A 40,514-nucleotide genomic window follows, 5' to 3' on the forward strand; every position below is an offset into this window, starting at 1 on the left:
TACAGTAAACACGGCTCGACATGGACTATTCCTTTAAAGTTAGAAAGCCAACATGCTAGCACAGCAAAACATACAAGGTTTTGAAATAAGGCGATAAGTTAAATGGATAAATTGAGTTGAATTGAAAGTTGGAAGGGATAGTTATTGTAAACATTGAACTACCAGGCATGGTAGAAGCACCAGGCCTGGTAGTTAAACCGTGATTACTTGTTTAGCTGATAAAGTTCAGAGACCTTGTTCCAGTTAACCACGTCCCACCATGCGTTGATGTAGTCAGGACGACGGTTCTGGTAACGCAAGTAATAGGCATGTTCCCAAACGTCTAAGCCCAAGATTGGCGTTCCTTTGACTTCAGCAATATCCATTAAAGGGTTGTCTTGGTTAGGAGTAGAAGTAATTTGCAATTTACCTTCACCATTAACAATCAACCATGCCCAGCCAGAGCCAAAACGAGTTAAACCGGCTTGGGTGAATTGGGTTTTGAAAGTATCAAAATCGCCAAAAGTTGATTTGATTTGATCTGAAAGCTCACCTTCGGGTGCGCCCATGCTATCAGGTGTCATTAGGTTCCAGAAAAAGCTATGGTTCCAGTGACCGCCACCGTTGTTACGAATCGCGGGTGAGATTGATCCAGCATTCTTAACCAAATCAATTAATTCTTTGCCTTCATTATCTGTGCCAGCAATCGCGTTGTTTAAGTTGGTGATGTAGGTTTGGTGATGTTTAGTGTGGTGAATTTCCATAGTCTGGGCATCCACGGCCACTTCTAATGCATTATAGTCATAACCAAGATCAGGTAGAGTAAAGCTCATAGGTTTCTCCCTATTATAAGGTGTAAAAAAACATTAATAATCAGGTTTATCTGGTTGAGATATTGTAACTTGGAAATGACCAGGATGAAAGGTTGAGTTAAACAGAAGGTTATTAAAGCGAAACTTTGAAAGTGCTTGTTTAATAAACAATATTTTGGTATTTTGGTCTGATCTTATTCAAACCATTACCCATAGATTAAATTTAATGGGATGTATCGATTATTCCAATTGGTCAGTATGGGTTGGTTTGGTTAATATATATAGTGAGTTCGTAACAACCTTTTAAATTAGAGGTAATTTAAGTATGGCAAATCAATCATTTAATGCTGGTGTACAGGATTATAAGCTGACCTATTGGACACCAGACTATACTCCGCTAGACACGGATCTATTGGCCTGTTTTAAGGTAATTCCACAGGCGGGTGTTCCTCGTGAAGAAGCGGCAGCAGCTGTTGCAGCAGAATCATCAACAGGTACCTGGACTACGGTTTGGACTGACCTTTTGACTGATATGGAGTTCTACAAGGGTCGTTGTTACAGAATCGAAGAAGTGCCTGGTAACAAAGATGCGTTCTATGCATTCATCGCTTACCCACTAGATCTTTTCGAAGAAGGTTCTGTTGTTAACGTATTGACTTCTTTGGTTGGTAACGTATTCGGCTTTAAAGCAGTACGTTCTTTACGTCTTGAAGATATCCGTTTCCCAGTTGCTTACATCAAAACTTGTGGTGGCCCACCCTCTGGTATCCAGGTTGAGCGTGACAAATTAAACAAATATGGTCGTCCTATGTTGGGTTGTACTATCAAGCCTAAGCTTGGTTTGTCAGCTAAAAACTACGGTCGTGCAGTTTATGAGTGTTTACGTGGTGGTTTGGATTTAACCAAAGATGACGAAAACATCAACTCGCAGCCTTTCCAGCGTTGGAGAGACCGTTTCTCATTTGTTGCTGATGCGATCAATAAAGCAGAAGCAGAAACAGGTGAAGTTAAAGGGCATTACCTAAACGTTACAGCGGCTACTTGTGAAGACATGATGGAGCGTGCTGAGTACGCGAAAGAGTTGGGCGTGCGTATCGTTATGCATGACTTCTTGACTGGTGGTTTCTCAGCTAACACGTCTTTGGCTAACTGGTGTCGTAAAAACGGTATGTTGTTACATATTCACCGTGCAATGCACGCTGTTATTGATCGTAACCCTAACCACGGTATCCATTTCCGCGTACTAGCTAAGTGCTTACGTTTGTCAGGTGGTGACCACTTGCATACTGGTACAGTTGTAGGTAAGTTGGAAGGTGATCGCGCTTCTACTTTAGGTTTCGTAGATCAATTGCGTGAAGCATTTGTTCCAGAAGATCGTTCACGCGGTATCTTCTTTGATCAGGATTGGGCTTCAATGCCTGGCGTATTCGCTGTTGCTTCTGGTGGTATTCACGTATGGCACATGCCAGCGTTGGTAAACATCTTTGGTGATGACTCTGTTCTTCAGTTTGGTGGTGGTACACAAGGTCACCCAGGTGGTAACGCAGCGGGTGCTGCAGCTAACCGTGTTGCCTTGGAAGCTTGTGTTAAAGCACGTAACGAAGGTCGTGAGCTTGAGCGTGAAGGTGGAGACATTCTTCGTGAAGCAGCTCGTCATAGCCCAGAGCTAGCGGTTGCACTAGAAACTTGGAAAGAAATTAAGTTCGAATTCGACACTGTCGATAAGCTTGATGCTTAATTTTGACCAATTAAATTAGATTAAGGAGAATTCTATGTCAGTAATGGCTTCAGGTGATTTCCGCACTTCGCGCACCTATGAAACTTTTTCGTTCTTGCCACCTTTAACTCAAGACGAAATTTACGATCAAATCGTTTATATCATTAACCAAGGCTGGACAGTTGGTCTAGAACATGACACACCTGAGAATGGTAGTCAAAACTATTGGGGTATGTGGAAGTTGCCTTTCTTCGGTATGCGCAACCCTGATCAAGTTCTAGCTGAGCTTGAAGAGTGTAAACGTGCTTATCCTGATCATTTGATCCGTATGGTTGGCTATGACAACTATGCTCAGTGCAAAGGTCACGAGTTTGTTGTTTACCGTCCACGTGGTCTGTAATTAGAAAGGCCAACTCTTAGGAGGCTATGCATGAGTGATAATACTCAAGCCTTGTCGGGTCGTGCGTTATCTCGTGCGAGACGACAAGCATTAACAAAGGGTAAGGGCGCGCAGATTGATTACGCTGCACTTGCTCAGAGTACCTCTGCACCTGTAAAGAGTTCGGCGCCTGAGCGGAGTGAGCCAGTGCCTACTCCGTCTAGTCGCACTAGATCAAGAGATATCGTTCCTCAGCAGCCAGTTTTGTCTGCTGGGAGAAAGGCATCGATTGAGCGTCGAAAGCAACAGGTTAAAGGTAATATTTCGCGTGGTGGTTCTCAGCCTACTAGACGTCCTAGAAAGTCTGTCGAAGCTGTGGTTGATACGTCACCCGTTGAAACTTCTTCTGCGTCTGAACGCAGTTATGTTGCCCCTGCAAATACTGGAAAAGGCCGTGCAAAAGTTAATGCTGTTAAGCCTAATGCTACTACTCAACCAAAAGGTCGTTTAGTTGCAAAAGCTTATAGAAAAGCAGCATGTGAAGGCAAGGCAAAATTGCAAGCCAAAATGAGCCAGAACAGTGCGTTAACATGCATTGGAGCTTCGGCTGATTCAGGTGCAAGTTGTCGTGAAATTGCACGTCAGGTTCGTGAACAACGTTCTGCCCATGGAAAGGTTAAGTCTACTTCTTCTGCGCGTCCATCAGGTCGTACGTCAAAAAAGTCTGACAGCAGCTCACCTAGTAAGGTAGGGCTTGCTATTACGTCTTATGACCAAGAAGTAAGTGGAACAGTTTTAGCAAATACACAAAAAATGACAGGCTCTGAAGCTGGCTCATGTCGTGTTATTTCTGGAACAGAATATACAGGTCCTGATGAGTATCAGGCTAAGTGTAGTTTTAAACCGGAACCGAATCCAAGAAAAGTGGCCATGACTAAAACGGCTTCAGGGCGTAGTGTCAGTGGTACTGAAGTTGGTATTTCAAAATCAGTAACTGGAACAGAGCCTGGGCAGTGTCGTAGCGTTACAGGTACCGAATATTTGCCTGCAGATCAAGGTGAAGTATTCTGTGGTACTAAGCCTGCAGCGGGACCTTCAAAGGTGAGTCAATCTAAGACTGTTAGAAACCAAGTTGTTTCTGGTCCTAGTTTGAATACTCGTCAAGATATGACAGGTTTAGAAGCTGGTTCACAGCGTGCTGTAACTGGTAGTCAGTATGTGTCAAGTTCCGCACCTATGGGTAAAGAGCCAACACGTCAAGCACGCGGTAGCATCATGTCGCAGTCTGATAAACATGAAGTTTCTCATACAGGTGGCGGCGCAGCGGTATCAGGTACAAACGTAAATTTTTATAAGCCTGTTACAGGCGATGAGTCTGGCTTTTGTAAGAATGTAACTGGTGGACAGTATCAATCACAAGAAGTTCGTAAAGAGCGTTGTGATGACGAGTTGCAACCAAGTCCTACAAAATCCATTCAATCACAGACCTTTGCAGGTCAGAAAATCACTGGAGATCGCGCTGGTTTAGGCGGAAAAATCACCGGTGCGGCTGCAGGTATGTGTAAAAGTGTAACAGGCTCCTCATATTTAAGTTTTGATGCTGTTGAGTCTTGTGGTGTTGAACCTTCGAGTCTGAAACCAGACGCGAATAAGTTTACACCCCGGTCTAAGCCTACAACGGGCGGTCAGCCAGGACCTTTAGGTCTAACTGGTGCTCAAAAAGGCGTTTGTAGCTCTGTGAGTGGCACTCCATATCAAGGTGTAGATCATACATCTGCTATGTGTCAGTCTAGTATGCCGTCTATGGCAGGTGAGTCAGATTATCCAACGATGATTATGGCTGCGCCTCAACCTATGATGGCTCAGGCACCAACTATGTTTAATGGTGTTAATGCTTACTCTGCGCCTATGGTTCAGCCGACACCAATTATGATTGGTTCAGAGCAACACAATGAAGCTGACAAAGCGGTTGCTTCAAGAATAACAGGTGATGGGGCCGATTCTGGTTTTTCAATTACCGGTGATTCTTGGCGTCGTGATGGTAAAGTTTCTGGAACGGAAGGTAAGTGGTCTCAATCTCGTAATGTCTCAATGCGTGGTGTGGAAACACGTCAATCAATGGGCGCACATGATTTTAGACCAGTGACTAATCCGCAGGTTGCTGATTTAAGCCCAATTACAGGTTCTTCTGGCAACACAACTAGTGGTGCGAGCATAACTGTATCGGGTGGAGCGCGCGCTTAAAGAAAATGAAAGTTTCTTTACCCTCGAAAAAGGTTATACGTGCTCCTTCTGGTAAGGTGATAACGAAAACCGATTTAGCCAATAAACTGGTTAAAAATTCAAGGTTAAAATCGCATGCTTTTATACCGGGTGGAAAGTTAGAAATAATTAACACCCGGTATATTAACCAATTCATTTCAGCGGGCTATTGGCTAAAAAAGGTCGCAAATAGAAATGAACTATATGTGATAAAAAGCGTTCTCAAGGATGTAGAAAAAGCAAAAAATAATGAATTTTTTACTGTAATTGCACAGCAAAATATTCGAGAAAAACTTGGGTTTTGTTTACCTTATCAAGTGTTTGATAAAGAAAAACTAAAGCGAAAGGATAAGTATCGGATTGGCAGGTTGGTTTTGACGCTATATTGGCTAGTGATTCCAATAAAAAGTTTATTACGTAATTTAAGATCAGAAAAATCATTGGATCATGTTGTAGGTTGGGAGTGGTTGAATGCTACTCATTCTGAACATGTTAATTCATTGATAAATGATTTTATGTTGCTGACACAGTCGCTGAGTATAAAGCCCAGGCTTGATCAGGCTGAAGATGGTGCACTATTGGCTCATGCAAATGGTGACCAGGTGATAATTACGTTAAGTGACTTAACAGAATATGAGTACAAACGTAGCCATGGCATTTCGGCACAAATGAAAGCTGAGTTAAATGAAGATTTAGCTGATGAACCTTTAAAAAAGGTTGTTGAATTAGTGTTGGGTTTGCGGAACAACAAGGTGGTGTGGTTAGGTATTACGGATGGCACGGCAAAGCACGTTATCGATTTGTCGAGTTTATATGCTTTAACTGATGGGCTGGCTCTTGATTTAGTTGCTTCGGCTCATCAGAAATATATTTTAGATGCGATGTATGTATTACCGTTTACACCTGTGGTTAATATTCAATTATTAATTGAGGTGTTAACGCTGCAGCTTGTTGCACAGGATTATGCAGTGCGCTTATTAAAATAATGCACATATTATGAAGTTGTAAATTAGGTTTTAACACACTATGAAGATTATGCTGGTTGATAAAGCGATTGTATCTACAAATCGTATTGCAACGATGGATCACAAGCCGCTATTGATCGTTAGAGATAAGCCGGAAGGCAGTCCTCAAGTCGCGGTTGATCCAGTTGGGTGCAAACCTGGTGACTGGGTGTTATGTGTTGGTAGTTCTGCTGCTCGTGATGCAACGGGTACAAAGGCCTACCCAAGTGATTTGACCATTGTCGGTATTATCGATAAATGGGAGTCTGACTAGTGGAGATACATCAGGTAACACATCGACTAATTTTGACGAGTCGATTAGATGGCATGGGTCATTTACCTGTAAAAGTTTTGTTGAGTGTTTCGGGCGGGGTTGCCGTTGCACTTGATCCTATCGGATGCAAGATTGGTGATTGGGTATTTACAATTGCTAACTCTGCGGCAAGAACCGCAGCTGGTGATGATCGTTATTTAACGGATCTTACAATCAGTGGCATTATTGACAACTGGGCAGAGCAAGAGTCTTGAGTTGTTTGTTTTCAAGATGAGGTATTCGTATCTCATTTAGAGTGTAAGGATTTAAATCGGCCATAGCCATGGAAGATTTAAAAGTATTTTTAACAGTTACGAACTCACTTTTTATGTAATTTGTTAAATTTAATTTTTTTATTAGGAGAATGATATGTCTACTGAATATGGTATCGCATTGGGTATGATCGAAACTCGTGGTTTAGTTCCAGCTATTGAAGCTGCGGATGCTATGACAAAAGCTGCTGAAGTTCGTTTGGTTTCTCGTGACTTTGTTGGTGGTGGTTACGTTACTGTTATGGTTCGTGGCGAAACTGGTGCGGTAAACGCTGCAGTTCGTGCTGGTGCGGACGCTTGTGAACGTGTTGGTGACGGTCTTGTTGCTGCTCACATCATTGCACGTCCTCACAAAGAAGTTGATCCAATTTTGAACGGTAACTTGATCCAAGGTTAACTTCAAAGAATCATCTGAACTTTAACTCTGTTACGAACTCACAACAGCGTTTAAATTCATTATGGAGATTTTAGAATGAGCAATGAATATGGTATTGCACTAGGTATGATCGAAACTCGTGGTTTAGTTCCAGCTATTGAAGCTGCGGATGCTATGACAAAAGCCGCTGAAGTTCGTTTGGTTTCTCGTGACTTCGTTGGTGGTGGTTACGTTACTGTTATGGTTCGTGGCGAAACTGGTGCGGTAAACGCTGCAGTTCGTGCTGGTGCGGATGCTTGTGAGCGTGTTGGTGATGGGCTTGTTGCGGCACACATCATTGCACGTCCACATAAAGAAGTTGAACCTGTTCTTGTGGCAGGTGTTAACCCAGCTTCTCGTCTGTAAATATTGCAGTAGGCATGAGAGTTATTAAACTTTCATGCTTAAGGAGTGGTTATGACTTATCAAAGAGCAACTAGAAATAGTGTTATGGCAGGTGTAGGTCAATATACTAGACGCGAACTTGCTGGTTCAGCTTCTATGAATCCTCAAGTACTGGGTTTTCTAGGTCGAGCCATGAGTCTAGAGTTTAGTGCTGCCCAACAATATTTGTCTCACGCTGCTTTATGCCAGAGTCGTATGGAAAATCAGTTTGCTGAAGAATTCGTGCAACTTGCAAATGAAGAATTTCGTCATGCATCAGAATTAACTGAACGCATGGTGGATCACGGCGCCTTACCTTCGGGTACTGTATTAACGCCGTCTAAGCCCTCTTTTAATATTATTGAGGCTTTATCAATTTGTGAATTAAATGAAATGCAGTTAATTAATTTGTACGAACAGGCTTATAAGTTAAGTTCAAATATTGGTTCAACTGGTGACGCTGAATTGTTCGGACGATTATATGAAGAAGAGGTGAGTCAACTCCACCGTATTCGTCAATGGTCAGCCGATTATATTGCTAAAGCTCATGCACCCCATCCCATGAAAGGAGGTTTTGCATGAGTCTAAACTGGAAGGAAAGTAAAAACGCCTCAAGTTTAGAAGCTAAGTTTGTTTTTGATGGTTATGAAACATTGCGTGACTTTTTAGATGAAGTTGCGCAGTTAACCGAAGATATGGGAGTTCATCCCAACATTAGCTTTGGTCGTGATTATGCAAGCTTAATTATTTATGCTCAACAAGACACACTGTCTGACAAAGAACGTGATGTTGCTGAAAAAATATTAAACTTAGCGCAATCTGATTAACCTTACTTGCTTAGAATTGCTGATAGATTTTGTCTATCAGCAACCTAATTCCAAAGGGCTGGTTATGACCAGCCCTTTTTTTTGAAGCGGCTTATTGTTTTGTCGCTCAAATAAACATACGAATGTATGTCAATTATCATTAAAAGTGACCGGACTGATTTGTAGAGGCACCAATCATCCCTTATCTCTACAAGCAGTTATTTGCAAACCTTTAGGGGTTATGCTTAAACCACAATCATAAACAGCCAAAAGCTTAAATGATCGAGCCTGGTAGCGACACTCCAACATCAGTTGTGAGTTATTACAGAATGAAAGTTTATGCATAAATGAAGTGGTATTGTTAACTATGACAACGAAAGAAACACAACAACACATCTCTGAACAAGATAAAGCATGTACGAATGATAGTTGTGCAGCATTTCAGAAACAGTATTTAGTACGTGATGTTCAGGCAGGCATTATTACTGCTGCAATGGCAATTCCATTGTCGATTGGCATTGCGCTTATGTCTAATTATCCAATTCAAGTTGGTTTAGCAACGGTTGCATTTGCTTCATTTATCGGCTGGATGTTTGCCTGGTTCAAGCCTGGTAATTTCATAGGTGCGCCCGGCATAGCCGCAGGACTGGCCCCGATCTTAGCAATGGGTGTAGCCACTTTTGGTATTCAAAATATGGCTTTTATCATATTTTTAACAGCAACTTTTCAAGCCATTATCTGGAAATACAATTGGCAGCGCTATATTTTAATGGCTGTGCCTACTTATTTAGTTGAAGGACTGCTAGCAGGCATAGGTTTGAAAATCGTACTTGCTTTTATCGTGTTTACTTATGAGTTACCCGTTACTGTTGATTCTGCCAGTGATTTTTTAACATCCGATCGTGTGACGGTTATTTTTCTATCAATCATTGGTGCCATGTTGTTTTTTGTGTTGTTTAGACACTACAAAGATACTAAGCCAGCTCTGCCCTACTTTGCCTTAATAATTTTTGGTATTTTAGCGTCGATGTTATTACCAGTTTCGATGCTTAAGGTCGAGGATGCAGAGCTGAGCTTGGCTCTGCCTATACCTGAATTTGATAATTGGTCGCTTTGGTTTTATGCCATAGGTTTTGCCGTCATGTTGTCTGTGATTGATGTCATAGAACAGGTCATGAGTAATGCCGCTATCGAGAAAATTGACCCCCTGAAACGCAAATGTAACAGCAATAATAGTTTGTTATCTATTTGGGTCTCAAATATGGGGTCGAGTTTTTTCGGTGGCATGACGAATCTTGATGGCCTTGCGAAAAGTTCAACGAACAAACTTGCTGGTGCATTCACCAAATTTTCTGTATTGATTATTGGCATATTGATTACTTTCTTTGTGATTAATATCGAATATCTTGAATATTTGCCTAAGTTTGCTCTGGGAATAATTATGGTATTTGTCGGCCTAAAAATGATTTTGGGGCTTTTGCATGTTGTCAAGCATGGTCCATATGCCTTATTACTGGCAACAGTGTGCGGTTTATTGGTTTATCAGGTAGGGATTTTTGAAGGATTGTTAATTGCTTTAGCCATTCATGCCGTCATAAGCTATGTGATTTTTACGAAAATTGAAAATATGTCTGCCAATACAATCGTAAGAACCTACTTCAACAAATTCAAAGAAGAAGATGGTTTGAATTAATGAAATAAAAACACAACCTATAGGCTTGAATCAATGGAACCTAGTTTCATTATCAATTATTCAATGAAAAAAAATTGCTTTAATATGAACTAAGTTTCGATAAGTATTATTTGATAGGAGTTTAAACATGGGTTTAGATGCCATTCTTATTCCAGCAATTTTGTTTTTTGCTTTGGGGGTGTTTGCAAAAGCCATTAAATCAGATTTAAAGTTCCCAGATGGGTTGTCAAAAGGGTTATCACTTTATTTATTGATTGCGATTGGGTTAAAAGGTGGTGCGGAGCTTGCAAATGCGGAGCTAGGTTTAGCTATAAAATCAATTTTCTGGGCTATCGTACTAGGTTTTTTGACGCCCATTATTGGTTACATGATATTGCGTTTTCGAGATCGAATCGATCGTATGAATGCTGCTGCCATTACGGCTCATTATGGTTCGGTTAGCGCCGGCACATTTCTAACCGCTGTTGCTTTTTTAGAAGCTTCGGGTATTTATCATGAGACCTACCCAATTATTATGATGGTGGTGATGGAAACCCCGGCTATTATCATTGGTTTATTGCTGGCTGCAATGGCGCGCCGTAAAATTCAACAAGTAGAAGATGGCGGACAAGGAAATGATGATGTGCCTTGGAAGTCTTTGTTGCATGAGGCTTTAACAAATGGCAGCGTAGTTTTATTGCTAGGGGCGATGGTGATTGGAGCCGTTGCAAGTCCTGAGGCTATGCAGAAGGTTTACCCATTCTCTCATGAGATTTTTATGGGAGTCTTGTGCTTGTTCTTGTTAGACCTAGGTATGGAAGCTGCACGCCGTATGAAGTCCTTTAAAAAAGTAGGTGTTACTTTAGTGGCTTTTGGTATCATAATGCCGGTTATTGGCGGCTTGATTGGTATATTTGTGGGCGCTACGTTGTTAGATTTTAGCGTCGGTGGTACGTTATTAGTTGCTATATTAGCCGCAAGTGCCTCCTATATTGCCGTGCCTCCTGCGATGAGAATGGGCGTGCCTGAGGCGAATCCATCATACTATTTAACACTGGCGCTTGGGGTGACCTTCCCATTTAACGTGTTAGTTGGTATTCCTTTGTTTTATTCCATTGCCAATTGGTATATTGGTTAGTTAAGGGAGCAGTCAATATGTCTTGTAGCCAAAAACTAATACAGATTATTACTTCAAATACACTAGAAGATAGAATCAAGAAAGTTTTTAAAAAAATTGGGATTACAGGCTTTACGTTCTTTAATGTTTCAGGTGAAGGTGACTCAGGTGTTCAGTCAGGCCACTTTGATGCAGATAGTAATGTTTTGTTTATGGTTATGGTTAGCGAAGAACAGTTTCAGCAGGTGAGTGAAGAGCTCATGAAGGAAATAAAAAAAGGCTATCATCACTTTATTTTCAGCTTAAATGCTGAAGTGATGACCCCGGGCAAATGCACATAACTTCTTAAGGTTGAAATTTGAGCAACAAAACACAAGAGTTTGGTGCGAGCCACCATCTAATACGATATCTGACTTTACGTCAGATACAGGTGTTTGAGGCGGTTGCACGCTACAGTAGTTTTACTAAAGCGGCTGAAGCATTGCATTTAACTCAGCCGACAGTATCTACACAGATAAAAAGCTTTCAAGAAAGTTTGGATGTACCTCTTTATGAGCAAATAGGTCGAAATATTTATCTAACGGATGTGGGCGAAGAGGTTGCATACTCATGCCGACAAGTAATAGATGTTCTGTCGAACCTAGAAATGAAGTTAAACGATTTCAAAGGAATGAGAAAAGGTAGGCTGAGGGTAGCAGTTGTCACCACAGCAAAATATTTTTTGCCTTTGGCATTAGGTGAATTTTCAAAAAACTATCCAGATATTGAACTTTCTTTTACCGTTTGTAATCGTGAAACGATTTTAAGCCGTATAGAAGAAAACTTGGATGACTTATATATTATGGGGCAAAAACCACCAAGTTCTCTTGATGCGGTGGTTATACCCTTCGCACCTAATCCACTAGTTTTTATTGCTCATCGAGATCATCCGCTAGTCGGACAAAAAAATATTTCGCTAAAACGTATAGCTGACGAGCCTGTTTTAATGCGTGAGGTTGGTTCTGGAATTCGCTCGGCTGTAGAAGAGAGGTTTCATGAGCAAGGGCTGGAAATTAACGAAAGATTAACATTGGAAGGCACTGAAACTATTAAGCACGCTGTATTTGGCGGATTAGGTATTTCCGTGGTACCCAAACATTCACTGTACCTAGAGGGTGTAGAGGGGCCACTGGCAATTCTGGATGTAGAAGGCTTTCCTTTGGCTAAAGAGCTTAATATTGTTTATCCAACCGGTAAATCTTTGTCAATTTTATCGACAGAGTTTTTAGAGTTTCTGCTTGAAAAGGGTGCTGAATATTTTCAGACGAATAATGGATAGTACCCATTTTTATAAAAGTATATTGATTAGTGGTAACAAGTCTTTTAAGACTTATTGAGGAATCTACAATGAAAAAAAACACGGTTTATATTACCGGAACCCTTGGTATTGAAAGTCAAAACAAGGCAAAAGTAAGTCTTAGTAACTCATTAAGAACGCCATCGCAAACGGTTACAGGGGTTTCAAAGCGCCCGATTGATACATTGACAGCGAATGAGAACAGTTTTTGTGCGCCAGTAGATGAAAAGCTAGCAGCAGACTTGTTTGACAAGTGGAATGCGGCATTAAAAACCCGTAATCCCAAGGCGGTAGCCGCACTTTATGCGGAAGATGCTGTGTTATTACCTACGGTTTCGAACCTAGCTAGAACTAACTTGGCCGAAATTGAAGATTATTTCGCACACTTTTTAGAGAAGAGTCCAGTTGGAACAATTGTTCAGCGTAATGTTAAAAAGGGCTGCAATAAAATAACTGATGCAGGTATCTATTCGTTTCGTTTAACGGATATGACTGGAACGAAAGAAGTCCCGGCGCGTTACACTTTTGTATACGAATTTAGAGATAATGGTTGGAAAATTGTTCACCATCATTCATCTGTGATGCCTGAGTAATTTGGGATTTGTGGCGATGTACTCACCTAGTAATCTACGTAATGGTTTGAAGAAAGGAAAGTCGGTTGTTTTAGCTTCCAATAACCGAGGTAAACTTGCAGAAATGCAAGAAATTATGAAGGGTTATCAGGTTTATTCGCAGTCCGAGTTTTTTTTAGATCAAGTGGAAGAAACGGGTCATAGCTGCATTGAAAACGCGATATTAAAAGCAAGGTATGCGGCAGAAAAAACCGGATTGCCAGCCATAGGCGATGATTCTGGATTATTTGTTGAAGCACTAAATGGTGCCCCAGGATTATTTTCGGCGAGATTTGCTGGCGATAATGCAAGTGATCAGGCCAATGTTCAAAAGCTTTTAAAGGTTATGCAAGATATTCCTGAAGGACATCGCCATGCTAAGTATGTTTGTACGATGGCGTATGTCAGGCATGCTTCTGATCCACTGCCTATTTGTGTGAGTGCAGATTGGGCGGGTTATATTCTTGCCGAACCTCGAGGTCAAGAAGGTTACGGTTATGATTCAGTTTTTTACCTTTTTCGTGAACGAGCGACTGTGGCTGAATTGTCACCCGTTTTAAAAATTAGACTAAGTAACCGCACTCAAGCTTTGCGTGAACTCTTGGCTCAAATAGATAAGTACTAAATTTTATGATTAAACTTAGAACCTATATAAATATAAATTCACTTCAGCCACAGATTGCCTCTTATATGGGAACAGCTTCGCAAGGTTTCTTGCCTGTTCCGGGAGACGCTTGTTTGTGGTTAGAGGTTGCGCCAGGCATGGCTGTTCACAGGTTGACTGATATTGCATTGAAGGCATCAAATGTTCATTTAGGCCAGCAATTAGTTGAGCGTGCTTATGGTTCGATGTTTATTCATCACCGTGACCAGTCAGACGTGTTGGAATCTGGTAGGACGATGTTAGATTTTCTCAAAACATCAGAAAATGAACGCCAGAAATGCCGAATCATGTGGAACGAAATTATTCGCTCCGTCATGCCTGACCATGCTGTATTAATAAACCGCGACAACCGTCGTGGATCTATGATGTTGCCTGGGCATAGTATGTATATTCTAGAAACTGAGCCAGCTGGTTATATTGTGTACGCTGCAAATGAAGCTGAAAAAGCGGCGAATATCACGTTAATTGAAGCCAGAGCCGTTGGTGCATATGGCCGCTTAATTTTGGCTGGAAATGAAGCAGATATCAATGTCGCAGCTGAGGCTGCGACTCGTGCCATTGAGCAGTTAACTGGTATTTAATGAGCAATATCATAATTAGTGAGTTACAATCTGGTTATTTAGAAAGTTTGATTAAGTAGGTATTATGATTATTCAAATTGGCAATATTAAAGGCGGCTGTGGTAAAAGTACTTTGACGGTAAACCTAGCTGCCTTGTTGGCATCAAATGGCAAAGATGTGATTATTGTTGATGCGGATCGCCAAGGTACTTCATCCAACTGGACGCTTGATCGGCAAGAGTTAGACTTACCGCGTGTACATCATGTACAGGCGTTTGATAATATTCGAGATACGATCTTGGATCTTGGAAAGCGTTATGAATATGTGCTTGTTGATGCTGGTGGACGAGACAGTCGCGAACTTCGCACTGGCTTAACCGCGGTTGATTTTTTATTGGTGCCTTTCAGACCTTCACAGCCAGATTTGGACGTTCTACCAAGTCTTCAAGAAATTATTACGTTATCTCGAGATTACAACCCTAATCTTAAAGTCAGAGCCGTTTTAACACTTGCCCCGACCAATCCATCGGTTAAGGAAGTTGAAGAAGCACAGGGTTATTTAGCTGATTATCATGAGCTACTTTTATTAAACAGCATTATTCGAGATAGAAAAGTTTATCGTGACTCTATGAGTATGGGACGCGGTGTGGTAGAAATGGATAATGAAAAAGCTAAACTTGAAATAAACCAATTATGGGAGGAATTACATGGTAACTAGACGTAAGCCAAAAACAACACAAAATAGTCCAGCGGTTAAAGATGAGGCTACGAAGCCTGAAAATGAAACGACTGTTAGCGAAAAACCATCTGCGCCAGCTACCGAGAAGAAACAGCCAGCAACTAAGAAAGAGCCAGAGCCTAAGATTCATATAGGTCGTCGTGTTTGGCCTGATTAAAGCTGTGATTTAAAACCGATAAGAATGTATTTTTATCGGTTTTTTGTTTTATGAGCTATTTTGTCGTTTATACCAGATTGTTGTCTCTAGAAGATATTGTCTAGATGTTCAGGTGGTGCGGGCATGTCGCTTATTTTTTCAACATTTTGGGGCGGCATTTGTATAAAGTAGCCTCTTGTTTTTAACCCACTAAGAACCTCTGTTGCATTCTCGCGCCCCATTTTTCGATCGGGGGTTAAATTAAAGTCAATGACATGTAGTGGCTTGCCAAACATGACCGTAAGTTCATCTGGTAATTTCTCCAGCCCATCTTCTTGTGGTACAAATAGATATAACTCATCTTTTTTGGCACTCTTATATGCAGAAACTAGCATGGCTTGCATAAATACTCCGAACATACTTATTTAATTCTTCATTTTATCACATACCATAAACCGCCCGCTATTTAGAACGATGGGTAGTTTAATTATAAAGATAGCTATTTAATCACCGCTTTAGTTATGTTTGACCCTTGCTGAACAAAAATCCTTTAATCTTTAATCAGGATTACTTTAGAATGACTTTATTATGCATTCGTTGCGCTAACCCGTGTAGGAGTCTTGTTGTGCAGATCAAAAAATGGCTGGGGTTGCCGATAGGCGTAAGTCTGAGTTATGCAATCTTGGCAGGTTTATGGATCGGATTGTCAGACTATATTTTAGCCTTTTTGGTTAAGTCACCAGATTTATTAGTGACTTTAAGTTTGGCGAAAGGGTTTGTGTTTGTCGCAATTACGGCACTGCTGCTTTATGTTCTGTTAACTAGTTGGCAAGGCTTAAATCGGTTGAACCGCATCGAAAAACCATTGATACGTTACAACAGATGGTTAATTGGTGGCTTTTTTTTAACAGCATTATTGGTACCTGTTATTTCTGGAGGGTTGATTTGGAAACAAACCCCTCAAGTCGAACGCGAAACCCAAGATCGTTTAATGGCATTTTCTCAGCTCCAAGCCGATCTAGTGAACAATTGGTTAGCCGAAAGACAGGGTGATGCAAAGAACTTGGCGAGTGATGTCTTCTTATCACAAGCTTTACAGCGCTGGCTGATAGTTGAAGAAGATTCAGGCTTAGAGGAAATTCTGGATCGGGTATTTACTAACCGGATTAAAGCTTATGGCTATGATGCGATTGAGGTCTATTCCGCGGATGAGTTAGTCAAGTTTTGGGGTACACCGACTCACGCAAATTCAAATATCATCAGCGAACTTATCGTAGCCTCCGGGCGCTCTCAAGAAGTCATGCAAAGCCATCTTTATAAAGATGAGCAAGGTATTTTGCATTTAGAGTGGCTGATTCCATTTCCGGCAGAAGATATGGAACGCAGTATTGTTTTAGTTTTGCATGCCTCTCCATCTGAGATTTTATTAAAAGCTTTGCAACACTGGCCTGCAGCCCCAGATGGGGCTATGTCCTATTTAGTTGTTCAGGAAAATAAGCTTCCACAATTCTTAGGTGTTAATGAAACTGGAACAGAAGTTGTCAACTTTGACTGCGTGAATTCAGCTTGGTTGTTACAAGTGCAAAATAGAACTAACCTGGACTCGGTCATAAAGACCTGTAACGATGAGCAAATGGTCTATGGCTTTACTGATATAAAAAATGCTGATTGGAGTGTCTATACTCAAATGACACGCGAGCAAGCGAGAGCGCCCTTGCGCGAATTAGTAAGTTGGGTATCGCTTATTTCAAGTTTAGCGATGGTCGCTTTACTGTTGATGTTGTGGCTAATTTGGCGTCGTGAATTGCTCGCGCATAAGTTTGAAATTGAGAGTCGTACAGCCGAAAAAGATGCATTGCTCGACTATGTTTCACATTACGATCATGTTACTGGTTTGCCAAATCGCGTTTTGTTTATGACTCGGTTAAGTCATCAAATAAAACAAGCTAAACGTGAGCATAAGAAAATGGCGCTCATCATGCTCGATTTAGATCGCTTTAAAGATGTTAATGATAGCTATGGTCATGCGGTCGGTGACGAATTGCTGGCCGCGTTGGCCTCTCGTTTATCTGATCAACTGGGCCAAATGGATACACTCGCTCGGATGGGAGGGGATGAATTCGCCGTACTGATTGAAGATTTGCCAAATACTAAGTCGGCAGAGGTGTTAGCAAATCGAATTGCGCAGAACATAAGCCAACCTCTTCAACTTACGCAGGGTGCGGAGGTCAGGGTAGGTGTGACAATGGGGATTAGTGTTTTTCCGGACCATGGCCAATCGGCGGATAGTTTGCTGCAAAATGCAGATGCCGCGTTATATCGGGCAAAAGCCGATGGAAAAGGTGGGTTTGCTTTTTATAATGATGAATTAACAGAGCTTGCACGCCAACGTGTTCGCCAAGAGCTACAGTTAAAACAAGCTATTTTTAAAAAACATTTAAAGCTTTATTATCAACCCCAGGTTGATTTAAAGACCAACCAAGTTGTAGGTGCAGAGGCTTTAATTCGTTGGCTTGATCCGGAAAAAGGCTTCATCTCGCCGTTGAATTTTATTCCGATGGCCGAGGAAACAGGATTAATACAAGAAGTCGGTGAGTGGGTGTTGCGTGAGGTCTGTACTCAAGGCCAGGCCTGGTTGTCACAAGGATACCCTCCGATTAGGCTAGCCGTAAATGTATCTGCCCAGCAATTGCGTCATGGTGGGGTAGATAAGTTAATCAAACGTATACTAGATGAAACAGGCTTCCCGGCGCGTTATTTAGAGTTGGAGTTAACTGAAAGTGCTCTTATGCAGGAGGTTTCTCACATTGATGAAACTTTGATGAAGCTTCGTCAGTTAGGCTTAACCTTGGCTTTGGATGATTTTGGTACGGGTTATTCTTCTTTATCCTATTTAAAACGTTTTGCATTAGATGTGATTAAAATTGATAAGAGCTTTGTCGCGGATTTAAGCCATGAAGAAAATGGTCAGCAAATTGTAAATGCAATTATTACGATGGGGCATGCGTTGGGTTTGTGTGTTCTAGCCGAAGGGGTTGAAAATACAGAGCAGTTAGCTTATCTATTAGAACATGACTGTGATTTATACCAAGGGTTTTTGGTTAGCCAAGCCATTCCAGCGGATGACTTTATTCAGTTGTATCAAAAAAGTTTAGCCAAGTGAATTCATAAGCTGGTGAGGCGCTTGCTTGACCCTTCTGAAACTTTTCCTTAATATTGCGTGCTTTTGAGTCCTATTAAATAGCGGGTTGATTTGGCCGAACAGAACATAAGAGAGAAATATCGAATGATGAAATTGGGAAAAAAGGTATGTGTGTTAGGTGGTGCTGGCTTTGTTGGGCGCGCTGCTGTGCCGGCTCTAACAGAAGCCGGTTATGAGGTGACTGTGGCGGTACGCCGTGTTGAGCGCTATCGTGAGTTAGCTTTAATTCCAGGCGTACGTTTAGTGGGGCTTAAAAATATCACATCTGATGCATTGGTGTCCTTGTTCAATAGCCATGATACGGTAATTAATTTGTATGCAGATCAAAGTAATCGTACCGAATGTGTTGAAGAAGAAAGTTTTGTCAGTGTGACTCAAACAATTAAGAAAGCCGCAGAGCAACTCGGTGTAGCGCGTTTAATTCAATTATCTCAAATTGGCGCGAATGCCTCCCAGGCTAAATCGAACTGGTTGCGGGTACTGGGAGAGGCCGATAGCATTATTCATAATATGGCATCCAGTAAAACCACGATTTTGCGTGCAGGACTGTTGATTGGTGAAGGTGACAATACCACGCGTCTATATAAAGCACAGTTAGCGCGTTTTCCAATCATGATGGTGGCGAATGCCGATAGACAAATTCAGCCGCTCTGGGTCAAAGATTTTGCGCGTGCATTGGTGGTTGCGATTAAATCACCGTCTTGTTTTAATGCGAAAGTTGAAGTCGCCGGTGAAGAGCGTATGTCCGTGATGGATTTAGCTGAGTGGGTGAGTGGTTTTATGGGGTTAGAGTCGGCTAAATTGATACCTATGTGCCAAGCGAATGCAAAGTTTATGCTTTGGTTGGGCTGGCTGGCGCCATTTAAAACGCTGGATGCCTATCAGCAAAAACAGTTGGCAGTAGACTTGACTAGCCAGCAGGACTTTTCGAGTCAGTTTGGCTTTGAGCCAACCAACATTGAAAGCATTCTGTCTAGCTACGTTGTACCGCACAAGATCCGACAGCGTTATGAGTTTTTTCGTGTCCATGCTGGGCGTAAATCCAGCGAGTTTAAATAGTCATGCAAGTTTACCTAGTTGGGGGAGCGGTTAGGGATGCGATGTTGCACATTCCTATTCAAGACCGTGACTGGGTTGTGGTGGGTGCCACGCCGGATGAAATGTTGTCATTAGGTTGTAAGCAGGTCGGTATAGATTTTCCTGTTTTTTTGCATCCTGAAACGCATGAAGAATATGCTTTAGCACGTACCGAGCGCAAATCAGGCCAAGGTTATCACGGTTTTGAAGTGAATGCGTCTCCCGACGTTACGCTCGAAGAAGACTTGATGCGCCGAGACCTCACTATTAATGCGATGGCCATGACACAATCAGGACGCCTGATTGACCCTTACGGTGGCGAGTCAGATCTAAAAGCACGCGTGTTACGCCACGTTTCGCCTGCTTTTTCCGAAGATCCGCTCAGAGTCTTGAGAGTGGCGCGTTTTCGTGCTCAATTATCTGACTTTGACTTTCATTTAGCGGATGAAACACGTTTATTGTTGTGTGAAATGTCATCGCAAGGTGAGCTTGATCACTTGGTTCCTGACCGTGTCTGGCAAGAAGTATCTAAAGCCTTATTAACGAAACGTCCGAGTTGGTTTTTCGAATGTTTACGTGAAGTGGGTGCTTTAGGTGTTTTATTTCCCGAGTTAGATAAATTGTTTGAGGTGCCTCAATCACCAGTGCATCATCCAGAAGGCGATGCTGGTAGGCATACTATGATGGTATTGGATGCAGCGACTAAATTATCCGACTCGTTAGATATTCGATTTGCCGCTTTAGTGCACGATTTGGGCAAGGCACTCACTCAACCTGATTTTTGGCCGAAACATCCAGGACACGAGCAAGCTGGCGTTGCTTTAATTACCCGTTGGGCAAAGGTGTACCCAGTGCCTAAGTCAACGCTTCAGTTGGCGTTGCGCGCAACTGAGTGGCATGGTTGGATACATCGTGGCGGCTTGGATATGGCGCCTAAAGATATGTTAAAAGTGATAAAGGGCTGCGACGCGATGCGTCAACCAGAACGCTTTGAACAGTTGTTAACGGTTTGTGAAGCTGATCATCATGGACGTCTAGGTTTTGAAGCTGAAGAGTATAAGCAAAAGGATTTTTGGCTTGGTGCACTGGAGGCCTGCCATCAAGTGGATGCAAAATCCTTAGCAGACAGTGGTTTAAGTGGCGAAAAAATCGGCTTAGCGATTGAGCAACAGCGCTTAGCAAGATTAGATAATTATAAAACGCGCTTAATCAGCGCTAAAAATGCAGACAACGTCCATGGATAGCGGTCGACTAACGCGTTTAGCGACTTATGCTTCGGTCAGTGTTGCCTTAATCCTTATCCTGGTTAAGTTGTTTGGCTGGTGGGTCACCGGTTCGGTGAGTATTCTGGCCTCCTTGCTGGATTCAACTTTGGATGTCGTAGCCTCGGTGATGATTTTATTTGCAGTACGCTTAGCGCAAGTTCCAGCCGATTCAGAACATCGTTTTGGTCATGGTAAGGCCGAGCCGCTAGCGGCGCTGGCGCAAAGTGTGTTTATTGCCGGCTCAGCCTTCTATCTACTGGTTTATGCGGTGGGTCGTTTGATTAATCCAGAAGCTATCCAACAAGTTCCGCTTGGTATTTGGATTATGGTCTTTTCTATGATTTTAACCAGTGGTTTGGTTTTGTTTCAGCGTTATGTTGTGCGCCAAACTCAATCTACCGCAATTAAGTCGGACTCTCTTCATTATATTACGGATATTGCCGCCAACGCTTTAGTCGCACTCGGTTTGATTGTTGCGTTATGGAGTTTTGAGTGGGTGGACGCATTGCTGGCCATCTTTATTGCCTTATTTATTGGTTGGAGTGCCTTAAAGTTGGCCAAAGAATCAGCCAACCAACTGTTAGATATTGAGCTACCCGGCGAGATGCGTGAGCAGATTCAACAGATTATTTTGTCACATCGTGGTGTCGAAGGTTTTAATGACTTGCGCACTTATCGTTCTGGTCCGAATATGTTTATCCAAGTCGATTTAGAATTGGATGATCGGATGCCGTTGGTGAAGGCGCACCGCATCGCGGAAGAAGTGACTGAGCGTATTCAAGAAGCCTTTCCGCAAGCGGATGTGTTGATTCATCAAGAGCCGGTGAGCTTGCGCTCAGATCCTGAACATCATCAATGGGGTGTGTCTTAACCACCAGGCCTGGTGGTTGAGCATTTATCTTCGGCTTTATATACAAAGGAGCCAAAATGACTGTCCTCTCTAAATTCAAAGTCTGGTTATGGCCCTTGTTAATTTTGTTATTGTCGATGGCTTTATTTCAGTACTTGAAAGCAACCAAACCGCAAGCCAATACAACTGAAATTACCGAGCGAGCTTGGGAAGTAGAGGTTATGACATTGCAGCAACATGATTGGAATACCCGTCATACGCTGTATGCGCAGGTGGAATCGAGTCAACGTGTTAAATTGGTTGCACCGCTTGCTGCCCAAGTAGCCCAACTGCCATTTAAAGAAGGGGCGTTTTTTAAACCTGGCGATACATTGTTACAACTAAATCCACAAGAAGTGCGTTTTGCCTTGCAAACAGCCCAGGCTGAATTTGATGAGGCCAAGGCTGCGCTCTTGGCCGAACAGCAAGCCCAAAAAACTGAACGTAAACGTTTAGAGCAAGAGCAAACACTTTATGAAATCAAACAATCTGATCTCGCTCGAAACCAACAGCTGAAAACGCGCAGTCTTGCATCGGAGTCGAGTGTTGATCTAGCGCGCGAAGCATTAGCTCGTCAGGAACTAGCGCTTATGAATGCGCGATTAATTGTAGATCAACAAGCGGTTAAATTAAAGCAACTCGAAGCTCGCCTAGAACGTGCAGAAACAAACCTTAACCGTACAAAACTCAATGTCGAACGCTCGGATGTTAAGGCTAATTTAACCGGGCGAGTGTTACAAGTTGCCGTCGCCGAAGGTGACATGTTAAATGCCAATGCGTTGGTGTTGGAGTACTATCCATTAGGCTCATTAGAGCTGCGTGCGAAATTGCCCGGCAAAACTCGTGCTGAAATTCAACAGGCATTAGATAAAAATCAATCAATCCAGGCCTGGTACCGAGAACAAGGCACACAAACGGCGTTGCCTTTGGTGCGTTTGGGCGCTGAAGCCAGCAGTTCAGGCTTGGACGGCTTTTTTAAGCTAACTTCTGATTTAAGTTATCTGCGCCCCGGTGATGTGCTGGAGATTGTGTTGGAAATGCCGATCACTCAATCGGGTTTTGCGGTTCCTTACAGCGCACTCTACAGCAGTAATCGGGTATATGTCGTGGAGCAAGATCGTTTGGTTGCACGCAAAGTATCCGTTGTAGGTGAGGTTGAGCTCGACAAGGTGCGCAGGGCTTTAATTGATGGCGAGCTTTCTGAAGGTGATCAAATCAGTGTAACCCATTTACCCAATGCCATTTCCGGTCTATTGGTGGTGCCGCAAGCGTTTAATGGTGAGCGAGCAACTCGATGAGTCAGCCTAATTCATACGGTTTGATTGGCGTATTTGTTCGCCATAAAGTTGCAGCTAATTTATTAATGATGCTGATGATTTTATTAGGCATTGTCGCCCTAATGAAATTAAACGTACAGTTCTTCCCAAACTTCAATCTGGACTATGCTCAGGTTCGCGTAGTGTGGCCGGGTGCGAATGCACAAGATGTCGAAAAAAGCATAACCGAACCGATTGAACGAGTCTTGCGCAATCTGGAAAATCTCGATGAAATGACCTCGACTTCATCTTTGGGTGCGTCCTTGGTGACCCTGAAGTACATAGAGGGCACTGACATGATCGAGGCGGTGGATCAAGTTCGCCAGCGCGTATCGGAGTTGCGAAATTTACCGCAAGATATTCAAACCCCAGTTGTTGAACGAATTATCCGTTATGAGCCCGTTGCCAAAATACTGGTAATGGGCCAGCCAGGCGAAGAAGATCGTTTGCGTTATTTGGTGCGTGATTACGAGCGTAGTTTATTGGATATGGGGATTGATAAAATCGAGTTTCGTGGCCGGCCATTAGAAGAAATGGCGATCGAAGTCGATATGGTTGCAATGGCAAAGTTCGATCTTAGTTTTGATCAGCTCGCGAGTCAAATTGATAGTTTGAGTCAAGATGTACCGGCTGGCCGCTTTGGTGATCAAGATGCGGCAAGAGACTTGCGTGCCATTGAGCAGCGCCGCAGCGAACAAGGGTTTCGAGATCTGCCATTGCGAGTGGGTGAAACAGAATACATAGAATTAGGTGATTTGGCCGAAGTTACGCTGAGACCGGTTCGAGATGCCAGTTATTTAGTGGTAGACGGTCGACCTGCCATTGAAATGGCGTTACAACGTGCCGAATCCGGTGATACGTTAGTTTCTTCACGCGTTATGCAGGACTGGTTGAGCCAGGTTGAACCGCGATTGCCGACTGGCGTAGAGCTACGGGTTTATGATGAAACCTGGTCTCTGGTTAAAGAGCGTATTATGTTGTTGGTTAATAATGGCGTAGGCGGTTTGATTCTGGTCTTGCTTATTTTGTATATCTTTTTAAATGGCCGTGTGGCTTTTTGGGTTGCGCTTGGAATTCCGGTGTCTTTTATGACCACCTTAATGGTGCTTTATTTGGCAGGTGGCAGCATCAATATGATGAGTTTATTTGCTTTGATTATGGCACTAGGGATTATTGTTGATGACGCCATTGTGGTGGGTGAGGACACGTTAACGCACTATGAGCAAGGTGAGCCTTCGGCTGAAGCGGCCGAGGGCGGCGCGCATAGAATGTTCACGCCAGTGATGGCGTCTTCCCTGACTACGATTGCGGCTTTTCTGCCTTTGATGATGATAGGCGCAGAAATTGGCGCCATTTTATTTGCGATTCCAATGGTCATCGTATCGGTTATTTTGGTGTCTTTAATCCAATGCTTTTTAGTTCTTCCAGGGCATTTACGTTTTGGTTTGAGGCATGGTAAACCGATCAAGCCTAACCGGCTACGTGCGCGTTGGGATCAGGTCTTTAATCATTTTAGACAAACACAATTTCGTCAAGTGATTCGGTGGGTGCTACAAAGTCGAGCTATGGTGTTGGCTCTAGCATTAGGGTTAATTGTGGTCACCATAGGACTGATCGCGGGTGGGCGGATGAGTTTTACCTTTTTCCCTTCGCCAGAAGCCGATAAAATCAATGCCTCAATCCAGTTTGTATCCGGCACGCCTGAAAGTGTCACCGCACAATTTGTTGATCGCGTTTATGACGCTCTGCGAGAAACCGAGCAAGAGCTCGAACCAGGGATTATTAATACGGCGGTTGTAGCCTACAATCAAGGATCAGGTTCTTCGGGTGCGGTGTACGGCGCAATTAATGTTGAACTATTAGATCCGGATCGCCGTCATACACGCAATGCAGAGTTTATTCGAAGCTGGACCTCTAAGGTTGAACCTATGCCCGGCTTAGAAAACTTTAACGTTGTTTCTCAAGTGGGTGGGCCACCTGGGCGAGATATTCAAATTCAATTTACCGGCGGAACGCCACAAAATCTTAAACAAGCCTCATTGGATTTACAGCAAGTCTTGGATGATATTGAAGGCGTGAGTGGTTTGTCGGATGACTTGCCATATGGTCGAGAGCAAATGGTGTTTAAGTTGACTCCAGTAGCGCAAGCGATGGGCTTTACTTATAAGTCAGTAGGGGCGCAACTAAGTGCGGCTTTTTCAGGTCAGCTTTCGCAGATTTATACGCTGGGGGAGGACGAAATTGAAGTTCGAGTTATGTTGCCACGGGATCAACAAGAGCAGCTTTCAGTGTTAAATGCGAAGCAATTAATTAGTCCATCTGGTACACGAGTGCCTTTAAGTAATGTTGTAACTTGGCAAACACGCCAAGGCTTTGATGTGATGCGCCACTATAATGGCAAACTTGCAGTCACGGTATTGGGCGACGTCGATTCTTCTCTAAACAGTGCGAATCAGATTTTGGCGGAATTGGAGCAAGATGTATTGCCACAAATAATGCAGAAATATGGTGTGCGCTACAGCTTGGAGGGTACCGCCAAAAACCAGCAAAAAACCTTTGGCGATATGATGCTGGGGTTGTTTATCGGGATGGCTTTAATTTATTTGGTTTTGGCTTGGGTATTTGAATCTTACGGATGGCCCCTGATTGTAATGATGGCGATCCCATTAGGTTTAATCGGGGCAATATTAGGTCACTATTTTATGGGAGTCAGTCTTACTATTTTGTCTATGTTTGGTTTTTTTGGGTTGGCTGGTATTGTAGTTAATAACTCAATTATTCTCGTTAGTTTTTATAAGCGTTTACGAGAAGAAGGGTTTGGTGTCAATGAAGCGCTTGAGGAGGCTTCAGTGCAAAGACTTCGCGCTGTACTGGTAACCTCCTTAACCACCATTGCAGGTTTAACACCTTTATTGTTTGAAACGTCATTGCAGGCCCAGTTTTTGATTCCAATGGCGATTTCAATTGCGTTCGGCTTAATGTTTGCCACGGTGCTTATTTTGTTGGTGATTCCAGCTTTGTTATCACTATATGAGAGTGCAAGCACAAAAATTTCTTATAAAATTCAATCGGTTCTGGCTGATTAGCAAGGCCTTCCCAGGCCTGTATTAATGGGCTTTTTGCGCGTTTTTTTAGTTAAAAAAGCGACGTACTATCTTTTTGCAAGATTCGCATTTTTCTTGAAGAAATTTTGTTTTTAAGCGAGAATAGCGGATTAAGTTTATTCTGGATAAGGCTGTATGCAACGCCGAAACTTCTAGAACCCCCGAATTTTTTCAAAATTGAGGAAGTTGATATGCCAACTCGTAGAGATTTAGCTAACGCGATTCGTGCGTTAAGTATGGATGCCGTACAAAAAGCCAAGTCAGGTCACCCAGGCGCGCCTATGGGCATGGCTGATATTGCCGAAGTACTGTGGAATGGTCACATGAAGTATAACCCAAAGAATTCAAAATGGGCCGATCGTGATCGTTTTGTCTTGTCGAATGGTCATGGCTCAATGCTGATCTATTCTCTACTGCACTTAACCGGTTTCGACTTGGGTATGGAAGATATTAAGCAGTTCCGTCAGTTACATTCCAAAACTGCGGGTCACCCAGAGTATGGTTATGCAGACGGTATTGAAACCACGACTGGCCCATTAGGCCAAGGTATTACCAATGCGGTGGGTATGGCAATTGCAGAACGTACTTTAGCGGCGCAATTTAACCGCCCGGGCCATGCCATCGTTAACCATCATACTTATGCGTTTATGGGCGACGGTTGTTTAATGGAAGGCCTATCGCATGAAGCTTGTGCCATGGCTGGTGCATTAGGTCTTGGTAAGTTGGTCGCTTTCTGGGATGACAACAACATCTCAATCGATGGTCATATCGACGAGTGGATGGAGCAGGATGTGGCGGGCCGTTTCGAATCTTATGGCTGGCACGTTATTCGTGGTGTAGATGGTCACAATGCCGATGCGATTGATGCGGCGATTCATGAAGCTAAGTCTATCCAAGACAAGCCAACTTTGATTTGTACTAAAACGACCATCGGTTTTGGTTCGCCAAACCTTTGCGGTACGCATGATTGTCACGGTGCGCCACTAGGTGATCAAGAAATCGCGTTAACACGTGAAAATTTAGGTTGGAAACACGAGCCATTTGTTATTCCACAAGAAATTTATGACGGCTGGGATCACACTAAAAAAGGCGCGGATGAAGAAGCCGAATGGAATGCATTGTTTGAAGACTATGCGAAAAACTATCCTGATTTAGCGAAAGAGTTCAAGCGTCGTATGGCGGGCGAATTGCCAGCGAATTTTGAAGTGGAAATGGATAAGTTTATTGCTAAAACACAAGCTGAGATGCCAAACATTGCGTCACGTAAAGCATCACAAAATGCGATTGAAGCGATGGGGCCATTGCTACCAGAAATGTTTGGTGGTTCAGCTGACTTAACCGGTTCTAACCTAACTAATTGGTCAGGTACGGTTAAAGTCAACAAAAACAACGCAAACGGTAACTACTTGTCATGGGGTGTGCGTGAATTTGGTATGGCACACATGATGAACGGTATGGTTCTGCATGGCGGCTTCAAAGTTTATGGCGCGACTTTCCTAATGTTTATGGAATTCATGCGTAATGCTTTACGTATGTCGGCCTTGATGAAAATCGGTACGATTTATGTTTATACCCATGACTCAATCGGTTTAGGTGAAGACGGCCCGACACACCAGCCTGTTGAGCAAATTGCGACTATGCGTATGATTCCTAACTTCCAAACCTGGCGTGGATGCGATGCCATCGAGTCTGCCGTGTCTTGGAAAGTAGCGATGATGCGTGGCAATGCACCAACAGCTTTGGTCTTCTCACGTCAAAACTTGGCACCAATGGAGCGTACGCCTGAGCAAGTTAAAATGATTGAGAAAGGCGGCTATGTTCTTAAAGATGCGGCTGGTGCAGAATTGATCATTATCGCAACAGGTTCTGAAGTTGAACTTGCGGTTAAGGCGGCTGACGCTATGACAGCGAAAGGCAAAAAAGTACGTGTTGTATCTATGCCTTGTCCAGATATGTTTGACACACAAGACAAAGCTTACAAAGACTCGGTCTTGATCCCAGGTGTACCACGCTTGGCCGTCGAAGCTGGCGTAACGGATTTCTGGCGTAAGTATGTCGGCCTAGAAGGTGATGTTGTTGGTATCGACACCTTCGGTGAGTCTGCGCCAGCCGGTGAGCTATTCAAAGAGTTTGGTTTCACTGTTGAAAATGTAGTGTCTAAAGCCGAAGCACTCATCGGTTAATAAAGTTTTATTTTTAAAGTTTAACTCGTCAGTTTTCTGGCGAGTTTGTTGTGTTTAAAGCCCCTGTTTTGAACACCTCATTAATTAGGAGAAAGCTATGTCAATTAAAGTTGGTATCAATGGTTTCGGCCGTATCGGTCGTATGGCATTCCGTGCCGCAGCTAAAGATTTCCCAGGTATCGAAATCGTAGCAATTAACGATTTGTTAGATCCAGAATATTTAGCCTACATGTTGAAGTACGACTCAGTACACGGCAACTTCGACGGTGAAGTTTCAGTTGAAGGTAACAACATGATTGTTAACGGTAAAAAAATCCGTCTAACAGCTGAGCGTGATCCGGCTAACTTGAAGTGGGATGAAGCAGGTGTTGATTTGGTTATCGAATGTACTGGTTTCTTCTTAACTGAAGAATCTTGCCAGGCACACATCCAAGCAGGTGCGAAGAAAGTTGTTCAATCTGCTCCTTCAAAAGATCACACACCAATGTTCGTTTATGGCGTTAACCACAACGAATATGCTGGACAAGCGATTGTTTCTGCGGCTTCTTGCACGACAAACGGTTTAGCGCCAGTTGCTAAAGTGTTAAATGACAACTTTGGCATTAAGCGTGGTTTGATGACAACTGTTCACGCAGCAACCGCTACTCAGAAAACCGTTGATGGTCCATCACAAAAAGATTGGCGTGGTGGCCGCGGTATTCTAGAAAATATCATCCCATCTTCAACCGGTGCAGCTAAAGCGGTAGGCAAAGTATTGCCAGCGCTAAACGGCAAATTGACTGGTATGGCTTTCCGTGTGCCAACGTCTGACGTATCAGTAGTTGACCTAACCGTTGAACTAAACAAAGATGCAACATACGAGCAAATTTGTTCAGCGATGAAAAAAGCTTCTGAAGGTGAAATGAAAGGCGTTTTAGGTTATACCGATGAGTCTGTTGTTTCTACCGATTTCCGTGGTAACAGCCACCCATCAATTTTTGATGCGGGTGCAGGTATTGCGCTAGACGGTACTTTCGTAAAAGTAGTGGCTTGGTACGATAACGAGTATGGCTATACTTGCAACATGATGCGTGTTGTTCAACACGTTGGTAAGTAAGGGGAAAGCTATGTCTTTTATTCGTATGGCCGATTTGGACCTTAAAGGCAAGCGCGTATTAATTCGTGCGGATCTTAACGTTCCAGTTAAAGGCGGTAAAGTAACCTCTGATGCACGTATTCGTGCATCAATGAAAACATTTGAAGCCGCTATGAAAGCCGGTGCTAAGGTGATGGTTATGTCACACCTTGGCCGCCCAGAAGAAGGTGTGTTTTCAGAAGAAAACTCTTTGGCTCCAGTTGCGGCCGATTTGTCAGCTAAGTTAGGCAAAGAAGTTCGCTTAATTAAAGACTACCTAGATGGTGGTTTTGATGTTGCTGACGGTGAATTGGTGCTTCTTGAAAACGTACGTTTTAACGTAGGCGAAAAGAAAAACACTGAAGAGTTATCTAAAAAATACGCGGCACTATGTGACGTGTATGTTATGGATGCTTTTGGTACCGCTCACCGTGCTCAAGGTTCGACCCATGGTGCGGGTGTGTATGCACCAGTAGCTTGTGCTGGCTTGTTACTAACTGAAGAACTAGATGCGTTAACAAAAGCACTAAAAGAGCCTGCGCGTCCTTTAGTAGCGATTGTTGGTGGTTCTAAAGTATCAACTAAGTTAACCGTACTAGAGTCTTTGTCTACGGTTGTAGATCAGCTAGTTGTGGGTGGTGGTATCGCTAATACCTTCATCAAAGCCGCTGGTCACAATGTGGGTAAATCACTTTGTGAAGACGATTTGGTTCCAACCGCTAACAAGTTGAACGACATTATGAATGGTCGTGGTGCTTCGATTCCTTTAGCGAAAGACGTAGTGACAGGTAAAGAGTTTTCTGAAACGGCCGTAGCTGAAACCAAAGATGTTTCAGAAGTGGCTGATGATGACATGATTTTTGACATTGGACCTAAGTCGGCTGAGGAGCTGGCTGAAATCATCAAAAACGCCGGCACGGTTGTATGGAACGGCCCGGTGGGTGTATTTGAGTTTGATCAATTTGGAGAAGGTACAAAAACCATTTCTAAAGCGATTGCAGAGTCAAAAGCTTTCTCAATTGCAGGCGGTGGTGACACCTTAGCGGCAATTGATAAGTATGGTATTGAAGACCAAGTATCTTATATTTCAACAGGCGGTGGTGCTTTCCTAGAGTTCTTGGAAGGCAAAAAACTGCCAGCAGTTGATATGTTGGAAAAACGCGCAGCTAAATAAGCGTGTTTAAAAGCACCAGGCCTGGTGATCCCAGGTTTGGTGTTTCATTTATATAGAATTGGCTTATGGAAGTAACAGGGTGTCTCGGGAAGTGAATTGCTGATTAGACCGGATGTGTCTATTCCCCGCTTAGGGGTAACAGTTTATTTTGCGAGCCATCTTACTGAGCATAAGCCCTTTAAGAAAGGAAAAAGCATTTCATGGTCACCTCAATGAGAAGAACAAAAATTGTCGCTACATTAGGTCCAGCAACGGATCGTCCGGGCGAAATCGAACGTATTATTAAAGCGGGTGTGGATGTGGTTCGCATCAACATGTCGCACGGTGCGGCGGAAGATCATATTGATCGCGCCAATTGGATTCGTGAAGCCGCCGCTAAACTAAATCGCGAAGTGGCGGTATTGGTCGATTTACAAGGGCCAAAAATCCGCATTGCTAAGTTCAAAAATGGCCCAATCGAATTAGAAGATGGTGCGCAGTTTGCATTGGACAATGCAGTCGGTACCGAAGACGGTAATCAACAAGAAGTTGGTTTAACCTATAAAAACCTACCTTATGACGTCAAAGCAGGCGACTTGCTGTTATTAGACGACGGTCGTGTAGTGATGCAGGTAAACCAGGTTGTTGGTGAGCGCGTAGAGTGTACCGTCACCGTGGGTGGAACCTTGTCTAACAATAAAGGCATTAACCTAATGGGCGGCGGCTTATCGGCGAGTGCTTTAACTGAAAAAGACAAAGAAGATATTTTAACGGCCGCTAAGATTGATGCGGACTATTTGGCCTTGTCTTTCCCACGTTCGGCTGAAGATGTTGAATATTGCCGTACCTTAGCCAGTCAAGCGGGTCTAAACTGTAGCATTGTTTCAAAAATCGAGCGTGCTGAAGCCGTGGCGGATGATGAAACCTTAGATGGGATTATCTTAGCCTCTGATGTAGTGATGATCGCACGTGGTGATTTGGGGGTGGAAGTCGGCGATGCGCAACTTCCAGCTTTGCAGAAAAAAATTATTAAACGTGCACGTCAGTTAAATCGAGTTACCATCACCGCCACTCAGATGATGGAAACGATGATTGAAAATGCAATCCCGACTCGCGCCGAAGTATTTGACGTTGCCAACGCGGTTATGGACGGTTCGGATGCCGTAATGTTATCAGGTGAAACCGCAACAGGTCGTTTCCCCGCTCAGGTTATTGAAACCATGGGACGTATTTGTCATGAGGCTGAGAAGTCGCGTACAACTCGTCATTCAACTCACCGTATTGAAGATTATTTCAGTGCAGTTGACGAAACCATTGCAATGGCAACCATGTATGCCGCTAACCACTTTAACGTTAAGTGCATCGCAGCTTTAACCGAGTCAGGCAATACCCCATTATTAATGTCTCGTATCAGTTCGGGTATTCCGATTTTTGCACTAACACCACATGTTAATACACGTCGTAAAGTGTGTATGTACCGAGGTGTGTATCCATCAATGGTGGACTACAGTGGTTTAAATGATGAAGAGATTCAGAAAAACGTACTGTCACAGCTTAAAACGTTCGGTATTGTGCAAGAAGGTGATTTAGTTATCTTGACTCGTGGCGAACAACGCGGCACTATGGGCGGAACTAATCGTTTAGAGATCGTAAAAGTCCCTTGAATCTTAAGGGAAAATAGCCGGCTAACCAATAGATGTTAGTCGGTTAATGAATAGAATACGCGCTTAAGGGCGCAAGAATTTTTTTGAAACCAATAAAGGAGTTTCGCAGATGGCGATGATTACACTTCGTGAATTAATGGACTACGCAGCAGAACACCAGTTCGGTATGCCAGCGTTTAACGTAAACAACATGGAACAGGTTCGTGCCATCATGCGCGCTGCGGCCGCGGTTGACTCACCGGTTATCCTACAAGGTTCAGCTGGTGCACGTAAGTATGCGGGTGAGCCTATGCTACGTCACCTAGTACAGGGTGCGGTAGAAATGTTCCCGAACGTTCCGGTTGTTATGCACCAGGATCACGGTTCAGACGTAGGTGTTTGTTTACGTGCAATTCAGTCTGGCTTTACTTCGGTCATGATGGACGGTTCTTTGATGTCTGACATGAAAACGCCTGCTTCTTATGAATACAATGCAGGCATCACAGCAGAAGTGGTTAAAATCGCTCACGCTGGTGGTGTTTCAGTTGAAGGTGAACTAGGTTGTTTAGGTTCACTAGAAACGGGTATGATGGGTGAAGAAGACGGTCACGGTTCTGATGAAAAACTAGATCACTCAGCTTTGTTGACAGATCCAGAAGAAGCGGCTCAGTTTGTAAAAGACACCAACGTTGACTGTTTAGCAGTAGCGGTTGGTACATCTCACGGTGCTTACAAGTTTACTTCTAAGCCATCTGACGACGTATTGAAAATCGACCAGATCAAAAAGATCCATGAGCGTATCCCAACCACTCACCTTGTAATGCACGGTTCATCTTCTGTTCCAGAAGAGTGGTTGACTATCATCAACAACTATGGTGGTGACATGGGTCAAACTTACGGTGTACCGGTTGAAGCCATTGTTGAAGGTATCAAGTACGGCGTTCGTAAAGTAAACATCGATACGGATTTACGTATGGCATCTACTGGTGCGATCCGTAAGCACTTAGCAGAAAATACTTCAAACTTCGATCCGCGTAAATTCTTCAAAGCGGCAGAAGACGCGATGATGGAAATCTGTAAAGCACGTTTCGAAGCATTTGGTTGTGCCGGTCACGGTTCTAAGATCAAGTCTCTTGGTCTAGAAGAAATGCAAGCACGTTATGCTTCTGGTTCATTGAACCAAATCGTAAAATAAGATTTAAGACCTAAATCTTAGCTATTGAAAACCCAGGCTTGTCCTGGGTTTTTTGTTTTAATAGACTCAATTTTAACAACCAGGTCTGGTGCTTAGCTTATGGCAGATAAACCTAATCAATTAATTCGACACGCGACCATACGTCAGCTTCAAGTGTTTGAAGCGATTGCTCGACATAAAAGTTTTACGCGAGCTGCAGAGGAATTACACCTAACACAACCTACGGTTTCAATGCAGGTTAAAAAACTCGCTGATGCACTTGAGGTTGACTTGTTTGAGCTTATTGGACGTAAAGTATTTTTGACTCAAGCGGGCGAAACACTCTATGACGCGGCAAAAGATATTCTAGAGAGACTCGAATCAGCCGAAGATCGGATAAAAAATCAAAAAGGCTTCTCGGGCGGCCGAGTCAAATTTTCGGTTGTATCATCGGCTCAGTATTTTGTGCCTAAAGTCATCTATGATTTTGTCGAGCGTTACCCAGAAGTAAAAGTAGCCATGAATTTAGGTAACAAGGAACAGTTACTTGAGCGTATCCAAAAAAATGAAGATGACTTCTATATTCTTGGTGAGCCTTCCGAAGCTTTAAATATCGAATCCTACCAACTCGCTCCCAATCCACTTGTTTTTATTGCCCACAAATCGCATCCATTAGCCAAAAAGTCGAAAATAAAACTGACTGAGTTAGTGGATGTTCCGTTTTTGATGAGGGAAAAAGGTTCAGGCAAACGCAAGCAGGTTGAAAAAGCATTCGAAAAACAAAACTTCAACCCAAATATCAAAATGATTTTAGGTGGCAATGAGTTGATACGTTTAGGGGTTTTGCAAAATTTGGGCGTCGCCGTTGCGTCATTAGCAACCGTGATAAATTACGTTGAACAAGGCGAACTGGTTATTTTGGATGTGGAGGGATTTCCCATTCACCGGCATTGGTATTTGGTGACGGCAAAAGGAAAAATGCTATCGGTTGCGGCCGAAAAATTGATTGAGTTGTTAAAAATTGAAATTCAAGCGCTTAATAAAAAGATAGCACAGCACTTGCCCTGATTATGCGATAGATCATTATCTATTATAATCATGTAATATATTGATTTGTATAAATCCAATATTTCTATACACTAGCCTTAATAATTTTGGGGTTATTGATTGTTATCGATAACAAAAGTCAAAGACGGATAACCGTCTATTATTAAGGTAAGTTAAATGGATCAGTCGAATCGTTATGCGGACTTGAGTTTAAAAGAAGAAGACTTAATTAAAGGTCAAAATCATATTTTGGTCGCTTATAACATGGAGCAAGTGGCCGGGTATGGTTACCTGGAAGTTGCCTCACACATTGCGGCCGAGTCATCAACCGGTACAAACGTAGAAGTCTGTACAACCGATGATTTCACCAAAGCATTAGACGCGTTGGTTTATGAAATTGATGAAGCCAATCAGGTCATTAAAATCGCTTACCCGTTTGATTTATTCGACCGTAACCTAAGCGATGGTAAAACCATGTTGGTGTCTTTCCTAACCTTGGCGATTGGTAACAACCAGGGTATGGGTGATGTTAAAAACCTGCAGATGGTTGACTTCTGGGTTCCAGAAACCAAGCTGCACTTGTTTGATGGTCCTGCAAAGGACATTTCTGACATGTGGCGTATTTTGGGTCGCGACTACAAAAACGGTGGTTATATCGCGGGTACCATCATCAAGCCTAAATTAGGCTTACGTCCTGAACCATTTGCGCAGGCAGCTTATCAGTTCTGGTTAGGCGGCGATTTCATCAAAAACGACGAACCACAAGGTAACCAAGTTTTTGCACCAATGAAAAAGGTTATGCCTTTAGTCGTTGACGCGATGAAGCGTGCTCAAGATGAAACGGGTCAAGCCAAATTGTTCTCGGCAAACATCACGGCAGATGACCACTATGAAATGTTATATCGTGCTGATTACATCTTAGAAGCGTTTGGTGAGTTTGCACCGCATGTGGCCTTCCTTGTAGACGGTTATGTGGGTGGTCCAGGCATGATCACAACCGCACGTCGTAATTATCCTTCACAGTATCTGCATTATCATCGTGCCGGTCATGGTGCGGTTACTTCACCTTCGGCTAAGCGCGGTTATACGGCATTTGTGTTGTCTAAAATCTCACGTTTACAAGGTGCATCAGGTATCCACGTGGGTACGATGGGCTTCGGTAAAATGGAAGGTGGTAACGAAGATAAAAATATCGCTTATATGATCGAACGTGATGAATGCCAAGGGCCATTCTTCTATCAAAAATGGAACGGCATGAAGCCAACCACGCCGATCATTTCTGGTGGAATGAATGCTTTACGTCTACCAGGGTTCTTCAAGAACCTAGGTCACGGCAATATCATCAACACCTCTGGTGGCGGTTCTTATGGTCATATCGACAGCCCTGCGGCCGGTGCGATTTCGCTGCGTCAATCCTATGAGTGCTGGAAAGCCGGTGCTGATCCAATCGAGTGGGCGAAGGAGCATAAAGAGTTTGCGCGTGCATTTGAATCCTTCCCAGCGGATGCGGATAAAATCTATCCAGGTTGGAGAGAAAAGTTAGGCGTTCATAAATAAGCCATGCTTGTTTAGCTGACAAAACCCCTGCCAACTTGCAGGGGTTTTTTTACCTTTCGATTAATCCACAGTTATTCATTATTAGGTTACTTTTGTTAACGACCAGGCCTGGTGATTAACAAAAGTAACTTCATCGTATTTTAAGAGGCCAGGACATGGATATTAGTCAATATAACATCGAAAAAGAACCGTTTTACCAAGCACAGAACAACGAGGTTTCGTTATATCAAGCCGCTTACAACGCACGCTTGCCGGTAATGGTTAAAGGCCCAACCGGTTGTGGTAAATCACGTTTTATTGAACACATGGCCTGGAAACTTGGCAAACCCTTAATCACTGTGTCCTGTAACGAAGACATTACGGCGTCAGATTTAGTCGGACGTTTTTTATTAGACGCGAGTGGTACCCGCTGGGTTGATGGGCCGTTAACTATGGCGGCTCGTCATGGTGCGATTTGTTATCTGGATGAAGTGGTCGAAGCACGTCAAGATACCATGGTGGTTATCCACGCCCTAACCGACCACCGTCGTGAATTGTCACTCGATAAAAAAGGCGAGTTAGTTAAAGCGCATCCAGATTTTCAGTTAGTTATTTCCTATAACCCGGGTTATCAAAGTTTGATGAAGGACTTAAAACAATCAACTAAACAGCGTTTCTGTGCGTTGGATTTTGATTATGCGCCCGCTTATGTTGAAGCTGAGATTTTGGTCAAAGAATCTGGCGTGGAGTTGGAAGTCGCGAAAAAATTGGTTCAAATTGGTGAAGCCGCCCGTAACCTTAAAGGTCATGGTTTGGATGAAGGTATTTCCACACGTTTGATGGTGTATGCGGCTACCTTGATTGCACAGGGTGTTGAAAAGCAAGATGCCTGTCGTATGGCGCTGGTTCGTCCGATTACCGATGATGCGGATATTCGGGAAACCTTGGATAACGCCATTAATATGGTTTTTGCTTAATCCCTTTTGAACCACAAACATACAAAGAGCGGAAGTCACGAACTTTAATCTTCGTATGTTTGTGCCTCTGTGGTGAAAAACATGACGCTAGAATTACTTGAAACCTACCGAAAGCAACTCAACTGTGGCTTTGAACAGGTTCAGCAACTTTTCCCCCAATGTGTGGCACAGGCTCGGGAATGTTTGTCGGAAGCCGGCTTAAACACCTATCTAGAAAAAGCCCAACTGCTTTGCAAAATGGGACGCGGTGCTGAACCATCCATTATTTATCTAGACGAAATGCCCAGCATTGCCAGTCACCTAGGTGAAGCTTCGCTCAGTGCGGTGGCAGACTATGCGTATAAACTGGCGCGTAGCCCAAACAGTAAAGCTATCGTGCCCTTTTTGCAGAGTCTCGCCTCGCTAAACCGTCGTATAGACCAAGTCGAACAGCTCAACGAATATCTGGCGATGCTGGATGATTTTATTGATCGCACTCAAACCGTGATTCATGGCCACCAGTCGATGTATGAAAGCAAAGGCCTGATCCCGATGTTGGACAAGGTTCCATTTTTAGTGGGCAAGCTTACCTTGGATGGATTAAGACGTTGGATGGATTATGGCATTCGCAACTATCAACATTTTCCAGACCAACAAGCTGAATATTTTGCGCTGCAATCCGCCGATTCTAAAAACATCATGCAACGCGAGCGTCATGGCGTGGTGTTTAAAGATGTCGAACGCCAGTTGGATATGTTGCAAAGTGCGTTATGGAATCAAGAACGCATGTTTGTGAGTTTTTCGACTGCCTTTGATCAAATCAAAAAACCGATTCCCTATATCGAAGAAGACGCCATGCGCGTACCGGATATGTACGATGACTTAAATGGCGTATCTGGCCTAGATCGTTATCGTGCCATGCTGATGCATATGATGGCGCATTACACCTGGTCAAAACCCACTATCGGTGACAACATGGCACCGCAAGTGCAGTTGTTTCTTGAGCTGTTTGAAGATTGTCGCGTTGATAGCTTAGCCGTTGCGCGTTTTCCAGGTTTAAGAAAGTTGTTTTTAGCTTTGCACCCGGTTCCGCTGGAAGGCAGTTGCGATGACAGCCAAGAGTCCTGCTTAAGATATCGTTCGACCCGATTATCACGCGCGCTTCTTGATCCAAACTTCAAACCTAATGATGCACTCATTGAAAACATGGTCGAGCAGTTTAATCAAGTTATGCAAAAAGGCGAAAATTCGAGCATAGAAGACCTGCGCGATCTAGCGACGCATTATTTTGTTAAAAGTCGTAAACAAACGGATAGCTTACCCAATCTGTATTTTACCGATACCGAAATTTCCTATCGTGACGATAACCGCTATTTATGGGTGTTCCATGAAGAAGGCGACGAAGCCGATGATACGGTTGAAAATGAATATCAGCCAGACGATCAAGACCGAGAAATTGATCAAGATGGTGGCTTGCCACCGCGTCATTACGACGAATGGGATTACATTAGTGAAACCTATCGGCCCGAGTGGACCACCGTTTACGAAAGATTGCATCCAGCTGGTGACGCAAACAAAATCGACAGCTTGCTGGCCAAACATGCAGGCCTGGTCAAACAGCTGAAACGTGTGATTGAAATGCTAAAACCACAAAATAAAGTGCGCGTGCGTTTTCAAGAAGAAGGCGACGAGCTGGACTTGGATGTCGCAATACGCTCACTCATCGACTACAAAAGTGGTTCGCAACCTGACCCACGCATTAACACCAGCCATACGCCAGCTGGTCGCTCCATTTCAGTTATGTTGTTGGTGGATATGTCAGAGTCTTTAAACCAACGGGTTGCTGGCACCGACCAAACGCTGCTCGAACTCAGTCAAGAAGCTTTAGCTTTATTAGCCTGGGCGGTTGAGCAATTGGGTGATCCGTTTGCGATTGCGGGCTTTAGTTCAGACACCCGTCACGAAGTGCGTTACCAGCACATCAAAGGCTATAGTGAACATTGGTCAGAACCGGTTAAATCGCGCATTGCCGCGATGGAAGCAGGTTATTCAACTAGAATGGGTGCGGCGATGCGGCATGCCGCGCATTATTTATCGGCACAACAAACCGATAAAAAACTCATGCTGATTCTGACCGACGGTGAACCCGCCGATATTGATGTGAAAGATCCGAAAATGTTAATTCAAGACACCAAACAAGCGGTCACCGAATTAGCGAATCAAGGCATCTACACCTACTGCATCAACATGGACCCCAAAGCCGACGAATACGTAGCTGACATTTTTGGCAACCACTATGCCATTATCGACAAGGTCGAACGCCTACCCGAACAGTTACCCAAATTGTTTATTAACTTAACGCAGTAATACTATAATCACCAGGCCTGGCACTAGTGTCCGGAATAATTTCTGATGCATCATAGCCAGGCCTCACAACAGCGACATCTGTAGTTTGTCATAGTGCTCTTTCTGTTGTTTTCGCCTGTAGTAGTCACTTACCTGGCTAGGACGCTCGAATAGGCTGTGGCTTAGCTTCCAGAGCATGATCCTTAAAGGCTCCGTTTGATTGTGTGCCATCTGCTCCATTTTCACTAACAGATAAACAATTAGCGCTGATAATACTTGGATTCTCACTGCATTGGGGTTCTGACCAATAAAGCGCTTGATCTTTAGATGCTGCTTAATCCACTTAAAGAACAATTCAATCTGCCAGCGTTGTTTATACAAGTGCGCAATCTCTTGCGCCGAGCGCGTAAAGTCGTTGGTCACCAGTTCTAATAGACCTTGGTTATCATCACGCTCGACTAAGATGCGGCGCATTTGCCATGAACCGAGTCGTTTTTTCTGATTGGCACCACTAAACTCAATGCACTGGTCTTCAAGAATGTGCGCGGTGTGTAGATCAAGGGAGTAAGTTTCAACGACCCGATAGGCCGCACGCTTTCTTAAACGACAGACAAGCTTGATCTTTTGCTCGCTCAGCTGTTTCCACCATAGGTAATCCACATAGCCTTTATCCATCACATAGGTTGAGCCCGGTTGCAACGCCCACTGACGCGCTTGATTAATGTCTTGTACATTCGCATCCGTTAATTCAAAGCACACTGGCAGTTGGTTGGATAACTCTAGCTGCATGTGCAACTTTAAACCTTTGATACGTGAGCCGCGTACCGCCCAATCATAACCTTGCCCAAGCAATTGAATCGGGCTCGAATCAATAAGGTAGGTGAACGTGTTGAGTTCTTTACGTAAGTGGCGATTGACTTGGCTCATCAGCTGTTGGCATAGCGCCATATAAACCTGTGCAGAACGCTTGGCATTGTGCTACGTTTAAGCTTATCAACACCCAGATGATAGTGATGGTGCGCTTGGGCGTTAAACCCTTCAACGAGTTGGCGCAAGGACGTGGCACCACTGAGCTGGGCGTACATCATCGCCACCAGTTGATTCCAAGTACTAAAGCCTTTGGCGTGTTTATCTGTTTGGTGTTGATCAACAAGCTTTTGAAAAGTTGAGCGAATGGGTTTTAAAAAGCGCGCGAATCGAGTAGAGTTAAACACAGCCGTCGTCTCCTTTTTGAAGTCTTTCTTTGGTCGGAAATCCTTCTATCCTAGGAACTACGGCTTTTTTGTCAACCCTTCTTTATTTTATTCCGGACACCAGTGCCAGGCCTGGTG

38 protein-coding genes are annotated in these 40,514 nt (G+C 43.4%); 34 read left to right on the forward strand and 4 right to left on the reverse strand.

Translation table 11 applies throughout. The features are described 5' to 3' along the window. Positions 1 to 203 precede the first annotated feature (203 nt). The gene (locus VIM91_RS05570; protein ID WP_331863827.1) at positions 204 to 812 is read right to left on the reverse strand and encodes a superoxide dismutase; all 609 of its coding nucleotides are present in this window, start codon (positions 810 to 812) and stop codon (positions 204 to 206) included. 304 nt (positions 813 to 1,116) lie between these two features. On the opposite strand from VIM91_RS05570, the gene VIM91_RS05575 reads away from it, so the two are divergent. The 19 genes from VIM91_RS05575 (at position 1,117) to VIM91_RS05665 (ending at position 15,199) form a co-directional block, all read left to right on the forward strand. After that, a complete protein-coding gene (locus tag VIM91_RS05575; protein ID WP_331863828.1) occupies positions 1,117 to 2,529 on the forward strand; it encodes a form I ribulose bisphosphate carboxylase large subunit in 1,413 nt (470 codons plus the stop codon). Positions 2,530 to 2,563: 34 nt separating this feature from the next. Continuing rightward, complete coding sequence (locus VIM91_RS05580) at positions 2,564 to 2,908, forward strand: ribulose bisphosphate carboxylase small subunit (protein ID WP_331863829.1); 345 nt, start codon at positions 2,564 to 2,566, stop codon at positions 2,906 to 2,908. Positions 2,909 to 2,938: 30 nt separating this feature from the next. Then, positions 2,939 to 5,131, forward strand: a complete 2,193-nt coding sequence (locus VIM91_RS05585) for a CsoS2 family carboxysome shell protein (protein WP_331863830.1) — start codon at positions 2,939 to 2,941, stop codon at positions 5,129 to 5,131. Between the two features lie 5 nt (positions 5,132 to 5,136). Continuing rightward, on the forward strand, positions 5,137 to 6,135 hold the full coding sequence (locus VIM91_RS05590) for a hypothetical protein (RefSeq protein ID WP_331863831.1): 999 nt from the start codon (positions 5,137 to 5,139) through the stop codon (positions 6,133 to 6,135). A 40-nt stretch (positions 6,136 to 6,175) separates the two neighbouring features. Then, on the forward strand, positions 6,176 to 6,427 hold the full coding sequence (locus VIM91_RS05595; protein ID WP_331863832.1) for a carboxysome peptide A: 252 nt from the start codon (positions 6,176 to 6,178) through the stop codon (positions 6,425 to 6,427). Then, on the forward strand, positions 6,427 to 6,681 hold the full coding sequence (locus VIM91_RS05600) for a carboxysome peptide B (protein WP_029933623.1): 255 nt from the start codon (positions 6,427 to 6,429) through the stop codon (positions 6,679 to 6,681). Before VIM91_RS05595 ends, VIM91_RS05600 begins: the two co-directional genes overlap by 1 nt. A 154-nt stretch (positions 6,682 to 6,835) precedes the next feature. Continuing rightward, positions 6,836 to 7,135, forward strand: coding sequence for a BMC domain-containing protein (locus tag VIM91_RS05605; protein WP_029933624.1), 300 nt, complete (start codon positions 6,836 to 6,838; stop codon positions 7,133 to 7,135). Between the two features lie 75 nt (positions 7,136 to 7,210). After that, positions 7,211 to 7,519: a BMC domain-containing protein gene (locus VIM91_RS05610; RefSeq protein ID WP_331863833.1), complete on the forward strand. Its 309-nt coding sequence runs from the start codon at positions 7,211 to 7,213 to the stop codon at positions 7,517 to 7,519. 51 nt (positions 7,520 to 7,570) lie between these two features. After that, the gene (locus tag VIM91_RS05615; RefSeq protein ID WP_331863834.1) at positions 7,571 to 8,119 is read left to right on the forward strand and encodes a ferritin-like domain-containing protein; all 549 of its coding nucleotides are present in this window, start codon (positions 7,571 to 7,573) and stop codon (positions 8,117 to 8,119) included. After that, the gene (locus VIM91_RS05620) at positions 8,116 to 8,364 is read left to right on the forward strand and encodes a hypothetical protein (protein ID WP_331863835.1); all 249 of its coding nucleotides are present in this window, start codon (positions 8,116 to 8,118) and stop codon (positions 8,362 to 8,364) included. The genes VIM91_RS05615 and VIM91_RS05620 overlap by 4 nt, the downstream gene beginning before the upstream one ends. 346 nt (positions 8,365 to 8,710) lie before the next feature. Continuing rightward, entirely contained in the window at positions 8,711 to 10,036 is a 1,326-nt protein-coding gene (locus tag VIM91_RS05625) for a SulP family inorganic anion transporter (RefSeq protein ID WP_331863836.1), read from the forward strand. 127 nt (positions 10,037 to 10,163) lie between these two features. Then, the gene (locus VIM91_RS05630) at positions 10,164 to 11,153 is read left to right on the forward strand and encodes a sodium-dependent bicarbonate transport family permease (protein WP_331863837.1); all 990 of its coding nucleotides are present in this window, start codon (positions 10,164 to 10,166) and stop codon (positions 11,151 to 11,153) included. 17 nt (positions 11,154 to 11,170) lie between these two features. Then, a complete protein-coding gene (locus VIM91_RS05635; RefSeq protein ID WP_331863838.1) occupies positions 11,171 to 11,473 on the forward strand; it encodes a P-II family nitrogen regulator in 303 nt (100 codons plus the stop codon). A 17-nt stretch (positions 11,474 to 11,490) separates the two neighbouring features. Further along, positions 11,491 to 12,450, forward strand: coding sequence for a LysR family transcriptional regulator (locus tag VIM91_RS05640; RefSeq protein WP_331863839.1), 960 nt, complete (start codon positions 11,491 to 11,493; stop codon positions 12,448 to 12,450). A 68-nt stretch (positions 12,451 to 12,518) separates the two neighbouring features. Continuing rightward, positions 12,519 to 13,061 (forward strand): SgcJ/EcaC family oxidoreductase, encoded by a 543-nt coding sequence (locus tag VIM91_RS05645; RefSeq protein ID WP_331863840.1) that lies wholly within the window; start codon positions 12,519 to 12,521, stop codon positions 13,059 to 13,061. A 16-nt stretch (positions 13,062 to 13,077) separates the two neighbouring features. Further along, on the forward strand, positions 13,078 to 13,704 hold the full coding sequence (gene rdgB, locus VIM91_RS05650; RefSeq protein WP_331863841.1) for an RdgB/HAM1 family non-canonical purine NTP pyrophosphatase: 627 nt from the start codon (positions 13,078 to 13,080) through the stop codon (positions 13,702 to 13,704). 5 nt (positions 13,705 to 13,709) lie between these two features. Continuing rightward, positions 13,710 to 14,324 (forward strand): BMC domain-containing protein, encoded by a 615-nt coding sequence (locus VIM91_RS05655; RefSeq protein ID WP_331863842.1) that lies wholly within the window; start codon positions 13,710 to 13,712, stop codon positions 14,322 to 14,324. Between the two features lie 64 nt (positions 14,325 to 14,388). After that, positions 14,389 to 15,021, forward strand: coding sequence for an AAA family ATPase (locus VIM91_RS05660; protein ID WP_331863843.1), 633 nt, complete (start codon positions 14,389 to 14,391; stop codon positions 15,019 to 15,021). Continuing rightward, entirely contained in the window at positions 15,011 to 15,199 is a 189-nt protein-coding gene (locus VIM91_RS05665; protein ID WP_331863844.1) for a hypothetical protein, read from the forward strand. The genes VIM91_RS05660 and VIM91_RS05665 overlap by 11 nt, the downstream gene beginning before the upstream one ends. Before the next feature lie 86 nt (positions 15,200 to 15,285). On the opposite strand, the gene VIM91_RS05670 is transcribed toward VIM91_RS05665, so the two are convergent. Beyond that, positions 15,286 to 15,582, reverse strand: a complete 297-nt coding sequence (locus VIM91_RS05670; protein ID WP_331863845.1) for a YcgL domain-containing protein — start codon at positions 15,580 to 15,582, stop codon at positions 15,286 to 15,288. Positions 15,583 to 15,803: 221 nt separating this feature from the next. On the opposite strand from VIM91_RS05670, the gene VIM91_RS05675 reads away from it, so the two are divergent. From VIM91_RS05675 to VIM91_RS05745, 15 genes are all read left to right on the forward strand, one after another. Continuing rightward, positions 15,804 to 18,341 carry a putative bifunctional diguanylate cyclase/phosphodiesterase gene (locus VIM91_RS05675; RefSeq protein WP_331863846.1) on the forward strand — a complete coding sequence of 846 codons (2,538 nt, stop codon included), beginning with the start codon at positions 15,804 to 15,806 and terminating at the stop codon, positions 18,339 to 18,341. Positions 18,342 to 18,464: 123 nt separating this feature from the next. Beyond that, complete coding sequence (locus VIM91_RS05680) at positions 18,465 to 19,439, forward strand: SDR family oxidoreductase (RefSeq protein ID WP_331863847.1); 975 nt, start codon at positions 18,465 to 18,467, stop codon at positions 19,437 to 19,439. A 2-nt stretch (positions 19,440 to 19,441) separates the two neighbouring features. Next, on the forward strand, positions 19,442 to 20,701 hold the full coding sequence (locus VIM91_RS05685; protein ID WP_331863848.1) for a multifunctional CCA addition/repair protein: 1,260 nt from the start codon (positions 19,442 to 19,444) through the stop codon (positions 20,699 to 20,701). Then, entirely contained in the window at positions 20,679 to 21,593 is a 915-nt protein-coding gene (locus VIM91_RS05690; RefSeq protein ID WP_331863849.1) for a cation diffusion facilitator family transporter, read from the forward strand. The genes VIM91_RS05685 and VIM91_RS05690 overlap by 23 nt, the downstream gene beginning before the upstream one ends. 56 nt (positions 21,594 to 21,649) lie before the next feature. Further along, positions 21,650 to 22,909: an efflux RND transporter periplasmic adaptor subunit gene (locus tag VIM91_RS05695; RefSeq protein ID WP_331863850.1), complete on the forward strand. Its 1,260-nt coding sequence runs from the start codon at positions 21,650 to 21,652 to the stop codon at positions 22,907 to 22,909. Then, positions 22,906 to 26,013: an efflux RND transporter permease subunit gene (locus VIM91_RS05700; RefSeq protein WP_331863851.1), complete on the forward strand. Its 3,108-nt coding sequence runs from the start codon at positions 22,906 to 22,908 to the stop codon at positions 26,011 to 26,013. The genes VIM91_RS05695 and VIM91_RS05700 overlap by 4 nt, the downstream gene beginning before the upstream one ends. 209 nt (positions 26,014 to 26,222) lie before the next feature. Further along, a complete protein-coding gene (gene tkt / locus VIM91_RS05705) occupies positions 26,223 to 28,214 on the forward strand; it encodes a transketolase (protein ID WP_331863852.1) in 1,992 nt (663 codons plus the stop codon). A gap of 97 nt (positions 28,215 to 28,311) precedes the next feature. Continuing rightward, on the forward strand, positions 28,312 to 29,310 hold the full coding sequence (gap, locus tag VIM91_RS05710; RefSeq protein WP_331863853.1) for a type I glyceraldehyde-3-phosphate dehydrogenase: 999 nt from the start codon (positions 28,312 to 28,314) through the stop codon (positions 29,308 to 29,310). Positions 29,311 to 29,320: 10 nt separating this feature from the next. Beyond that, entirely contained in the window at positions 29,321 to 30,502 is a 1,182-nt protein-coding gene (locus VIM91_RS05715) for a phosphoglycerate kinase (protein WP_331863854.1), read from the forward strand. A 200-nt stretch (positions 30,503 to 30,702) separates the two neighbouring features. Further along, a complete protein-coding gene (gene pyk, locus VIM91_RS05720; protein ID WP_331863855.1) occupies positions 30,703 to 32,145 on the forward strand; it encodes a pyruvate kinase in 1,443 nt (480 codons plus the stop codon). Positions 32,146 to 32,254: 109 nt separating this feature from the next. Beyond that, the gene (gene fba / locus VIM91_RS05725) at positions 32,255 to 33,319 is read left to right on the forward strand and encodes a class II fructose-bisphosphate aldolase (RefSeq protein ID WP_331863856.1); all 1,065 of its coding nucleotides are present in this window, start codon (positions 32,255 to 32,257) and stop codon (positions 33,317 to 33,319) included. A 99-nt stretch (positions 33,320 to 33,418) separates the two neighbouring features. Beyond that, entirely contained in the window at positions 33,419 to 34,366 is a 948-nt protein-coding gene (locus VIM91_RS05730; protein ID WP_331863857.1) for a LysR substrate-binding domain-containing protein, read from the forward strand. A gap of 156 nt (positions 34,367 to 34,522) precedes the next feature. Then, complete coding sequence (locus VIM91_RS05735) at positions 34,523 to 35,902, forward strand: ribulose-bisphosphate carboxylase (RefSeq protein ID WP_331863858.1); 1,380 nt, start codon at positions 34,523 to 34,525, stop codon at positions 35,900 to 35,902. Between the two features lie 155 nt (positions 35,903 to 36,057). After that, a complete protein-coding gene (locus VIM91_RS05740; protein ID WP_331863859.1) occupies positions 36,058 to 36,858 on the forward strand; it encodes a CbbQ/NirQ/NorQ/GpvN family protein in 801 nt (266 codons plus the stop codon). 81 nt (positions 36,859 to 36,939) lie between these two features. Beyond that, a complete protein-coding gene (locus tag VIM91_RS05745; protein WP_331863860.1) occupies positions 36,940 to 39,204 on the forward strand; it encodes a nitric oxide reductase activation protein NorD in 2,265 nt (754 codons plus the stop codon). 63 nt (positions 39,205 to 39,267) lie between these two features. Here VIM91_RS05745 and VIM91_RS05750 read toward each other — a convergent pair whose 3' ends face one another. Together VIM91_RS05750 and VIM91_RS05755 are read right to left on the reverse strand one after the other, a co-directional pair. Then, entirely contained in the window at positions 39,268 to 40,110 is an 843-nt protein-coding gene (locus VIM91_RS05750; RefSeq protein ID WP_331863861.1) for an IS4 family transposase, read from the reverse strand. Then, on the reverse strand, positions 40,110 to 40,397 hold the full coding sequence (locus VIM91_RS05755) for a DUF4372 domain-containing protein (protein WP_331863862.1): 288 nt from the start codon (positions 40,395 to 40,397) through the stop codon (positions 40,110 to 40,112). Before VIM91_RS05755 ends, VIM91_RS05750 begins: the two co-directional genes overlap by 1 nt. Positions 40,398 to 40,514 lie beyond the last annotated feature (117 nt).

The organism is Thiomicrospira sp., assembly GCF_036568485.1.
Taxonomy (GTDB): Bacteria; Pseudomonadota; Gammaproteobacteria; order Thiomicrospirales; family Thiomicrospiraceae; genus Thiomicrospira.

Coding starts and splice junctions, on each gene's coding strand:
- VIM91_RS05570 (WP_331863827.1), bottom strand. CDS start 812: ATGAGCTTTACTCTACCTGATCTTGGTTATGACTATAATGCATTAGAA.
- VIM91_RS05575 (WP_331863828.1), top strand. CDS start 1,117: ATGGCAAATCAATCATTTAATGCTGGTGTACAGGATTATAAGCTGACC.
- VIM91_RS05580 (WP_331863829.1), top strand. CDS start 2,564: ATGTCAGTAATGGCTTCAGGTGATTTCCGCACTTCGCGCACCTATGAA.
- VIM91_RS05585 (WP_331863830.1), top strand. CDS start 2,939: ATGAGTGATAATACTCAAGCCTTGTCGGGTCGTGCGTTATCTCGTGCG.
- VIM91_RS05590 (WP_331863831.1), top strand. CDS start 5,137: ATGAAAGTTTCTTTACCCTCGAAAAAGGTTATACGTGCTCCTTCTGGT.
- VIM91_RS05595 (WP_331863832.1), top strand. CDS start 6,176: ATGAAGATTATGCTGGTTGATAAAGCGATTGTATCTACAAATCGTATT.
- VIM91_RS05605 (WP_029933624.1), top strand. CDS start 6,836: ATGTCTACTGAATATGGTATCGCATTGGGTATGATCGAAACTCGTGGT.
- VIM91_RS05610 (WP_331863833.1), top strand. CDS start 7,211: ATGAGCAATGAATATGGTATTGCACTAGGTATGATCGAAACTCGTGGT.
- VIM91_RS05615 (WP_331863834.1), top strand. CDS start 7,571: ATGACTTATCAAAGAGCAACTAGAAATAGTGTTATGGCAGGTGTAGGT.
- VIM91_RS05620 (WP_331863835.1), top strand. CDS start 8,116: ATGAGTCTAAACTGGAAGGAAAGTAAAAACGCCTCAAGTTTAGAAGCT.
- VIM91_RS05625 (WP_331863836.1), top strand. CDS start 8,711: ATGACAACGAAAGAAACACAACAACACATCTCTGAACAAGATAAAGCA.
- VIM91_RS05630 (WP_331863837.1), top strand. CDS start 10,164: ATGGGTTTAGATGCCATTCTTATTCCAGCAATTTTGTTTTTTGCTTTG.
- VIM91_RS05635 (WP_331863838.1), top strand. CDS start 11,171: ATGTCTTGTAGCCAAAAACTAATACAGATTATTACTTCAAATACACTA.
- VIM91_RS05645 (WP_331863840.1), top strand. CDS start 12,519: ATGAAAAAAAACACGGTTTATATTACCGGAACCCTTGGTATTGAAAGT.
- rdgB (WP_331863841.1), top strand. CDS start 13,078: ATGTACTCACCTAGTAATCTACGTAATGGTTTGAAGAAAGGAAAGTCG.
- VIM91_RS05655 (WP_331863842.1), top strand. CDS start 13,710: ATGATTAAACTTAGAACCTATATAAATATAAATTCACTTCAGCCACAG.
- VIM91_RS05660 (WP_331863843.1), top strand. CDS start 14,389: ATGATTATTCAAATTGGCAATATTAAAGGCGGCTGTGGTAAAAGTACT.
- VIM91_RS05665 (WP_331863844.1), top strand. CDS start 15,011: ATGGTAACTAGACGTAAGCCAAAAACAACACAAAATAGTCCAGCGGTT.
- VIM91_RS05670 (WP_331863845.1), bottom strand. CDS start 15,582: ATGCAAGCCATGCTAGTTTCTGCATATAAGAGTGCCAAAAAAGATGAG.
- VIM91_RS05680 (WP_331863847.1), top strand. CDS start 18,465: ATGATGAAATTGGGAAAAAAGGTATGTGTGTTAGGTGGTGCTGGCTTT.
- VIM91_RS05685 (WP_331863848.1), top strand. CDS start 19,442: ATGCAAGTTTACCTAGTTGGGGGAGCGGTTAGGGATGCGATGTTGCAC.
- VIM91_RS05690 (WP_331863849.1), top strand. CDS start 20,679: ATGCAGACAACGTCCATGGATAGCGGTCGACTAACGCGTTTAGCGACT.
- VIM91_RS05695 (WP_331863850.1), top strand. CDS start 21,650: ATGACTGTCCTCTCTAAATTCAAAGTCTGGTTATGGCCCTTGTTAATT.
- VIM91_RS05700 (WP_331863851.1), top strand. CDS start 22,906: ATGAGTCAGCCTAATTCATACGGTTTGATTGGCGTATTTGTTCGCCAT.
- tkt (WP_331863852.1), top strand. CDS start 26,223: ATGCCAACTCGTAGAGATTTAGCTAACGCGATTCGTGCGTTAAGTATG.
- gap (WP_331863853.1), top strand. CDS start 28,312: ATGTCAATTAAAGTTGGTATCAATGGTTTCGGCCGTATCGGTCGTATG.
- VIM91_RS05715 (WP_331863854.1), top strand. CDS start 29,321: ATGTCTTTTATTCGTATGGCCGATTTGGACCTTAAAGGCAAGCGCGTA.
- pyk (WP_331863855.1), top strand. CDS start 30,703: ATGGTCACCTCAATGAGAAGAACAAAAATTGTCGCTACATTAGGTCCA.
- fba (WP_331863856.1), top strand. CDS start 32,255: ATGGCGATGATTACACTTCGTGAATTAATGGACTACGCAGCAGAACAC.
- VIM91_RS05730 (WP_331863857.1), top strand. CDS start 33,419: ATGGCAGATAAACCTAATCAATTAATTCGACACGCGACCATACGTCAG.
- VIM91_RS05735 (WP_331863858.1), top strand. CDS start 34,523: ATGGATCAGTCGAATCGTTATGCGGACTTGAGTTTAAAAGAAGAAGAC.
- VIM91_RS05740 (WP_331863859.1), top strand. CDS start 36,058: ATGGATATTAGTCAATATAACATCGAAAAAGAACCGTTTTACCAAGCA.
- VIM91_RS05745 (WP_331863860.1), top strand. CDS start 36,940: ATGACGCTAGAATTACTTGAAACCTACCGAAAGCAACTCAACTGTGGC.
- VIM91_RS05750 (WP_331863861.1), bottom strand. CDS start 40,110: ATGAGCCAAGTCAATCGCCACTTACGTAAAGAACTCAACACGTTCACC.